Raw genomic sequence first — 55,317 nt, 5'->3', positions numbered from 1 at the left:
CCGAACTCCTGGAACGCCCCACCCTCACCGAACACCAGCCGCGCGAACCGCTCACCTATCACCCGGTGCGCCTCCGGCCCCGGGTGCAGCGCGTCGGGCAGCGGCAGCTCCACGGCGTCGGTGGGCCCGTAGAGCTCGGTCCCCTCCAGGTAGTGCAGGTTCGCGTCGTCAGCCCGTCGCTCGAACAGCGACCGCAGCTCGCGCCGGATCACCTCGAGGGTCAGCTTTCCCTGCGCCACCTCGGCGGGGTCGCCCGTGACCATGAACTTCACCTGGTCCGTCCCGAACGTCGTCGGGTCGATCGTCCCCGGCCCCGGGGTCGCCTCGTGGATGCCGCAGAAGATCGGCGACACCAGCAGCAGCGGGGTCCCGGGGTGGCCCTCGCGGATCGTGTCGAGGAACCCGTGCATCGCCGGCACGAACGCGCGGAGCCGCATGGCGTCGAGGTTGACGACGTTGATGCCGAGCTTGACGCTGATGACGTCGGCCTCGGTGTCGCGAAGGACGCGCGCCAGGAACGAGTCGACCAGCGCGCTGCCGCCGAGCCCGAGGTTGCGCAGCTCGACACCGGCGATCCGCGCGGCGACCGCGGGCCAGATCTCGCTCGGGTCCGTGGCGTTCGACCCGTGGCTGATCGAGCTCCCGTGGTGCAGCCACCGCGGCGCCGACGTGGTGACTTCCTCGAGCGCCGCGTCGCTCCGGAGCTCGACGAGGTCGAGGGCCTCGTTGTGAGGCAGCCACACCTCGACGACGTGGGTGCCGTCGGGCAGCGAGACGGTCGTCTTGTGCGACGGACCCGGCTCGAACGACGTCGCCCCCGTCGTCAGGTCCACGACCATCGCGTCCCCGCCGTCGAGCACGTCGCGGCTCGCGAGGTTTCCGTCGACGTAGACGTCGAACGCGCCACGGACGCGATCAGCGCCGCGGTAGGCCACCCGCGTCGGGTGGGACACGAGCTCGACGGTCGTCGCGTCCGTCCGGAACACCAGCCGCGCACCGGACGGCTGGCCCTCCATCGCCATCAGCTGCGGGTCGGGGAACTGCTGCCGCACCCAGGCCGGCAGCCGGTGCAGTCGAAGGCCGCGGTCGTTCGGTTCGAGCTCGGCGACACCATGGACGTAATCGGCGGTGATCGGCGAGGTGATCGGCGAGGTGATCATGAGGTTCCTTCGTCTGAGGTCGGCCAGGCGCGCACGATCGCGTCCAGAGCCGTGAGGGTCCGCTGCCACGAGGCGTCGGGTGCGGGGGTGCGGTGCCCGAAGCCGCCGGAGCGCTCGAGCGCGAGGAAGCCGTTGACCGTCGCGCCCACAAAGCGGGTGACGTGAACGAGCTCGGCCTCAGGGAGGTCGTAGCCCCGCAGCACGGCCAGGGTCAGCTCGGCGACGCGGCGCGCGCCCGGAGAGCCGACCGTGGTGGGGGTCGCCTGCTGCTGCAGAGCGGCCCAGCGCCCCGGCGACTCCCGCGCGTACGCCCGCTGCGCCTCCGCCAGCCCGACCAGGGCGTCGCGGCCGGCCCGTCCGGCGACCGCCGCTCCCATCCGGTCGGCCAGCTCGTCGAGCGCCAGCTCGTGGATGCCGGCGAACAGCTCGGCCCGGTCCCGTACGTGGTTGTAGAGGCTGGCCGTCTGCACCCTGAGCCGCCGGGCGACGGCCGAGAGCGTGACCTGCTCGAAGCCCTCGGCATCCGCCAGATCGGCCGCGGTGGCAACGATCACCTGGGTAGAGAGGTTCGCTCGGGCCATGCCTCGAAACTACAGGGTGTAGTTAATGCCTACAACTCGTAGTCAGCGACCTGACGTCGGCGGTCAGAAGGAGGGAGGAACCCTCAGTCGTTCGTGAGGTCGATCCCGAGCCGCTTCGCGGAACGGATCCGCTGCCGCGTCTCGCGCAGCCGGCGCAGCCGCTTGACCAGCAGCGGGTCGACGGCGAGGGCCTCGGGCTTGTCGATCAGGGCGTTGAGGACCTGGTAGTAGCGCGTGGCCGACATCTGGAACTTCTCGCGAACGGCCTGCTCCTTGGCGCCGGCGTACTTCCACCACTGCCGCTCGAACGCGAGGATCTCGGTGTCCCGCTCGCTCAGCGGCAACGCCTGCGCGGAGCTCTGCGCCTGCCGGGAGTCGGGGAGGAACGCCATGCCGTGCATCGTAGGCACCAAATGACAGCCCTGTCATTCGCCTCGCCGTCGGAGGCGGTCGTCGAGACGTCCTGCGCCCACCGGCGACCGCTTCTAGGCTTCCCGGGTGATCCTGCGCATGGAAGGTGTCGTCCAGCCGTACGCCTGGGGCTCGAAGACGTTCATCCCCGAGCTCCTGGGGACCGAGCCGACCGACGAGCCGCAGGCCGAGCTCTGGCTGGGCGGCCACCCGAGCGCCGTCGCGAAGCTCGACGGTCGCCCGATCGACGAGCTGATCGCCGCCGATCCCGAGGGCGTCCTCGGCGCCGCGGCGGTGCAGGAGTTCGGCCCTCGGCTGTCGTTCCTGCTCAAGGTCCTCGCCGCCGCCGAACCGCTCTCGCTCCAGGCCCACCCCTCCCGGAAGCAGGCCGAGGAGGGCTTCGCCCGCGAGGAGAAGGCCGGCGTCCCGCGCGACGCGAAGGACCGGCTCTACAAGGACGACTGGCCCAAGCCCGAGCTGCTCTGCGCGCTGGTCGAGTCCGAGGCGCTGTGCGGGTTCCGGGACCCGGACCGCACGCACGCGCTCGTCCAGCAGCTGGGCGGGGAGAGGACGCTCGAGCTGATGGCGCCGCTCGGTGACTCGTCGGTCGCCCCCAACGAACGGCTCGAGCGCGTCTTCACCACGATCATGCGGCTCGACGACCCCCAGTCGTACGTGGCGGAGGTGCTGTCCCGTTCGGAGGCCATCGACCCCGAGGCGGCACCGAGCGACCTAGCGCAGCTGGCCGACACCGTGCGCCTGCTGTCCGACCACTACTCCGACGACCCCGGGGTGCTCGCCGCGATGCTGATGAACCGGGTGGTCCTGCAGCCCGGCGACGCGATCTTCCTCGACGCGGGCAACCTGCACGCCTACCTGCACGGCGCCGGCATCGAGATCATGGCCAACTCTGACAACGTCCTGCGCGGGGGGCTGACGAGCAAGCACGTGGACGTCGACGAGCTCACCAAGGTCCTCGACTTCAACCCGATCCCTGGCGACGTCATCTCCCCCGAGCCGGTCTCGGAGGGCGTCGTCCGCTACCCCACCCCGGCGACCGAGTTCGCGCTCTGGCGCCTGACGCCAGCTGGGTCGACCGTCAAGGTGCCGGAGACGGCGTTGGGCCGTGCGCTGATCGTGGTCGACGGGTACTGGACGCTGACATCGGGCGCTGTGGACCTTGTCGTCGAGCAGGGACAGGCCGCGTTCCTCGAAGCAGGCACCGCGGCGACGGCGGCGGGATCCGGGACGGCGTTCCTCGCCAGCCCGGGGGTCTGACAAAGTGCCTGGTCGACACTGCTTCGGTAGCCTGTCCTCACTCCGCTGGCGTGGCGCAATTGGTAGCGCACCTGTCTTGTAAACAGGCGGTTGACGGTTCGAGTCCGTCCGTCAGCTCTCAAACTCGCTCTGACTAGGGGCGACGCTAGCGCGTCGACCGCCTTCGTGCCGTCGGTTCCCCACCTATGTACCGATGTTCCCTGAGTACCGACGTCACAGCAGTGCAGCCAGCGCCGACCGGTCCCCGTCGAAGTCCCGGCCGAGGTAGACACGGGCCGTCATCGCGGGATCAGCATGCCCGAGCTGGTCAGCGATCTGCACCAGACTGACCTGCCCGCTCTCGTGCAGAAGCGAGGCCACCGTACGGCGCAGGCTGTGGGCCACGGCCCACGGCAGCCCGGCGCCGTCGAGCACCTCCCGGACGCAGCGGTCCAGGTTGCGACGCTCCCACGGCTGCTCAGGCTCGCTCAGGTGTGCGGGGCTGGGGAAGACCAGCCCATCGGTACCGGTGCGTGCCGACCTGGCCACCAGACGGGCCGTGAGCCACGCGGGGAGGTTGAGAGCTCGGCGCGCCGCTGCGGTCTTGGTCCCGTGCAGCCGGACCCGTCCGGTCTCGAGGTCGATGTGCTCCCACCGCAGCGAGGCCGCCTCTCCAAGGCGGACGCCCGTGCCAGCCATGACGGCCAGGAGGTCGGCCACGGCCTCCCACTTCCGCACCGTGCGGGGGTCGAGCCCCTGCGCCCCGGCGAGCCCGTCTGCGTACGTGATCACGGCGTCCCGCTCCTCTCGGGTGAGAGCGCGCCTGTGGTCCCGGACCTCCACCTTGACGGTCTCCGACCGCACCGGGCGAACCTGGCGCATGGCGTTCATCTGCAGGGTGCCGTTGTCGACGGCCTGCCCGAGGATGTTCGACAGCACCGTCTTGGCCGTCTTCGCGGTGCCCGTGCCCGAGGCGTCCGCGAGCCGCTGTAGGAAGATCCTCAGCCGCTGCGGGTCGTTGGCCTGGGCCAGGGACAGCCCACGCAGCGACGACCCGTCGCTCGAGATGTGCCGCTCGAACATCGCCCGGTACAGCTCGAGGGTCCTCTGGCTCATGCCCGACTCGCGCCGGCCGATCTGGGCCAGCCACAACTCCCCCGCCCGCACCAGCGGCGTGGCTGGGGTCATCGTCACGTCCCCGACCTGGTGGAGCTCCCGGAGCGCAGCCTCCACCGAGGTGGTCGCCTCGCGCTTGGTCCTGCCGAAGCGCGTCACCTCACGTCGTACGCCGTCGAACCCGCGGGAGTAGGCCCGGGCGCGCCAGCGCTCCGCGCCGCGCACCGTGGAGCGCTTCCACAGGCCCTCCTCGCGGCGCTGCGGCACCGCATCCACCTCACCGTGCTGACCGAGGTCCAGTGGCTTCCTGCCCATCGCTACCGCTCCCCTTCGCTCACGCTCGCCCGCTTGCGGGCTGTGCGGATCCGGCTCCTCAGCGTCTCGACGTTGAGGCCCATCGCGGACGCCACCAGTTCAAGCGCTCGAGGGGCCCAGCCCTCCGTACGCGCCCGGCTCTCGATCTGGTCCCAGAACCGCAGGAGCCCTGCGTAGTAGATGTCGCCACCAGCCCGGGGCGAAGTCGGATTGGCCGCGAGGAACTCCTCCACCTCCTCGCGCACCAGGGCATCTCCGTCGGCCACGGCCGCCTGCTCGAGCTCGCGCATCTGCTCGGTGAGGTAACGCTCCATGTGCCGCATCAGGCCAGCCGTCATCCCCCTGCGGCGAACCGTAGGACTCGCGTCCGGCGCCACGTAGAGGACGAGCATGTCCGGGCCGGCCGAGAGGTCCTCGCCCGCGCGCTCGACCCAGCGAGCTTCAAAGATGACGCCGTGCTCGTCACGGCGCGGGGCAGCACCGAGCGCGGAGACCACGGCGGTCTCTCCATAGATGGACCGCGCGGCGCTGGTCCATCGGTCGTCCTGCGGGTGATCAAAGGCCATGCCTGCATCTTGCCAGTTCCCACCCTAGATCGTCAAGATTCACGAGATCTCACCAGATACTTGACAACAGTTGGTGAGGAGCGTAGACATGAGGTACGGGGCCAGCCGGCTCCATGACGATGAAAGGAGGGCGCATGGCTGACACCAAGGCGCGGAACCTCGAAACCGGTGCGGATGCACCTATGTGGCTCAAGGCCGTTGAGCTGGCAGCTCGGCACGCATGCTCGGTTGGCACTCTGGCGAACTTGCGGGCCAAGCGTCAGGGGGTGCCGTTCGTGCACCTGCCCGGGGTTGGAATCAGGTACGCGATGGACGACGTGCTCGCCTGGGAGGCCGCTGCACGCGAGCCGGTGGCCGCATGACCCGCTGCAATGGGTGCTCGAGCACCTACAGCGGGACCACCGTGTCCCACTGCACGAGCTGCCATGAAAGTTTCTCGAACGCGTTTGCGGGCGACCGGCACCGGATCGGGGATCACGGCGTCAAGGTCGGCCCCGACAGGCGTCGGTGCCGCACGGCGGACGAGATGCTCGAGGCGGGCCTGGTGCTCAACGCACGCGGGTGCTGGACCCGGGCGCGGCTGGACGTGTCCCCCCTCGCCCTCCGCGGCGCCGGGAGCGCACGGGGGTACCTCCGGTACCGATCCGCCCCGGCCGGGCTCGGAGCGCCTAACGGTCCAAGCCCCAGCGGCATCCCTGTGGGAGACGCCGCGTGAGCGGCGCTGCCTTCGGGCTGGCGGCGATGGACCAGCCGCTCGAGGAGTTCACGGACTACGTGATGACGAAGGGGCAGGCCGCGAAGACCGCAGGGGTCGCCGTGTCCACGTTCGACGAGCTCGTGCGCCTCGGGCAGGGTCCGGTGACCCTGTGGGCCGAGGACGTGCGCCGCTGGGCTGCAGCCCAGCGCGCGGGCGAGCCGGGACGGCGGCGCCGGTGAGCGGGCCGACCACGCCGCGCGGTCAGCGGGATCTGCGCCGGCTCGGGCGCCGCGCTACGGCGCAGCACCTTCCGCCATGGTTCCGCCTGGCCGCACTCGCCCACGCCGCTAGGTGGTGCGAGGAGCCGGTCACGTACGAGGTTGGCGAGGTGCTCGACATCCTCGGGCACGTCGACCCGGTCTCGAATCGGCTCGTGCCGAACCCTGATCTCCTCGGAGCTCTGCTCGACGCCACCTCGTGGCTCACGCAGCCGCGACGGAAGGGGACCCCGTGAGCGCCCCGCTGTGGTGGGCGAAGCACTTTCAGGGACCGTGGCGCGAGAAGGCCAACGATCCGAGGTTGCCCAAGTGGCTCCGCCTGGCATCGCTCGCCTACGGAACCCACGCTGCGAACGGACATGCGACCTTCGCGCGCGGGGAACTGGCCGACGTGCTCGGCCACCTCGAGCCGGCAACGGGAGAGGTCGCGCCGGATCAGAACGTCCGGCGCCACGTCGGCCAGGCAGTCGCCTTCGGCTGGCTGGCGAGCGGGAGCTCCTCGCGCTGTCTCATCGTGCCAGCGCACGCGATCGAGGGCGGGCGCGGTGGCGCCAGCGCCGTCACGATCCCGTGCGCCTGGTGCTCCCGCAAGCGCAGGCGTGTCACACACTGACCGGTTCGAGTGCGTAACCGGTCAGTACGTGAGTGGTTCGCGTGTCACGTACTGACCGGTTCGACATCCCCAAACCGTTCCTGACAAGGGCAAACGTTCACGTCGCTCTTGACTGTTCTCAATGGCAGAAGAGGTGCAGCGACCAATCACCCCTGAGAAGGGCCAGCCGAAGGCGTGGCCCTAGCCCAGAGCACTAGAGACCCCAAGGGGGTGGGCCGCGCGCTCCGCGCCGGCCCCCACCTCGCATCCCAGCAACCACTTAGGAGAACCCATGTTCAACACATCGGCCCGGCTGGCCGCCGCCAGGCGGACGGCCGAGGAGACCTCAGCGTCCAAGGACGCCCACGACCTCGGAGACGAGACCGAGAGCACCGACGACCCACAGGACACCGACGACGAGAGCCGCGAGGCAGTCAGGGCGCGGGCCACCGCCGTCCGAGCCCGTCAGTCCACCCTTCGCCACTTCTAATCAGGAGAACCACGCCCATGACCCATATGACCCACACCATCGACCCCGACACCATCGCCACAACCACCGCTCACCTGGACCAGGCACGGCATGCCGCCGCTGACGCGGCTGCCGCCGTCGAGCTGGCCGAGGAGACCGCTCAGGACGTCAAGGCGTCCGTGTCCAGCTCGCACCCTCCGACCGTCGCCCGCCTGACCCGCGTGGACGCCGAGGTCGAGCTCGCCCGCGGACGGGCGCAGCGCGCCCGGGCGCTGCTCAGTGCAGCCGAGCGGTCCGTCGCGCACGAGGTCCCCCTCGCGGCAGCCGTCGCCGACGTCCTGGCCGCCGCGTTCCCGTTCCTGCACGAGATCACCATCGGCATGGACGAGCACCACCGCCCGACGACCGTCGACTCCGCACCCGTCGCTGTCGTGGCGCAGCCGCGCCCCAGCTACCACGACCAGGAGACCGGCGCGCTGACCTCGAACCGCTGGGCCGACGACCCGGCCGTCGTGGTGGTGAAGTTCTACCGTCCGCGCGGATTCGCCCTGCTCGACGTCGACCGCCTCTACGACACCGCCTCCAAACTCGGCCTGCGGTTCCTCAAGCGCGGCCACAAGCGCGAGCTGGCCGACGACCCGCACTACCTCCGGCTCGACCTCGACACGCTCGAGGGCGAAAGCGGCGCTGTCGACACACTTCGGGTGGCGGTCGAGACGTTCCCGGAGATCCCCGCACTGAACCACGGCGGCCAGGCCGCCGCTCAGGCGTGGCTCGCAGCCATCGCGCTCGAGGGCGAGCGGCCCACCCAGCAGCGCCGGGGACCCTGGGCGTCTGGGGCGAGCAGCGCGGTCAGCGGCGCGGGGGACGTGGCGTCCAAGGTCAGTGGCGACGTGCGGACCACGCGCGTCCGGGGCAACGTCACGATCCGCGACACCGGCTCGGCTACGCCGGCCGACGTACTCGGGTACGTGAGTCGTGCTGCCGAGGGAGCCAAGGTCTCGCCGGTCGCCGGTCTCGGCCGGGCCACCAAGGTCTCGACCAGCCTCAGCGCGCACAGCCCCGGCAGCAACGGGATCTCCGTGGACGTCGCCGCGGAGTTCGTGGCCGCCGACCCGGCGGCCTAACCCAGACCACCTCGAGCGGTCCACGGTCCTCCTGGCCGAACCGCTCGAGGTCGGGCCAGCACTTGCCACGCTGGCCCCGCTCCCCCTGGACCTCCGATGACTTGGCAGGGCATCGGAGGTCCAGGGGTCGAGCTCCCCCACCGCCAGACGGGCCCTCTAGGGCCCAGATCAGGCCTGCACCACGAACTCTGAAACCGTGGCAACTGCTCTCGCGCTAAGACGAGCGGTGGCAGGGTTGCGCTCGCTTTGGGTTGCACCCCCACCCTTCCACGGGGGTTCGCCAGGTACTTAACGACCAGACGTAACAGCGAACTCAAGATGTGCCTGCGCAAGACCCTGCGCACGGTCGTGCGGTTACTGCTCTACGGGCCGGGGGTCCGCATCTACTTCTTTCGCCAGATCTGCCACCGTCGCTTCTTCGGCGGATCTCCCAAGACGAAGCCACGCGGATAAAGCGCATAAGTGCGCTCGAGCGTTACGCCCAACTCATGGTGGGCCTCGCGTAGAACCTTGTCGTGCGCAAGGAAGGTCTCATGGGCGGCCTTGCTTGCGTGCTCCGACATGAGCCCCATCTGGGCGTAGCCGTAGTAGGCATCCCCCGCGCGCTGCAAGGCAAGCGGGAGGTCGGCTGAGCGGCAGATCAGTTGCAACTCATCGCAGATTTGTCGCACTTGCTGGTGGCTCTGCAAGTTCGTGAGCATTTTTAGTTGCGCTTTGGGTTTGTCGTCGTCTGGAAGCGTGACGTTCTGCTTCATGGCTGTAAGTAATGCCAACGCACTTACGAGACGATCGAGGATCTGTTGGCCGTAACGAGCTTTTCCTTCGGCAACAAGTCGCTGTCGATTGGTCAAGTAGGCAATGCCTCCACCAATCAGCGCACCGACGAGGGGTAGCAAAGTAGTAAGCCATGGATTCACGTGAATATAGACTCACAGAAATGCACGATGCGCAACTTCGCCCCAGCGTCGAACCCAGCCCAACACGCCAGCACTCACTATTGAAGCGGAAGGCCGACCGAGCGAACCTTAGAGTCCGCCAGGTCCTCGTTCTCCTGGCTATCAAGCCGGTTGGGCGCCACCACTCGACCCCGTAGGCGGTCCAGCCGGACCGGTGGCTCAGCCAATCTAAGTCCTAGTGCTCACTGGCCCAACAATTACTCATAGAAGATGTCGCTCACGACCGTGAAACCCTTGGGGGCCTCGAGCCTTTGACTGCTGGTGCCCATCGCCGTGAGATTTCCGCTAACCCTGACCAACAACCCTTCGAGGTGCGCACGGCTGGCTTCCGCGTAGTCCTCGGGCCCTAAGTTCACCTTGGCACGTCGCTCCTGCCCTGAATCGTCAAGGACCGCGCTGATAGTGACGTCGCCCGGACCGGACGGGGCCGCACGGAAAAGCCGAACGACTTTGCCCTCCACGGTGATATCGTCTTTCTCTTGCATCTCTCGCAGGTACCGCGCAGCCTCGGCCAGAACCCCTTGTTGCTCCGGAGTGATTTGGAGCAGTTTCACCGGCGCAGCACTTGGAGCGAGTACGCTTTGCGTGAACCGTAATCGGTACTCCGACGAAAGGCCGCCCAAATGCGCTAGAGCTTCCAACTCAGTTGCATTTCCCACGCCGCTGGAACTAGCAAATTCCGACAGAGATCCACCAAGCGCAATCAAGCGCGCCGACAACGCTGAAGCCCGAGTGGCCGTATCTTGCATTCGCTTAGCAACGCGACGACCGAAGGGCAGGCTTTCGGCGAAGAGCGCCTGGGAGTCGTCTTGCTTCTGCACTCTTAGAGGAAGAGTAAGGTTGAGTATGAAACTCCCCCTTGATGTGGCCAGCCTTGCAGCTGCCGCATATGTCTCGGCATTCGCAGGCCGTCTAGTTGGCAGAACGAGCGAATTGTAAGAGAGAGCACTCGCCGAACCCAGTACGTACTGCCTGAGCGCGCCGATGGCGTCATGGGCCAGGGTGAGCGGCGCTGTTCCTGATGGCGTCTTCGGAGTAAGTCTGACCGCCAAAGAATCGGCACCCTCGGACTCAACATCAGCGACTACCTCAGTTGGCAAGCGGCGCTCTGCGAGAGCTAGCGTCGCGTATGCTCCTTCTAGATCGTCTCGGATGTTCAAGAGACCCTCGGACGACGAGGGAAGAACGACGACGAGCTCCCGCTCATCGATATGGGTACTCCAGACCGTCTCCCTGCTTCCAGCGGAGACCACAGACCAACCAGCAGCTTTCAAGTAATCACGAACACGGGACAGTTCTTGTTCGACCGCGCTAACCGGGCTCTCGGTCACTGCGCCAGACCCTCACCAGGGAAAGCCCAAGCATAATCCGCATTCTGCCAGAGCTCTTCGAAACCTCGAACAGTTGATTGCGGGACGCCAAAAGTCTTCAACATTTTACGCAGCCCTGCTTCATCGAGCGTATTCGCCTTGGGCAAGCGGACGACACAGGTCTCTTTGTTTTTCGTCGCCTCGGCGCCTTCCAACGAGACCCACGCGGATTGTCCAACCAGAAGCGTACCCTCTGTGAGCGACCGTGTCGTCTCGCCATCCTCTGCAACGCCTATTACCACAAGAATGCGACGAAGGCGCTCCTTGGAGTTCTGTAGCACGTTGTATGTTGATACGTCCAAGTCGTAGGCCCACTCCTCCCCGTCGTCGCGAAGCGCGTTAGTCGTCTTGACCTGCACGAGCACGGAGGGATTGAAGACGCCTTCCACCTCCTCCCGCAGTGTCAACTGGATATCGGCCTTCAATAGGTCAGTTGTGGCGTGCGGTCCATGGCTCAAGCCCGCACCTGCAGCAACAACCGACAGCCAGGACTCTCCGAAGTCCCCCTGCAGGACGCTCCGCATCCCGTCTGGGAACCCGGCCAACGTGGACACGACCACGATCTTTATCACAGACACTACGACCGGCCGTGCGTCGCGCCTACGGCTCCGACTCCATGCTCGTATCCAACGCGCAACGGGCATGTATCTCACGAGGGGGAGCGATGGGTAGCGCCCCGTGGGCCGTCAGTTACTGATGCCGAAGCCAGCCCGTCGCACCAGGACGCCAACCTTGAGCGCTAGACCGACCAAGCGCATCTCGAGACCTGCCAGATCCTCACCCCCCCGACTCTCGAGCTGGTAGAGCGCCAGCACGGTGCGTCCGTCGTCGGTCCAGCCGAGCCGGCGGCTCGGCTGTCTGAGGTAGTCCAGCGGCGAAGTGCTCTCCTCGGCCCAGCCTCGGCCACCGAGTCGCGTCATCGCAGCCCACCAAGACACGCGTCGTGTAGCGACTCCCAGAGGACAGCCAGCCCCCCCACCACCACTGGTTGAGGGCCTGGGCACAGCGGCTAGAGGTCTTTCCCGGGAGATGAGGACTAACGCGCCGCACCGCGCTCAGCGCCGAGGCGCAAGAGGAGTCGCAAGGCTCGGCGCTTCCCCCCGTTCCTCGAGTCCTGGGCGGAATCACTGAGCACAGGTCGCACGTTTTGAGTGGGACCGGCTGCACTGCGCTCATATGGGAGCAGTGCGCGCGCCGCCGGAATCAGAGCGGGCCGTCCGGAGGGCATTGACGATTGTCTGCCCGTAGAGGCTGTAGCCACCCCTATGATCCGCCTAGGTCGACGATGATCGAGCACAGCAGTGTAGTCAGTTGAGAGGATGAAGAGTGGCAGTTCAAGGACGGGCTAAGCGCCTCTATCGGCGCGACATTACAACCAAGATCGCAGGTTTGCTAGGCATTGACGCTCCGGAGGTGCCGCCCGGTAGCACCGTGGGTACTAAATTCCTCGACGCGGTTGTCCGAAAATTTGGCGGCGACCCGGCTTCACTCCCGACTACTTACCGAAAGCTTGAATTCGCGCTCATCGCTGCTGGCGAACGGTACGAAGGGGGGCACGACTCTAGCGAGCACCTCGGCCCGGACGGCGGCGGCACCGTCACGAATGGTGGTTATAGAAAACTACTGCGCGGAGTTACCGCTCAGCCGCAATGCTTCATTCTAAATATTGCAGATCATCCGGTAAGTAAGCAGTACGCAGACGTTCCCGGCGAGTCCTATGGCTTCGATGACAACGTGTCTGGCCGCGTTCCATTCCTTGAGGCGGGCGCCGGATCACGTGTCGTTTTCTACCGAACTAGGAAAGCAACCCAGCAGCCCCGGCGAGCGTTTATCGCACACGCAGTCGTTTCCGAGATTGGGGCCGTCGATGGCGAGGGCTACCGCGCAGAGTTGACCGACTATCAGGAGTTTGACCTACCCGTCCTCGCCGGCGACGTAGCCATCGAAAATTGGAACCCTCAACACGGAATCGTTGAGATCGACTACGAAACTCTCGCCGCCATAGTTCAGGCTGGAACGGGCGCACCAGTCCCGCTTGCATCCCAGAAGTTCGACACAAGCACAGTTCAACCCGCAACGGCTCCTATCACAGCACCTGTTCCGCAGGACGTCAAAAACGAGAATGAAGCAGATCGCCTTCTAAGTGGTGTCCCGCCCGTAGAAGCCTCGGTAGACCTGTCGGCTACCGACCCGTTGCCGGAAGTCCTTCCCGCTCCAGGGACTGCAAACCCTCTGGTTGAGGTAGTTGCGCCGGCAGGACTGACAGACGACGTCGAGCGGGAGAACACTGAGCGTCGAGCCGCTCGAGGCAAAGCTCGGCAAGCACTCGACAAGTACATCGAACGCCGCGCCGTACATGTCGCGAAGGTCTACCTCGCAAATCAAGGCTGGCGGCTTCACCGCGACTGCCAGAAGCTTGGCGTCGGTTACGACCTCGAGTTCCGTAAGGGTGACTCGAGTCTGAATGTTGAAGTCAAGGGCATCCAAGGTTCGTCTCTGTCCTTCAACATGACGGCACTCGAATGGGCGCGCGTGGTTAACGACCCCGATTTCATCGTCATAGCCGTGACCGGTGTCATTCAGGCCACGACGACGCAGGTACACATCCTCACCCGTGATCGCCTGGCCGCTGGCGAGCGCCGAGTAGTGCAATATCGCATGAACCTTCTTTGAGAATGCACTAGGCGAGCGTCGAGCCCACCGCCAGCCACAGATGGCCCGCGGCCCCCATACCCGGAACGGATAGCGACGCTCTGGACACGTTGTGTGATCCAGCCTCGGAACGGAACCGGCGACGGTGAAACGTTGTCGGCTCCGGCGCTGGTCGATGCGACGCCTGTTTGTGCCAGAGTTACGTAGCTAGCCTCTCGCCCTGGGCTACGTCCGCATTCAAGCCAAAGTGGCAGCGCCACGTCGGACATATCGAGTTACGCACTTTGCCGCTGCGTCCCGTCTGCATGCGTCCAACAAATCGAAGACGTTCGTCCGGCACCACAGTTTGGCGTCCCCGAAGTTTTTCTCTCGCAATCCGGCGATATCTTCAGTTGAACAGGTATGGATTAGATAAAGGGGGGGCGAATTCCCTGTGCGCGAGTCGAAACTCAGCGATTAGTCCAGGGTGGGATTAGGTCAAGGGCTTGAGGTACATGCGGCGCCGACGACCTTCGAGCAAGACCTCATCGGCGTTCACATCTAACTCCCAACCGGTGAGCTCGGCGAGGCCAAGGGCGTGGCCCTTGTCGGACAGCCGAAACCTAGGGTGGAAGTCGATGTACGGGCGGCCGTGCTCGACCCCGACAGTCACTAGCCCGTCCTCTGAGGTCCAGTCTGCTGGCGGTAGGGGCTGCATCATCGAATACTACGGTCGGCGACGCCAGCTCGTGGACGTAGAGGTGCGAGGGGCTAAACCGCGCCCGGTCGTCCTGACATCGAGGATCGACGACGGTCGTAGCGACCGGGAGCGAACTAGAGCGTCCTGCTGCTACATCCCGCCAAGACCAAGCGCCGCGATACATCTAGCCCAGGCCAAGCCGCCCCTGCACCTCCGGTAGTCCGACTGGGGTGGCGAACCGCAGGCCAGGCGGCCCTGCTATCCGCAGCGCGACGTGCGCCGCTCGCCCGCGACCATGCGCCCCACGACGCCTAATCTCTGCATCGTGCGTAATTCTGTCGAGCTCGCCGTTAATGTTGTAACAACCGGGATCAGCACCTTCGTCGGAGCGGACGTCGGTGGAGTGCTCGGCGCCCAACTGGGCTCTGTCGTGCCCGTGTTCATCGCGGACGCAGTCCGACGATCCGGCGTCAGGGTCGCCTCCGTCGCTGAAACCTCGACGGCACTCGCCGGCTTGAACGGCGAGAGCCTCAAGTATTGGCTCGAGACCCCTCGCAACGCGGCCCTCTTCACGGAGGCACTCAACGCCGCATGGCAGGCCCTGGACGAGGACAAGCTCAAGACGCTGAGTCAAGCCCTGGCGGACGGTCTCACGGACGACGCCGTGCTGGAGCTCAGCCGGCTCAGGGTGAGGACAACCGCCGCGCTCGACTCCGTGCACCTGCTGGTGCTCGAGTTCCTGACCGAGCCACCTCGACCAGAACGTGCAGGTTGGTCGCGGCAGGAGATCCTTGAGCGCTTCCCCTCGTTGGGTCCGGGAATCGATCCTGTGCTCTCCACCCTCGACCAGAGCGGATGCTTGGTAGACGTCAGCGGCTACGGAGGATCATCGGGGCGCCAAGCTTCGGAATACGGTAGTGACTACCTCGAATTCGTACGTCGAGCCGGTGGCGTGCAAGTTCTAACGGCTGACGAAGAATAGGACACCAGCCCCTGGGGCCTACTACCTCCCGCTGGAACCGAGCGATGAGACTCCGGGTCATGAAACCGTGGCGCGCGGCCACCCGCCGCGACGAGCGGTGGAGGGATCGTCGGTCGTGCGGGTCGCACCCCCACCCCCTGGTGCCACTGCGTCTTAGCGGTGCGGGGCAGGAGATGGGGCTGACGAAGAAGGCGTGGCCTGCTGAGTTGCGCTCGGACTCGCTGAGGCTGAGGGAGCGGGTCCCTCCTTCGCGCCACCATCGTTCATGGTGACGTTGTTGACCGTCACGTTGATGCCACCTCCGACCAGGAGCGCCAGCAGCGCCACGATCACCGCGGCCCACTCCGCCAGACTTCCCGTCGGAAGACTCTTGACGAACTTGGCCAGGGCGAGGAACAGCGGCTGGGCCTCGCTCGGTGCGTTCTGCCCTGCAGCGGCCACAGCTGCAGCCAGCTCTTGCCCGGTTCCCCCTTGAGCACCGCGAAACGCCCTGACCAGCGCGAGGAGCGACTCGCGGTCAGCCTTCGCCGCTAACTCTCGGATCAGAGGGTTGAGGTCGTAGACGCCATCCGGGATCGCAGCCATATGGCCGCAGTTCGGGCACGAGGACTGACCGCCGATCACGGTCGTGTGGATCGCGTAACCGAAGTGAAGACCAGACTGGAACACGCACCCGCAGCGGGGGCAGATCGCAGGGGCATGGCCATCCGCGATAACCGCCGCCATCTGATCGTGCTGCGCCGGAGTCATCGGGGGCAGCCTGGTCGTGGGCTGGAAGCCCGGCAAGCTCATGCCGTACTGCGGGGGCAGCCCTGCGCCCGGCACCACTTGCGCAGCGGGGGGCGGTGCCTGGTAGATCAGAGGCTGGGGCTCAACGCGCGGTCCCATGCGGCGTAGACGGGGACGGTTTGACATGGGGCGTGGCACCTCTCGTCAGGAGACCTCGTGCCAGCGCTGTGCCGACGTTCGACCCCTAGCGGGTGACGGCGAGGACTCGCCGTCTTCAGCCAATGGTCCTGGCAGGATGTGACATCTTCGGGAGCGACACGCCGCCAGATTTCCCGCAGCCGCGCACAACGTTGTGTGAGATTTGCGGGCTGCGCCCACTGGGCGGCAACCTCACCGCCGCACCATGTAGAAGCGCACGAACGTGGGGCGACCGTCGGTCGACACCAGCTCTCCCATCGGGTCTCCCATCTCCTGCCACCCAGCTCCGTAGACCTGGCGCAGGATGTCGCCCATCGGCGCGTCCTGCTCAGCCTCGAGCACCAGCCGGTCTCCAGACGTGTACGTCCGTACAGACCAATCGGGCAGGGTCCAGTCCGGCACCCAGGCCATGTTCAAGGTGCTGTCATTGCTCATCTACCCGATCTCCCTCTCGCGCTTCGTGGGGAACGCGAACCGTTCCCCATTTATGTGCCGATCAGCAGGTACAGCCCTACGTGATCGAGTGAACTCCAGTGAACGACCCTACGGTCGTTCTCCCTTGTCAGCGCGAGGATTAGTGAACTCTGATGACCCCTGGTCAACCACACCACTTCTACACAGGCGGTTGTCGGTTCGAGTCCGACCGTCAGCTCAATCAGGTGGATCCGACAATGGGTGCGGAACTTACCTATCCGACACCCTCGAGAATCTGAAAGGATTTGCCGTGTGGAAGCGCTTTTGGACCGCCGTCGTGTCCATCGGCGTCATTGTCGGCATACTTGCCGGCGCCGATCAATTTGGGGTTCTTCGGTGGGCGGTGGCAATTCTTGTCCTTGGAATCCTCATTGTTGCGGTTCCGCAAGTTTGGAAGCACGCACTAGCGATTTCTTCTGCTTATAGAGGGTACGGGCCCCTTCTTGTGCGCCTAGAAGAGCAGAGACAGATAGAGCAAAACCTGCTCGGCCAAGTGGTTGAGCACGACGAAGAGGTCCAGCGCGCATACGACGAAGGGGTCATCGAAGGTCAGGCACAGGTAGTTGGGGCCAGCTTAAATTTAGACTCAGCTTTGCCGGTACTCGTCTCGGTCAGTATCGAGTCTGGAACTCTTCGAGTTTGCGGACGCGTACCCACAGACGGGACGCCACCTTCGATAAACACTCGTTTCAACCTTGTGGCAGAGGGTCAGTTGGACACTTCGCTCGGAACACTTCGGGTGAGCCATGCAGTCAGGGATGGCTACGTCTGGTTTGTACCGGCAGGTCGTAAACTCACACCCTTTCTTGAAAGCGTCGCAAGTCAAGCGGGAGCCGATAAGTCCGCTCCGAGAGGCGTTGTTCTTGCGCCAATCGACCTCTCCGACCTCATTAATCCTTCAGAAGATGGTGATGACTCATGAGCATTCAAATAATGGCGAAGGTCGCTAAGATCCTGACCCCCACACTCCTCGCCGTAAATGTCGGTAAAGCAACTGGAGTTCAGGTTGGCGACGAAGTGATCCTGTTCCGCAGTGAGCATGTGAATGATCCTGTCACCGGCGAGGAACTGGATGTTGTGAACTTCGTTAAGCTCCGCCTTGAGATCAGTGAGGTGCGCGAGAAAATGTCCCTCGCCAAGGTTACGGACCGACAGCGGTCACAGTCCTCTGTGGGAGGCGCAGGGAAGCTGAAGACCATGGGCGACGGATTTACCGGTGAAGAAGACGTTTCAGTTCAAACTGGCGAAGACGTTGTTATTCGTCGAGAAGATCCCCCCGCCGAGCCTCCATTCTAAAACCACATCTCTCAAGTAACACTCTCTGTCGCCTTCTGGACCTGTCCGGCGCATGTCGCGACGAGTAGCGGCTGGTCAACCGCACGCGCACTGGCACTGAGGAATCCCCTGACGAACGTCGCTCATGTGCGTCGCATCAGCAAACGGCGGCGAGCAAGCAGATGCTTCCAGCAACCCTCAAGCAACTCATCGCCGGAACGGATAGAGGTCGGATCAAATTAGCTGGCGCTCACTCTGCGCGTCCAAGTCGACAGAAACTCGCATTGAACTGAGATTTACCTACACGCCCGGTCCGAGTAGGATGAACGAAGCCACCGAGTGCAGGCCGCCTCTCCTTGCAAGCGCTCAGTAGAGCGCGAGGCTCGGCTATGTGGATACTCAGTGCACACTGTTGGTACCGCGACCGCGCAACGCCTCTGGCCAGTTTTTAGACATCCAGCGGTGTGGTGATCAGCACCGTTGTTCCTTTTGGTCCGGACTTGATAGCCACCGTGCCGCCCTGCGCCTCGACAACGGCCTTGACGACGCTGAGTCCAAGTCCCGCGGTGCGGCCAGGACCCAAGTTCTTCGTCGTCACAAAGGGCTCGAAGGCGCGCTTGACGACCTCTGACGCCAACCCCGGACCCGTATCGGACACGCGGAACTCGACGTGGCCATCAGCAGAACCGGCGTGCACTGATACCGGTGTACCAGGTGGAGTGTGAGTTCTTGCGTTGACGACGAGGGCGAGCAAAGCCTGGGTCAGCCGGTCCTCGTCGCCCAACGCCACGACCGGCGGAGCGTCGAGAATCTCGACGTCGGTGTAGCCAAGCCCCGCGACCCGATCGCGCAGCACGTCGATCACGTCCGGCGCGAACACCGGACCGATCTCGACGTCGGCCCGGTCTGAGCCCGAATTCAGCGCGGTCAAGTCGTCGACGATCCGGCTCAGCCGGTCCAGCTCACGCCCCGCGATGGCGGCCGTGTCTGCCGCTGTCTGACCCTCCTCCGGACCCAGCGTCTCCAGCAGCTCCAGGTGCCCCCGCGCCACGGCCAGCGGCGTGCGGAGCTCGTGCGAGATCGCGGCGAGGAGCTGCTTGCGCTTGTCCTCGTCGTCGCGGATGCGGTCGAGCATGCGGTTGAACTCCCCCGCCATCGCGGAGACCTCGTCGCGGCCCTCGGGTTCTGGAACACGACTGCTCAGGTCGCGGAGGTCAACGGATCGCGCGGCTGAAGCCAGCTCGTGCACCGGACGCAGCGCCCGGCGCAGCGCGACCAGCAGGACGAACCCGCCCAGCACCAGCCCGATCGCGCTCGCCAACGCGATCCGGGTGAACGCCTGGCGCGCTGAGTCGAGACTCGGGCCGAGCGGGCCGAAGACCGAGACCTGCGCGATCGCCTGCCCCTGCGAGACGACGTCAGCCGTCAGCACGCGTAGAGGCCCGGCCGACGACCCGACCGTCAGGAGCCGGCCCACCGTCCCCCGGGGCAGACCACCGGAGCGGTCCAGCGAGATCAGCTCCGACGGACCGTCCTGGGTGCTCAACGTCTTGTTGCCCAGCGTCACGACGGTGAGGTGCTGCTGGCTGCCGGGGTGCAGAGCCAGGTAGCGCTGCACGGCCACGTCCACCTCCGCCGCGTCGGCGACCCCGTCGGCCCCACTCGCCTCAGTCAGCTGGTCGGGCAGCCCGAGAGCGAGAGCGGTGACCTCGCGCCGCAGCACCTCGTCCAGGTCCTCACGCTGCTCGACCCTGATGAGCTGAGCGGTGAGCAGTGCCGCCGCCAGCATCGTGACCGCGAGGATCGCGAGCGCGATCGACGCGATGCGGACGTAGAGGGAGTGCCTCACTCGAGCACCAGCCGGTAGCCGGCGCGCCGTACGGTCTGGATCCGCTCGGCACCGATCTTGCGGCGCAGGTGGCGGACGTAGGTCTCGACGACGTTCGACGCGCCGTCGAAGCCGTAGCCCCACACCTGGTCGAGCAGCTGGGTCTGCGACAGCACCTGCCCGGGGTGACGCATCAGCACCTCGAGCAGTGTGAACTCGCGCGACGACAGGGTCGCGTTCTTCCCGTGGATGCTGACCTCGCGCGTCCGGACGTCGAGGGTCAGGCCACCGGCCTCGAGCAGGACGGACGACGTCTGCTCCGGACGGCGGAGCTGGACGCGGACGCGGGCGAGCAGCTCACTGAAGCTGAACGGCTTCACGACGTAGTCGTTCGCGCCGGCCTCGAGGTTGGTCACCCGGTCCTGCACGGCGCCCTTCGCCGTCAGGACGATGACCGGGACGGCCGGGCGTACGTTCCGCAGCCGCGCGAGCACCTGCTCACCGGGGAGGCCGGGCAGCCCGAGGTCGAGGATGACCAGCTCGACGTCGTCGTGCTGCGCGAGCTTGAGGCCCGAGAGCCCGTCCGCGGCCACGACGACCGTGAAGCCGGCCGACTCGAGGCCGCGGCGGACGAAGTCGGAGATGCCGACCTCGTCCTCGATCAGGAGCACCATCGCCACGGCGGGTCAGTCCGCTCGGCGCAGGTCGAGCACGACGCCGTCGGCCCCGAGCAGGACGGAGTGCTCGACGCCCTGGGCGTCGACCACGGTCGCCTCCCAGGCGACGCGGCCAGCCCGTACGCGTTCGAGCTCGGTCACCTTGGCGCCGGCTCCGACGGCGTCGATCGCCGCCTCGCGCACGGTCGCTGACGGCGCGGCACTACCGCCGGTCTCGACCGGCTGCCACGGGAGGTTCGCGCCGGTGCTGTCGCGGTAGGTGAGGTCGTTCAGCACGAAGACGTCCGCGTCGTCGCCGTCCTCGTCGAGCCGGACCATCGCCGTGACCGGCTGGTCCACGAGGCTCTGGAGCTCGGCCAGGAGCGGCTCGACGGTGCCGTTCCGGTTGAAGTCCGCGGTCGCGGGCGCGGTCAGCACCCAGGCGTCCGGCCCGAAGTCGAGCTCGATGTCGTCGAGGACGAACTCGGCGGTGTCCCCGCCGTGCCGCAGGCTGCCCGACAGCCGGTCGAGCGCCTCGATCTGCTCTTGGGTGGTGCCCGCCTGGCCGGACACGGGCGGCGCGGCGCTCACCTCGTCGACGACCACGGGGGCGACGGACTCCTCGGGGTCGGGCCGCATCAGCAGCCAGGCCGTCAGCGCCAGCAGCGCGGCGACGGCCAGCGCCACCGCTCCGGTGGTCAGTCGCCGACGCGACGTGGTTGTGGGCACCTGGTCCTCCTCGTCCGACTCATTGTCCCGTGCGCGCCGACGGGGCCGTCCGCGTGGACGGCCCCTCGGCGATGCCTCAGCCCTTCGACAAGCTCAGGGAGCGGTCTTCGGGCTCAGCGGTTGGGGATCAGTCGTCGTCGCCGCGGTACTGACGCTCCCAGGCGTCCTCGGCCCGCTCGGACGCGCTGCCCTGGAACGTCTGGTTCACCCCGGCGCCGCCGTCGAGGGTGTCGCGGCTCCCGTTGCCCTCGAGGAAGTCGTCACCGTCCTTGCCGAAGAGGCGGTCCTGGCCGGAGTTGCCCTCGAGGCGGTCGTTGCCGGTGTAGCCGTCGACGGTGTCCTTGCCGCTGCCACCCTCGAGGTCGTCGTCGCCGGAGGAGCCGAAGACCTTGTCGTTGCCGGAGCCGCCGTCGATCTCGTCGTTGCCGGTGCTGCCCTGCAGCCAGTCGTTGCCGGAACCGCCGTCGATCTCGTCGTTGCCGGCGTTGCCGCAGATGGTGTCGTTGCCGCCGTTGCCGTCGATCTCGTCGTTGCCGGCGAGGCCGACGATGACGTCGTTGCCCCGCGTGCCCTCGATGTCGTCGGCGCGGTCGGTGCCGACGATCGTGGCGACGAGGCCGTTGCAGGTGGGGACGTCCGCGGCGGAGGCCGAGCTCGGCACCGCGAAGGCGAGGCCGAGGGCGGTGAGGAGGCCCGCGCCGGAGAGGGCGGCGGCGCGCTTGACGTTGCGGGCGAAGGGGGCGGTGGTGGTCATGGCGTCTGCTCCTGGGGCTTGGTGGTCGGTCTCTCCGACGTCCCCTACTTCATCGGGCGGCGCTGACGGGTCCCTGTCGTGCAGATGACAGTTCTGTCAGGTTCTCCGCGGCACTTGGCAAGAGGCGTTCGGCCCTGGTCAGCGCCTCGTCGCCGGTCCTACGGTGCAGACGCTGCTGTTCGCAGCCGAGCGGGAACGTGGTGCCGCATCACGCCGCCACACGAGCACGACGTCCGTCGCCCCACCATCGACGTCGTCGACGTCGGTCACCCGCTCGTAGCGAAGACAGGACACCCATGACCGGCCCAGAGACCCACGACGTCAAACGACGCACCGTCCTCGCCACCGCCGCTGTCGCCACCGCGGCAGGTGCCCTCGCGCCCGTCGCCGCGCACGCCGACACGAAGGCCACCCCATCGGCGACGTCTGCGGCGAAGGACAAGCCGAAGGGCAAGAAGCCGACCATCGTCCTGGTGCACGGGGCGTTCGCGGACGCGTCGGGCTTCGGCGACGTCATCGCCATCCTCCAGCGCCAGGGCTACACGGTCCACGCGCCGCCGAACCCGCTGCGCGGACTCAAGAGCGACGCCGCCTCCGTCAAGGAGTTCCTCGGGACCATCGAGGGACCGATCATCCTCGGCGGCCACTCGTACGGCGGTGCGGTGATCACCAACGCGGCGACCGGCAACGCGAACGTCAAGGCCCTCGTCTACGTCTCCGCGTATGCGCTCGCCGAGCACGAGACGGCCATCCAGGCCAACGCGCTGGGCAACGGCGCTCCCCCGCTCCTGCTCGAGCACCTCGTCCTGCGCCCCTACCCGAGCGCTCCCGCCGGTGACGCCGACGTGAGCATCGACCCGAAGTTCTTCCGCGCGGTGTTCGCCGCCGACCTTCCGCGGCGTCAGGCGGCGGTCATGGCCTCGGCGCAGCGGCCGGTCACGTTCTTCTCCCTCGGGGCGGAGTCGGGCCCGCCCGCCTGGAAGGACATCCCCAGCTACTTCGTCGTGGCCAAGCACGACAACGCCATCCCGCCGGCCGCCGAGCGGGCGATGGCCAAGCGTGCCGGGTCGCACACGATCGAGCTCGACAGCTCCCACGTGGCGATGACGAGCCACCCGAAGGCCGTCGCCGACCTCATCCGCAAGGCGGCCCGCGCGCACCGCTGACCCCACCTGATCAAGGTTCGCGGAGCACGCACGACAGGATGCTCCGGTGCGCATCGACCTGGAGCCGGACGAGTGGTGGTGGGGCGGCGCGGTCGCGGACGGCACGCTGATGCCGTTCGGGGCCGCGCCGCACCGGCGTGACCTGGCGACGAACGCCGGCCTCGTCGGCGACCCGACCGCGGGTGCGAACCAGTCCGCTCCCCTGCTCGTCTCCAGCCACGGGCGCTACGTCTGGTCGGACGAACCGTTCACGTTCGCCTTCGACGGGGAGGGCGGGCTGGAGGTCGAGGGGGACGTGGCCCTTCGACAAGCTCAGGGAGCGTTGGGCGGGGCTCAGGGAGCGGAAGAACGGGCTCAGGGAACGCTGGGGGACGCCTTCCGGGCCGCCGCGCGCGACCACTTCCCCGCCAGCGGAACGACGCCGGCCGAGCTGATGTTCACGGCGCCGCAGTACAACACCTGGATCGAGATGCCGTACGCGCCGACGCAGGAGGGGGTGCTCGCGTACGCGCAGGGCGTGCTCGACGCCGGGTTCCCGCCCGGGCTCCTGATGATCGACGACCGCTGGTCGGAGGACTACGGCGACTGGCGCTTCGACCCGACGCGCTTCGCCGACCCGGCCGCCATGATCACGCAGCTGCACGCCTGGGGCTTCGCGGTGATGCTCTGGGTCGTCCCGTTCGTCAGCCCCGACAGCGAGAACTCGCGCACCGCCGCCACCCGCGGCTGGCTGGTCCGCGAGCCCGACGGGAGGCCCGCCGTACGTGAGTGGTGGAACGGCTTCAGCACCGTCCTCGACCTCACGAACCCCGACGCCGTCGGCTGGCTGCGCCGCGAGCTGGACGCGCTGCGGACCACGTACGGGGTCGACGGATGCAAGCTCGACGCGGGCGACCTGCGCGACTACCGCCCGACCGACGTCACCTACGCGGGCACCGGGCCGGGCACGCCGACCAAACAGAGCGAGGCCTGGGCGCGGCTCGCGGCCGAGTACCCGTACAACGAGCTGCGGGCCTGCTGGAAGGCGGGCGGCCAGCCGCTCGCCCAGCGCCTGCACGACAAGCCACCGACGTGGGGCGCTGACGGGCTCGGGTCGCTGATCCCCGAGGTCCTCGCGCAGGGCCTGATCGGCCACCCGTACGGCTGCCCCGACATGGTGGGCGGCGGGGAGCTCGGCGGGTTCCTGGGCGGCGACCCGCTCGACGCCGAGCTGTTCGTGCGGTGGGCGCAGTGCTCGGTCCTGATGCCGATGGTGCAGTTCTCCCTCGCCCCGTGGCGCGTGCTCGACGCGGAGCACCTGGCCGCGGTCACCGAGGCGGTCGCCCTGCGGCAGCGGCTCCTGCCCGAGCTCCTCGCGCTGGTCGAGCACGCGAGCCGCGCGGGCGAGCCGGTCCTGCGGCCGCTCGCCTACCACCACCCGGGGTTCGAGCAGGTGCGCGACGAGTTCCTGCTGGGTGAGGACCTGCTCGTCGCCCCGGTCCTGGAACCCGGCGTGGCCAGGCAACACGTCACGTTCCCGCCCGGGCGCTGGGTGGCAGACGACGGGGCCGTCGTCGAGGGTTCGGCGGAGCGTGACGTGCCGGTCGACCTCAGCTCGCTGCCGTGGTGGCGCCGAGCCGCCTGACCTCGAGGGCGTGGCCCGCGGCGAGCAGCGGCAGGACGACCGCCCCGATCGCCGTGAGCTGGTTGACCGGGACCGGCCCGAGCTTCGTGGTCTGCAGCCCGTTCTCGGGATCGACGAAGGCCGTGCCCGGGAAGAGGATCGCCGGGGCCTGGGTGAGGAAGAAGAGCCCGCCCATCGTGGTCGACCAGCGCAGCCGCGACGGTGTCGTCGGCCCCGGGCGCCACGTCTCCCACAGCGTCAGGCCGGCGGCGACCACGGCGAGGGTGATCGTCTGCGCGTTGTGGAACTTCGCGTGCGGCGGCCACCGCGGGTTGAAGACGTGGGTCTCGTTCCAGTCGGCGGCGAACGCCCCGACCGCCGGGACGAGGGCCGCCACCGAGGTGAGGACCTTCCCGACGGGGACGGCTGCTCGACGGGGTGCGGTGGTCATGGGGTCTCCCTGGAGGTGGGTCGTACGCCTGCACGACGAGTGTGGGCGCGCAGCCGGACCTGCTCCGGGCCGGCCGCCCGGTGGACCCCCGCCCGGTAGCGTTGTCGGATGGACGAGCGACGGCGACCCGCCCGATGAGCGGCGGGCTCGCGGCCCTGCTGGACGACGTGGCGGCGATGGCCAGGATCGCGGCCGCCTCGGTCGACGACATCGGCGCCGCGGCGGGCCGGGCGAGCGTCAAGGCGGCGGGCGTGGTCGTCGACGACACCGCGGTCACCCCGCGCTACGTCACCGGCTTCACCGCCGACCGCGAGCTGCCGATGATCAGGAAGATCGCGCTGGGCTCGCTGCGCAACAAGCTGTTGATCATCCTCCCGGCGATCCTGGTGCTCAGCCAGTTCGTGCCGTGGGCGCTGACGCCGATCCTCATGGTCGGCGGCGTCTACCTGTGCTTCGAGGGCGCGGAGAAGATCTGGGAGAAGGTCGCCGGCCACCACCCGGAGCAGACCAACCAGCCGGCGGTGGTCCAGGGCGGCGACCAGGAGAAGACGATGGTGTCCGGCGCCATCCGGACCGACTTCATCCTCTCCGCCGAGATCATGGTCATCTCCCTCAACGAGGTGGCCGACGAGGGCCTGCTGTCCCGGGCGATCATCCTCGTCGTGGTCGGGATCGCGATCACCGCGCTCGTCTACGGCGTCGTCGCGCTGATCGTCAAGATGGACGACGTCGGGCTGCACCTGTCCGGGCGCGAATCGGGCACGGCCCGCAAGGTCGGGCTGGGCCTGGTCCAGGGCATGCCCAAGCTGCTGGCCCTCCTGTCGACGGTCGGCATGGTCGCCATGCTCTGGGTCGGCGGCCACATTCTGCTGGTCGGCACCGACGAGCTCGGCTGGCACGGCCCGTACGCGCTCGTCCACGCGGTCGAGGAGGCCGTGCACGGGGTGCCGGCGCTCGGTGGCGTGCTCGCCTGGCTGGCCAACACCCTCGTCTCCGCGATCATCGGCCTCGTCGTGGGCGCCGTGGTCGTGGCGGTCCTGCACCTGCTGCCCAAGCGGAAGAAGGTCGCGCAGCACTGAGGCTGCTCAGGGGGCGTCTGCACCGGCGGTGAGGGTCAGGAGCTCGTGCAGCTGGTCGACCTGCTCCGGGGTGAGGGCGCCGAACGACTCACGCAGGACCGCGTCCATCAGCTCGCTGCCGGCTCGGCGGGCGTCGTCGCCGCGCTCGGTCAGGCGGTGGCGTACGGCGCGCCCGGGACCGTCGACGCGGGCGAGGAGCCCGCGCTTGATCATGCGTCCGGCCAGCGCGCCCATCGACTGGTCCGTCTGGAAGGTCAGCACCGCCAGGTCGTGCAGCGAGGCCTCGGGCTGCGCGGCGAGGTGGCGCAGGACGTCCCACTGCACCAGCGAGAGCCCGAGCTCCGCCAGCCGGACGTTGGCCGCGCGGTGGTGGCGCCACTGGAGCCGCTTGACCGCGAGCCCGACCTCCTGGAGCGACGACGTCATGCCGCCAGACTACCGGTCGAAGAAGCATCCTTACCTAAGCGTGCTTAGATAGACCCATGACCACGACGAACACCCTCACCACCACCACGTACGCGCTCGAGGTCGACGAGATCGGGCACGTCCCCGTCCGCGTCGACGAGCAGGGACAGGGCCGCCCGGTCCTGCTGCTGCACGGGGGCGCGGGGCCGCAGTCCGTCGCCGCCTTCGCCGACCTCCTCGCGCGGGAGGGCGGCGTACGGGTCCTCGTCCCGACCCATCCGGGCTTCGGCGGCACCGAGCGACCCGCCGCGCTGGACAGTGCGCGAGGCCTGGCGGCGACGTACGCCGCGCTCGTCGAGCACCTCGACCTCACCGACCTCAGCGTGGTCGGGAACTCCATCGGCGGCTGGATCGCCGCCGAGCTCGCGGCCCTGGTGTGCGCCGGGCCGACCGGCCGGGCTCGCGCCCGCTGGCGCGACCTGACCCTGGTCGGCGCCGTCGGGCTCGACGTCCCCGGGCACCGTCCCGCCGACTTCTTCGCCCTCACGCTGGACCAGGTCGCCGACCTCAGCTACTACGAGCCCGACCGCTTCCGCCTGGACCCGGCCACCCTGCCGCCCGCGGTTCTGGCCCTGATGCCCGGCAACCGCGCCGCGCTCGCCGTCTACGGCGGCACGACGATGACCGACCCGACGCTGCAGAGCCGGCTCGGATCGATCACCGTCCCGACCCTCGTCGTGGCCGGCGAGGCGGACCGCATCGTCGACCCCGACGTCGCGCAGGCGTACGCGGCCCTGATCCCCGACGCCCGCTTCGTTCTGCTCCCCCGGACCGGTCACCTGCCCCAGCTCGAGACGCCCGGGGCGCTGCTGGAGCTCCTGATCGGCTGACCTCCGTGGGAACGTGCCCACACCGGGTGCGCCGCTCTGGCGGAGCAGACCAGTGGCCTATATGGTCTCGTCCAATCGACGCGACCAACGGAGGTCACTGATGGCACGGACGCAGCGCACGCCGGGACCCGGCTCGCAGCGCAAGCGCGACGAGGAGGTCTACGTCGAGCTGGCGAAGGACCCCGACTTCGCGGAGCTCAAGCGGCGCTACCGCCGGTTCGCCGTGCCGGCGACGATCGCGTTCCTGGTCTGGTACGTGACGTACGTCGTCTGCAACAACTGGGCACGCGACTTCATGGACACCCCGGTCGTCGGGCACGTCAACGTCGCGCTGGTCTTCGGGCTGCTGCAGTTCCTGTCGACCTTCGTCATCGCGTACCTCTACTCCCGCCACGCGGGCCGTGAGCTCGACCCGCTGGCGACGAAGCTCGGCGCCCGCTACGACGAGGAGACCGGACGATGACCCCGCTGCTCGTGCCCCTGGCCGCCGGCGACAACCGCGCGCTGACGATCACGCTGTTCCTCGCGGTCGTCGCGGTGACGCTCGGCATCACGTTCTGGGCGTCGCGGCAGAACAAGAGCGCGGCCGACTACTACGCGGGCGGGCGCTCGTTCACCGGCTTCCAGAACGGCCTCGCCATCGGCGGCGACTACATGTCGGCGGCCTCGTTCCTGGGGATCTCCGGCTCGATCGCCCTCTACGGCTACGACGGCTTCCTCTACTCCATCGGCTTCCTCGTCGCGTGGCTCGTCGCGCTGCTGCTGGTGGCCGAGCTGCTGCGCAACTCCGGGCGCTACACGATGGCCGACCAGCTCGCGTTCCGCATGCGGCAGGTGCCCGTGCGGACGGCGGCCGCGTCGTCGACCATCGTCGTGTCGATCTTCTACCTGCTCGCGCAGATGGTCGGCGCCGGCAGCCTGGTCGGTCTGCTCCTCGGCGTCAGCAGCCCCGGGGTCAAGAACCTGGTGATCATCGGCGTCGGCATCCTCATGATCGTCTACGTGACGCTCGGCGGCATGAAGGGCACGACCTGGGTGCAGATCGTCAAGGCGGTGCTCCTGATCATCGGCACGCTGCTGATCACGATCCTCGTGCTCGCGCAGTTCCACTTCAACCTCTCCGAGCTCCTCGGCGCCGCGGCCGAGAAGTCCGGCAAGGGCGAGGCGTTCCTGCAGCCGGGCCAGCTCTACGGCAAGGACCTGATCGGCAAGTTCGACTTCCTCTCGCTCGGGCTCGCGCTGGTGCTCGGCACGGCCGGTCTGCCCCACATCCTCGTCCGCTTCTACACGACCCCGACCGCGCAGACAGCGCGCAAGTCGGTGCTGTGGGCCATCGGTCTGATCGGCGCGTTCTACCTGATGACGCTGGTGCTCGGCTTCGGCGCCGCGACGCTGGTCGACACGGGCAAGGGCAGCCCCGTCGCCACCTCGTCGGGCAACGCGGCCTCGCCGCTGCTCGCCCAGGCCGTGGGTGGTGGTGAGGGCACGCTCGGCGGGGCGGTGCTGCTGGCGCTGATCTCGGCGGTCGCGTTCGCGACGATCCTCGCCGTGGTCGCCGGGCTGACCCTGACGTCGGCCTCCTCGCTCGCGCACGACATCTACGCCAACGTGATCAAGAAGGGCAAGGCGTCGGAGCGCAGCGAGCTGATCGTCGTCCGGATCGCCGCCTTCGGCATCGGGGCCGTGGCCATCGCGCTGGCCATCCCGGCCCAGCGGCTGAACATCGCGTTCCTGGTCGCGCTGGCCTTCGCCGTCGCCGCCTCGGCGAACCTCCCGGCGCTGCTCTTCAACCTCTTCTGGCGGCGCTTCAACACCGCCGGGGCGACGGCGAGCATCTACGGCGGCCTGATCGCCGCAGTGGTGCTGGTGGTCTTCTCCCCGGTCGGCTCGGGCACGGCGACCTCGCTCTTCCCGAACGCCGACTTCGCCTGGTTCCCGCTGCGCAACCCGGGCCTGGTCTCGATCCCGATCGGGTTCCTGTGCGGCATCGTCGGCACGTTGCTGAGCAAGGACACCGAGAGCCAGAAGCGCTACGACGAGCTCGAGGTCCGCTCCCTCACCGGCGCCGGCATCGAGAAGGCGGTTCCGCACTAGGGCGGGGTGAGCCTCAGGTGAGGTTGGAGAGCGCCGCCGCGACGGCGAAGCCGAGCACGGTGACCAACCCGGCGCGGTTGCCCGCCTTGCTGTGCGCCTCGGGGACCATCGAGTCGATCAGCATGACCAGGAGCGCCCCGGCGGCGAAGGCGTCGATCCCGGCCTTGACCTCGCCACCGACCACGTCGGCGAGTGCGTAGCCGCCGACCGTCGCCAGCACGCAGACGACGGACACGGCGGCCCACAGCGACACGATCGTGCGGGCGGGCTTGCCGTTGGCCCTCATGTCGCTCGCGGAGCCGATCCCCTCCGGCAGGTTGGAGACGAAGATGGCGACCAGCAGCGCCACGCTGACCCCCTGACCGGAGGCCAGACCGATGCCGAGGACCGCCTGCTCGGGGATGCCGTCGAGCAGGGCCCCGACCGCCAGCGGCAGCCCGCCCGCGCCGCCCCCGCTCCGCCCTCCGATGCGGTCCACCGCGCGGTCGGCGAAGAAGAACGCGAGCGCGCCGACCGCGAGCCCGGCCGCGACGGGCCCGGGCCCGCCGAGCTCGAGACCCTCCTGAGCGAGCTCGAACGCCACGCTCGAGATGAGGGCACCCGCACCGAAGGCGAGGACACCGCCCACGAGTCCCTTCCGCCAGCTGCGGGCGAGGGCCAGCAGCGCCCCGACGAACAACGACCCCGCGGCCACCGCACCCCACCCGAACGCGCTGAGCACGTCATCGCCTCCTTCGTCCCTCCCGTACCCGCTGCCCGTCGGGCGCGCCGCGGCCGCGGGTCGACCCTCATGCTGTCCGACGCGGCGGTCGGCCTGCGGCGTGCCCGTCCCGCTCAGAAGTGACGGCTCGATCGGCCCGCCGCCCTCGGCGTACGCCCAGGCCGTCGGGCTCGCTGCGAACGAGCCGTCAGAAATGCGCAGGGTCCGCCGGCACCCCGGGATCTAGCGTGAGCCCATGACCGCGATCACCCTCGTCCTCGGCGACCTCACGAGGCAGGAGGTCGACGCCGTCGTCAACGCGGCGAACCACACGATCCTCGGCGGTGGTGGGGTGGACGGGGCGATCCACCGGGCGGCGGGGCCCAAGCTGCTGGAGGCGTGCCGCCGCGTGCGGAAGACCACGTTCCGCGAGGGGCTGCCGACCGGGGAGGCGGTCGCCACGATCGCCGGCGACCTGCCCGCTCAGTGGGTCATCCACACGGTCGGGCCGACCTGGGCCAAGACCATCGACAAGTCGGGGCTGCTCGCCTCCTGCCACACCCGCTCCCTGGCCGTCGCGGACGAGGTCGGGGCGCGGACGGTCGCGTTCCCGGCGATCTCGACCGGCGCGTACCACTGGCCCCTGGACGACGCCGCCCGCATCGCGCTGGCGAGCGTGCGCGAGGCGAGCACGGAGGTCGAGGAGGTGCGGTTCGTGCTGCGCGACGAGCGGGCGTACGACGTCTTCGCCGCCGAGCTCGAGCGCCAGGGTCTCTGACCCGGAGGAGCTCGGCGTGGCTCCCGTCGAGGGGTCGGCGCGAGCGCAGAATCGACCTCGAGTGGGGCCCCGCCTGGGTGCGCCGGCGGGGCCCGCTCCGCCAGTGTTCCCGGCCCCGTCTGCGGCCCCGGAGGCCCTGGACGGGCACACTGGCCCGGTGGTCAGTGTCTTCGAGCTCTTCACCGTGGGGATCGGCCCGTCGAGCTCGCACACCGTCGGCCCCATGCGCGCGGCCAAGCGGTTCGTGGAGGCGCTCACCGCCTCGGACCTGCTGCGGCGCACGCGACGCGTACGGGTGGAGCTGTTCGGGTCGCTCGGTGCGACCGGGCACGGGCACGGCAGCGACCGGGCCGTCCTCTGGGGCCTGACCGGGCTCGACCCCGAGACGATCGACACGGGCGCGGCCCCCGGCCTGGCGCAGACGATCAAGGAAACCGGGCGGCTCCGGCTCGGAGGGCACCACGAGGTCGCGTTCGACGCCGGCGAGGACCTGGTCATGCACCGGCGGCGATCGCTCCCCTTCCACCCCAACGGCATGACCTGCACCGCCTGGGACGCCGACGGCGCCGAGGTGCTGAGCCGCACGTACTACTCCATCGGCGGCGGGTTCGTGCTGGACGACGACGGTTCCGGGCACCCGACGCTGCGGCCCGACGCGACGCCCGTGCCGTACCCGTTCCGTACGGCGGGCGAGCTCCTCGCGGCCTGCGAGCGCGAGGGTCTGAGCATCGCCGAGGTGATGCTCGCGAACGAGGCCGCACGTTCCTCGGAGGCCGACGTCCGCGAGGGGCTGCTGCACCTGTGGGAGGTGATGGTCGCCTGCGTCGCGCAGGGCACGACCACCCCCGGCGTGCTGCCGGGCGGGCTCAAGGTGCGGCGCCGGGCCGCAGACCTACGGACGTCGCTCGACGGGCGCCACGACGTCGACGTCGCGGCCGTCGCCCGCGGCGAGGTGAGCACGGCCGACCCGTTGGCCGCGCTGGACTGGCTGACCGTCTGGGCGCTGGCCGTCAACGAGGAGAACGCCTCCGGCGGGCGCATCGTGACGGCCCCCACGAACGGGGCCGCCGGCGTCATCCCCGCCGTGCTGCACTACGCCGTCACCTTCCTGCCGGGCCCGACCGAGGAGACCGTCGTCAAGTTCCTGCTCACTGCGGGGGCGATCGCGGCGATCTACCAGCAGACCGCCTCGATCTCCGGCGCCGAGGTCGGGTGCCAGGGCGAGGTCGGCACCGCCTGTTCCATGGCGGCCGGTGCGCTGGCCGCCGTCCTGGGCGGGACGCCCGCACAGGTCGAGAACGCGGCCGAGATCGGCATGGAGCACCACCTCGGCCTCACCTGCGACCCGGTCGGCGGACTCGTCCAGATCCCCTGCATCGAGCGGAACGCGGTCGGCGCCGTCAAGGCCGTCACCGCCGCCCGGCTCGCCCTGCACGGCGACGGCCGGCACACGGTCAGCCTGGACAAGGTGATCAAGACCATGATGGAGACCGGCGCCGACATGAAGATCAAGTACAAGGAGACCTCGCGCGGCGGGCTCGCCGTGAACATCGTCGAGTGTTGATGCGCGCCTTCCGCCCGCTCAATTCGTCGCCCGAGATGCCCGCGTGAGCGCTCACACCGGCCTCTGAGCTCATCTCGGGCTACGGATTGAGCAAGCGTCTCGCTGACCGGCGCGCTTCCCAGCGCTCCGCTCGGTCCGGAAGGATGTCGTGCGTGAAGCGGACCGTCACCAGCCACCTCGACCTCGGGCTCTCGGCGCCCGCCCGCCTCGTCTTCGCGATCGCCGGGGCGCAGGGGTCGCCGTTCGCGAGCGAGTCCCTCGCCCTGAGCGTCGACGGCGTACCCGTCGTGGCGCGGGAGCTGGTCGACTTCACCGGCAACCGCATGCACGTGCTCGACGCGATCGGCAGCAAGGTCCTCATGGACTACGAGGCGGTGGTCGACGGCGAGTCCGCCCCGCCGCCGGTCGACGACTTCGACCTCATCACCTACCTGCGGCCCAGCCGCTACTGCGAGTCGGACAGCCTCGCGCCGACCGCGGCCGCCGAGTTCTCCGGGACGCACGGCGCCGAGCTCCTCGACGCCGTCTCCACCTGGGTGTCGGGCATCCTCACGTACGTCCCCGGCTCGAGCCTGCCGACCGACGGCGCGGTCCGGACGTTCCTGGGCCGGCAGGGCGTCTGCCGCGACTACGCGCACCTCTGCATCGCCCTGCTCCGCGCGATGAACGTCCCCGCCCGCCTCGCCGCCGTCTTCGCCCCCGGGCTGAGCCCGATGGAGTACCACGCGGTGTGCGAGGCCTACCTCGAGCCGAGCGATACCAATGCGGGCGGCTGGTACGTCGTCGACGCCACCCGGCTCGCCCCGCGCCAGAGCCTGCTGCGCGTGGCGACCGGCCGCGACGCCGCGGACACCGCGTTCCTGACGAACTACGGCGGCACCGTCACCCTCGACGGCCTCGAGGTCACCGCCGTGGTCGACGACTTCGGCACCGACGACGGCAGCCAGCTCATCCAGCTGCGGTAGCCGACCACGGGAAGCTGGCGCTCAGCACGGCAGATCTGCCGGGTTCAGCGCCAGTTTTTCACGTGAACGTGAAAAACCTGGGGCACCTGGGACGTACGGGTCGAGGCTCGGGCGGGCTCGAGGCGGAGCGGCGGGACTGCCCAGATGCGGCGTACTGCGTTACAGTCCGTCTTGCGCAGCGCTGCGTCTAGGGCGCTACGCGTTTTTTCCACTACGGATCGTCGGGCACGTACCTGCCCGTGGAAAGGAAGTGTGGCGTGGCCACAGTCAACTTCAAGGACGCGACCCGCGTCTACCCCGGGGCCGACCACCCCAGCGTCGACAAGCTGAACCTCGAGATCGGCGACGGCGAGTTCATGGTCCTCGTCGGCCCCTCGGGCTGCGGCAAGTCCACCTCGCTGCGGATGCTCGCGGGCCTCGAGGAGATCAACGCCGGCAGCATCTACATCGGTGACCGCGACGTCACCGACCTGCCGCCGAAGGACCGGGACATCGCGATGGTGTTCCAGAACTACGCGCTCTACCCCCACATGACCGTCGGCGACAACATGGGCTTCGCGCTCAAGATGGCCGGCGTCAGCAAGACCGAGCGTCAGACCCGCGTGGCCGAGGCCGCCAAGCTGCTCGGTCTCGAGGACTTCCTCAACCGCAAGCCGAAGGCGCTCTCCGGTGGTCAGCGTCAGCGCGTCGCGATGGGCCGCGCGATCGTGCGCTCGCCCCAGGTGTTCCTCATGGACGAGCCGCTGTCGAACCTCGACGCCAAGCTGCGCGTCTCCACCCGTACGCAGATCGCCGCGCTCCAGACCCGGCTCGGCGTCACCACCGTCTACGTGACCCACGACCAGGTCGAGGCCATGACGATGGGCGACCGCGTGGCGGTCCTCAAGGACGGCCTGCTGCAGCAGTGCGACACGCCGCTCAACCTGTACGACAAGCCGAAGAACCTCTTCGTCGCGGGCTTCATCGGCTCCCCGGCGATGAACCTCATCGAGGGCGAGGTCGCGGCTGACGGCATCCACATCGGCGACTACGTCGTGCCGGTGCCGCGCGAGACCCTGGCGCGGGCGTCGAACGAGAAGAACCTGATGCTGGGCATCCGCCCGGAGAACTTCACCCTGGGTGAGGGCAACGACGGCATCGGGATCGACGTCGCCGTGGTCGAGGAGCTCGGCGCCGACGCGTTCCTCTACGGCACGGTCGCCGGTCTGCACGAGGACCAGCGCCTGACCGCCAACCAGATCACCGCCCGCATCTCGGGCCGGACGCCTCCGCAGCGCGGGACGACCGTCCGGCTGCGGATCGACCCGGAGCACGTCCACGTGTTCTCCAAGGCGAGCGGCGACCGGATCTCCCCGGACAACGCCCGCTGATCTGAGCCTGCTCACGACGCCCTCCTCCCTCCCCGGGAGGAGGGCGTCGTGCTGTTCCGACCCTCGAACCGTCGCGCTGGCCGGACGGTCGTCACCCCGGCTGGGAGGATGTGGACGTGCCCCGATTCCTGTCGGTCAAGCCCGACACCCGTCTGATCACGCTGCCCTGGAGCACACCGCTGGCGCAGTGGCCGACCGACACCCTCGTCGCGCTCCCCCGCGGCATCTCCCGCCACGTCGTGCGCTTCGTGCGCGTCGGGCGTGAGGTCTACGCGGTCAAGGAGGTCCTCGAGCACCTCGCCCGCCACGAGTTCTCCCTCCTGCGCGACCTCGAGCGCCTGGGCACGCCGTCGGTCGAGGCCGTCGGCGTCGTGATCGGGCGCACGGACACCGATGGCGGCCCGCTCGACTCGGTGCTGGTCACGCGGCACCTGCAGTTCTCCCTGCCCTACCGCTCGCTCTTCACCCGCGGCGTCCGCCAGGACACGGTCAACCGGCTCGTCGACGCGATGGTCGTGCTCATCGCCCGCCTGCACCTCATCGGCTTCCTGTGGGGCGACGTCTCCCTGTCGAACACGCTGTTCCGCCGCGACGCCGGCTCGTTCGCCGCCTACCTCGTCGACGCCGAGACCGGCGAGCTGCACGAGAAGCTCACCGACGGCCAGCGCGAGCACGACCTGCAGATCGCCCGGACGAACCTCTTCGGAGAGTTCCTCGACCTCGAGGCCGGGGGCCTGCTGGACGAGGCGCTGGACCCGCAGGTGCTCGTCGAGACGATCGAGAGCCGCTACCGCGAGCTGTGGGGGGAGCTGACCGAGGTCGAGGAGTTCTCCGGCACCGAGATGCACCGCATCGACAGCCGCGTACGCCGCCTGAACGCCCTCGGCTTCGACGTCGCCGAGCTCGACATCACCACCGACTTCGCCGGCTCGACGATCCGCATCCAGCCCAAGGTCGTCGATGCGGGCCACCACCAGCGCCGCCTGCTGCGCCTCACCGGTCTCGACACCGAGGAGAACCAGGCGCGACGCCTGCTCAACGACCTCGACTACTTCCGGGCCATGACCGACCAGCAGGGGGCCGACGAGTCGATCGTGGCCCACCAGTGGCTGACCGACCGCTTCGAGCCGGTCGTCAACTCCGTGCCCCAGGACCTGCGCGGCAAGCTCGAGCCGGCCGAGGTCTTCCACGAGGTCCTCGAGCACCGCTGGTTCCTCAGCGAGCGCGCCGGGGGCGAGGTCCCGCTCGAGGAGGCGACGCAGAGCTACATGCACACGGTGCTCGGCAGCCTGCCCGACGAGAAGATCGCCCTCTCTTCGATGGCCTCGATGGGCCCCCTCGCCAACCCGTACGACCCGTCGCAGGGCTACGACGACGACGAGGAGACCGCGCCGTACGACCCCTGGGAGGACGGCGAGGCGGCGGCGGAGGACGAGCCGGCGGCCGGTCCGGCCGGGTTCCTGGACATCGCCGCGCTCCGGGCACGGGCGGGCAAGGGCTGATCCCGCCGTGGCTCGCGAGTGCGAAACATTTACATACCCCCGTTAGGGTGGGGTGATGGACGAGGACCTGCTGACCCTGGGCGAGGACGTGGTCACCACCGCGGCACGCGTGGTCCGGTGGGTGCCCAGGGACACCGACTTCGGCCTCAGCCTCGCCGCCGTGCGCCTGCTGGCCAGGATCCGCGACCACGGCGCCGTGCGCATCAGCGACCTGGCGATCGCCGAGAACTGCTCGCAGCCGACGATCACCAACCACATCAAGAAGCTGGAGTCCCAGCACCTCGTCACCCGCACCGCCGACCCGAGCGACGCCCGGGCCTGGATGATCGGGCTCACCGACGAGGGCCGCGAGCGGCTGGCCGAGATGCGCCACAGCCTCGGCACCAGCGTGCTGCCGATGCTCTCCTCGCTCTCGCGCAAGGACCAGAAGGCCCTCCGGGACGGGGTCGACGCGATGCGCCGGCTCATGGCCCAGGCGTCCACGCAGAACTGACGCCCCACCGGTCCCGGAGCACGCGGGAGGCCGCGGGGCCCGTCCCCGCTAGACTTCCGCGGTGCTGACGGGTGAGGACGAGCGGGTGGAGACGCCTGCCACGAGCGGCTTCCGCGTCTACGACACCCGGACCGGCGGGGTCCGCGACCTCGAGCCGGTCGTCCCGGGCCAGGTCTCGATCTACCACTGCGGGCTCACCGTGCAGTCGGCCCCGCACGTCGGCCACATCCGCAAGGAGGTCGTCTTCGACGTCCTGCGGCGCTGGTTGACCCACCTCGGGCTCGACGTCACCGTGGTCGCCAACGTCACCGACATCGACGACAAGATCCTGGCCAAGGCCGCCGCGAACGGCGAGCCGTGGTGGGCGCTGGCCTACCGCTTCGAGCGGGAGCTGCACACCGCGTACGACGCCCTCGGCTGCCTCCGTCCGACCTACGAGCCGCGCGCGACCGGGCACGTCCCCGAGATGATCGAGATGATCAAGACCTTGATCGAGCGCGGCCACGCGTACGCGGCCGAGGACGGGTCGGGCGACGTCTACTTCGACGTGCTGTCGTGGCCCGCGTACGGCGAGCTGTCGCACCAGGCCGTCGGCGACATGGAGCCCGCCGCCGACGCCGACCCGCGCGGCAAGCGGGACTCCCGCGACTTCGCCCTGTGGAAGGGCCACAAGGCGGGCGAGCCCGAGACCGCGTCCTGGTGGACGCCGTGGGGCCGCGGCCGGCCCGGGTGGCACCTCGAGTGCTCCGCGATGGCGGCCAAGTACCTCGGCGACGAGTTCGACATCCACGGCGGCGGCCTCGACCTGCGCTTCCCCCACCACGAGAACGAGCTCGCCCAGTCGACCGCAGCCGGGCAGCGCTTCGCGCGCTACTGGATGCACAACGGCTGGGTCACCGCCGCCGGGGAGAAGATGAGCAAGTCGCTCGGCAACGGGGCGCTGGTCAGCGAGGTCGTGAAGGCCTACCCGCCGCGCGCCGTCCGCTTCTACCTCGCGGCCCCCCACTACCGGTCGGCGATCGAGTTCAGCGACACCTCGCTCGCCGAGGCGACGGCGGCGCTCGACCGCATCGACACGTTCGTGCAGCGCGCGACCGCGCTGGCCGGCCGGGTGGACCCGGTCGTCCCCGACGCCTTCGCGGCGTCCATGAACGACGACCTCGGCACGCCCGGCGCCGTCGCCGTCCTCTACACCGCGGTCCGCCAGGGCAACAGCGCCCTCGCGGCCGAGGACAAGGAGACCGTCGCGGTCGCCCTGGCCGAGGTCCGCGGGATGCTCGGCGTCCTCGGGCTCGACCTCGACGACCCCGCCTGGGCGGGCTCGGCGCAGGACGACCGGCTGGAGGGCGTCGTCGACGGCCTCGTCGCCGCCGTCCTCGAGCAGCGTGCCCAGGCCCGCCGCAACCGCGACTTCGCCACCGCCGACACCCTGCGCGACCTGCTCACCGCGGTGGGCGTCGAGGTCGCGGACACACCCCAGGGGGCCGAGTGGTCCCTCAAGCACGCCACGACAACCAGCTCGGAGAACGTCTGATGCCCGGAAACAGCCAGCGCAAGGGCGCCGTCAAGCGCAAGGGCAAGGGGAACACGGCGGGCTCGGGCGGACGCGTACGCCGTGGCCTCGAGGGCCGCGGCCCGACGCCCAAGGCCGAGGACCGTCCGTACCACGTGGCCCACAAGCGGGCGAACGGTGACGAGCGTCCCTCCGCAGGACGCACCCGCACGCCCGAGAAGCGCACCGGCCGGCCCGGTTCAGGGCCGGAGTGGGTCGTGGGCCGCAACGCCGTGCTCGAGGCCATGGAGGCCGAGATCCCGGTCAAGTCGGCGTACGTCGCCGAGGGCGCGGAGCGCGACGACCGGTTGCGCGAGGTGTTCAAGCTCGCCGCCGACCGCAGCACGCCGATGCTGCAGGTCACGCGCGCCGAGCTCGACCGCCTGACCGCGGGCGCGATCCACCAGGGCCTGGCCCTGCAGCTGCCCGAGTACTCCTACGCCCACCCCGACGACCTGCTGGCCGCCGCGCTCGACTCGGACACCGAGCCGCTGATCGTCGCGCTGGACTCGATCACCGACCCGCGCAACCTGGGCGCCGTCATCCGGTCGGCTGCGGCGTTCGGTGCCCACGGCGTGCTGATCCCGGAACGTCGCTCCGCCGGCATGACCGCCGCCGCCTGGAAGACGTCCGCCGGTGCGGCCGCCCGCCTGCCCGTGGCCCGCGCGACCAACCTCAACCGGACCCTGCGCGCCTACTCCAACGCCGGGCTCCGCCTCGTCGGCCTGGACGGCGAGGCCGACACCGACCTGGCGGCGACCGAGGGCATCTCGGGTCCGCTCGTGCTCGTCGTCGGCAGCGAGGGAGCCGGTCTCTCCCGGCTGGTCCGCGAGGCCTGCGACAGCATGGCGTCCATCCCGATGACCAGCACGGTCGAGTCCCTCAACGCCGGCGTCGCCGCCGGCATCGCGCTGTACGAGATCTCGCGCCAGCGCCGCACCCCCTGACCCGGGGCCGGGTCAGCGCAGCCGGCTCACCACCAGGGCGCTGACCACGAAGAGCACCACCGCCACCACGACGACGATCCAGGCCGGCCAGCTGCGGCCCGACCGGGCTGGACCAACGTCGCCCGACGCCCGAACGAGGGCGTCCGCGAGCTCGCGGGCGTCGGCGGGGCGCTCGGTGGGGTCGAGCCGGAGCCCGGACGCCAGGACGGCGTCGACCGCGCCGGGCAGCCCGCGCGGTGCCGCCACCGGGGACGGGTCGTCGCGTCGGGCACCGGGCCCCGTACCGGTCGCGGCCGGGACGTCGAACGGACGTCGGCCGCCGAGGAGCTCGTAGCCGACCACGGCCAGCGCGTAGACGTCGGCGCGACCGTCGAAGCCGCCGTCCAACCCTGCCTGCTCGGGCGCCATGTACGCCGGCGTCCCGGTGGTGACGGTGTAGCCGGACGCGTCGGCCAGCAGCTTGGCGCTGCCGAGGTCGGCGACGAGGACCCGCGGCGGGTCCGTCGTGTCGAGGAGCAGGTTGCCCGGCTTCACGTCGCGGTGCACGACGCCGGCGTCGTGCAGGACCTGGACCGCGTACGCCGCCTCGACCGTCAGCCGGACCGCCTCGGCCGGCTCCAACGATCCGACCCGGTCGGCGAGGCTGCCGCCGCCGACGTGGTCCATGACGAAGTAGGGCCGGTCGTCGGCGATCCCGACGTCGTGGACGCGGACCACGCGGTCGCTGCTGATCCGGCGCAGCAGCCGCGCCTCGGCCAGGAACCGGGCCCGGACGTCCGCGTCGAGCGACCAGTTGTCGGCCAGCACCTTTACCGCGACGACCACGTCGAGCTCGGGGTCGTAGCCGCGCCAGACGGTCGCGAACGAGCCCGACCCCAGGACCTGGTCGAGGCGGTAGCGTCCGAGCGATGCCACGGGGTCAGTCTGGTGCACCCCGGGGGTGGGTCGACGGACTGCCCCCCGCCCGCACGAGAATGACGCGCATGGACCCGGACGAGGACGTCGACGCCCTGGTCCGGGCGGCGCAGGCCGGCGACGCCGAGGCCCTGAACGAGCTCCTCGTCCGGCTGCAGCCGCTCGTCCTGCACCGCTGCTCCCGGTTCCTGCCGCACCGGATGGACGCCGAGGAGGCGGCGCAGGACGCGCTGCTGATGATCAGCCGGCACCTGCGCGACTTCGGGGGGCGCGGGTCGTTCCGCGGCTGGGTGACGGTGATCGCGTCCAACTGCGCCCGGGGGACCTACCGCTCGATGCGTCGACACAGCGAGGTCGTCGGAGCGGCGCCGCTGCTCGAGAGCGCCGACCCGCAGACCACCAGCGTCATCGCGGGGACGCGGCTGGACCTGCTGGAGACGCTCGACGCGCTCGGCGCGGCCTACCCCGACCTGGTGGACCCGTTCGTGCTCCGGGACCTCGGTGAGCTGACCTACGACGAGATCGCCGCGATCCTGAACCTCCCGCTCAGCACGGTCAAGGACCGGATCCACCGCGCACGGACGTTCGTCCGGGGCCGCCTCCGGCCCTCGGCGGAGCACCGGTGAGGCCGCTCCACGCAGGCTTGATCTGCGTCGCGGCCGTGGGGCTCGGCGGCCTCACGGGCACGTACGTCCTGCCCGACGCAAGCCCGGCCCGCACGGCGCCCGTGCCCTCGACGTCGGTCGTGACCCCAACCACGAGGCCGACCGCCACCCCGAGCCCGTCGCTCACCCCGAGCCCGTCGCCTTCGCCTGCGAAGCGGCTCACCGAGAGCGATCTGCTCTCCGTCCGGTCGTTCGCGGACCAGTCGGTCGCGGTCACCAGCTACCCGCAGGGCGGCAAGACCGATCCCTCGATGGACGCGACGCTGTGCGTCGCGGACGACCCGCACGCGGGCAAGCGGACCCTGCACGACCTCACGGGCCACGACCCGACGCTCCAGGGGTACTGGACGGAGACCGACGACGGCTACGCCGCAGGCCAGCTGGCCTCGACCGCCGACGACCCGGCCGACGCCGAGGACAGCGTCACGGCCCTCGTCGCGGCCCAGCGACCCTGCCTCGCGGCCAAGCCGGGGCACTGGGTGCTGGGACCAGCCAGGACCGCAGACTTCTCCTCGACCCGGTCGGCCACCTGGTTCGGCTACTTCCCCGACGAGCAGAACACCGAGGGCCGCGCCCCGGACGACGTCGAACCCTGCGGCGGGACCCTGGTGGCGCGCAACGGCGCCCGCTTCACGGTCGTGAACGTCCGCATGTGCCTCGACGAGGGGCAGCTCGCCGGGCTCTCCGAGGCGGCCTCGGAGCGGCTCGGCTGAGCCCTCCGACCGCCCGGGGGAAACTCATCTCCAACCAAAGCCCTCCGGGCGACATCTCTTCTGGTGAGAGCGGCACAGCCTGCGCCGCCCGAGCCCAGGAGGACCTCATGTCCCGCACCGCACTGCTCGTCCGCCGCACCCGCCCCGCCCTCGCCGCAGCGGCGCTGGTCTGCGCAGGAGGCCTCGTCTCGACCACGCCGGCCGACGCCGCCCCGTCCGCGACGGTGACGACCGCCTCCCTGCTGACGATCGAGGACGTCCGGGCCGCCGGCCTCGACGGCGACTCGGCGACGCTCAGCCGCACCGGTGACGCCCAGCTCGACGACGGTGGGCACAACGACGAGAACTGCCTGTCCGACAAGACCATCCGGGCGGTCACCGGCGCCAAGTCCTACCCGGCCGCCGGCACGGGCCGGGGCTACGCCGACGGCACCTGGTCGAGCACGCAGGACAAGGAGGTGTACGTGACCGAGTCGGTGGCCCAGGGCGCGACGGCGAAGGACACCGACCGCTACGTCGCGACGCTGACCCGGCTGATCACCCGCGTGCGCGACTGCCAGGAGGACCCTGCGCAGGGGATCCGGCACGCACCGGTCCGCCACGTCGACGCCGGTGGTGTCGCGACGGCCGACTACTACGCGACCGTCTACCCCGACGGCCACCGCGACGGCGGCGGCGTCGCCGTGGTGCGCGACGGCACCCGCTTCGGGATCGTCAGCCTCACCTCCGGGCGCGACACGAGCGCGTACACCCTGAAGCGGCTCGCGACCACGGCGGCGCAGCGGCTGCGCTGACGCGGGCCCGGCTGGTTCGAGGAGGCGGGCACTCCGGGCGCGGGATAGATTTGGCCTCACCGCTCGATCCGTCCACGCCTGGAGCCCTGCCGTGACCGACACCCTCGCCCCGCTGTCCACCGAGTCCGCCACCCGTACGGCGACCGCCGGGACCGACCTGAGCGGGGCCGCGACGCAGGCCTACCGCTCGGCGCTCGACGTGATCGCCTCGGTCGAGCCCCGGATCGCCGACGCGACCCGCGCCGAGCTCGCCGACCAGCGCGCCTCGCTCAAGCTCATCGCCTCCGAGAACTACGCCTCCCCGGCCGTCCTGCTGACCATGGGGACGTGGCTGTCGGACAAGTACGCCGAGGGCACGGTCGGGCACCGCTTCTACGCCGGGTGCCAGAACATCGACGAGGTCGAGTCGATCGCGACCGAGCACGCCCGAGAGCTGTTCGTCGCGGAGTACGCGTACGTCCAGCCGCACTCCGGCATCGACGCCAACCTCGTCGCCTTCTGGTCGATCCTGGCCCACCGGGTCGAGCTGCCGGAGCTGGCCGAGCTGGGCCTCAAGAACATCAACGAGATGTCCGAGGAGCAGTGGGAGGCCTTGCGCCACAAGTTCGGCAACCAGCGCGCGCTGGGGATGTCGCTCGACGCGGGCGGCCACCTGACGCACGGCTTCCGGCCGAACATCTCCGGCAAGATGTTCCACCAGCGCTCGTACGGGACCGACCCCGAGAACCAGCGCATCGACTACGACGCGGTCCGCGCGGCCGCGCACGAGTTCAAGCCGCTCATCCTCATCGCCGGCTACTCGGCCTACCCCCGCCGCGTCGACTTCGCCCGCATGCGCGAGATCGCCGACGAGGTCGGTGCCACGTTCATGGTCGACATGGCGCACTTCGCCGGGCTCGTGGCCGGCAAGGTGTTCACCGGCGTCGAGGACCCGGTCCCCTACGCCGACATCGTCACGAGCACGACGCACAAGTCGCTGCGCGGCCCGCGCGGCGGCATGGTGCTGGCGACCAAGGAGTACGCCCCGAGCGTCGACCGTGGCTGCCCGATGGTGCTCGGCGGACCGATCGGCAACATCATGGCGGCCAAGGCGGTCGCGTTCGCCGAGGCGCGGACGCAGGAGTTCCGCACGTACGCGCAGTCCGTCGCCGACAACGCGCAGACCCTCGCCGAGGGCCTGCTGACCCGCGGAGCCAAGCTCGTCACGGGCGGCACGGACAACCACCTCGTGCTGATCGACGTGAGCACGTTCGGGCTGACCGGGCGGCAGGCCGAGTCGGCGCTGCTCGACGCCGGCATCGTCACCAACCGCAACGCCGTCCCGGCCGACCCGAACGGCGCCTGGTACACCTCGGGCGTCCGGATCGGCACGCCCGCGCTCACCACGCGCGGCTTCGGCAGCGCCGAGTTCGACCGCGTCGCCGAGCTGATCGTCGACGTCCTCGAGAGCACGACGCCGGCGACCACCGCCGCGGGCGCCCCGGGCAAGGCCAAGTACGTCCTCGCCGACGGCGTCGCCGACCGCACCAAGGCGGCGTCGGCCGAGATGCTCGACACGCACCCGCTCTACCCCGGTCTGGAGCTCTGAGGCTCGGGTTCGGAAGCAGCGGCAGGGCACCACGATGGCGCCGACCACCTTCACGAGTCTCGTGATGGTGGCCTTCGCCGTCGTGGTGCTGACCATCGCGTCGTACGCGTGGTTCGGCGACTGGAAGCCGCGACCCCGGCGTACGCCCCTCCCGGAGGACCGGACGAGCGCCGAGGTCGAGGCGCTGCGCCGGGCGATCGAGGCGTACGAGCGGGAGCGCGACCGCTAGGACGTCCTCAGCTGCCAGCGCCGGGCGCGCGATAGGTGGCCCAGACGCTGGCCATGCGCGCGGCCTGGCCCTGGGTGAAGCGGTTGAGGCAGGCGTCGTCGCCGTAGCTCATGAAGTTGTGCACCGGGTCCTTGCCCGTCTGCCGGCACGTGTCCAGCTTGCTGCTGCAGGAGAAGACGTTGTCGCCGTCGGCCTGGTAGGCCGTGTCGTCCACCTTGTCGCCCGGGCTCCGGCAGCCGTTCTGGAAGGTGTGGTAGAGCCCGAGCCAGTGGCCGACCTCGTGGGTCGTCGTGTCGCCCCGGTCGTAGCCGTCGGCGTCGCCGCCCGGCAGGGTCGAGCTCAGGACGACGACGCCGTCTTGGGCCAGCGTGGTGTCGAAGGGGAACGTCGCGTAGCCGAGCAGCCCGTCGTCGAGCGAGGTCAGGTACAGGTTGAGGTCGTCGAGGCCGCCGCGGTGGAGGGCCGTCTTGGCCTCGACGTCGTCGGACGGGTCGTCCTCGGGGTTGGCCCAGTCGTACCAGTCCGAGCTCTTGGTCTTGTCCGTCGCCTTCAGCTTGAACGAGAAGCCCGTCTTCGTCGAGCTGCCCGAGGTCTTGCCCGCGTAGGCCTTGTTGAGCACGGCGATCTGCTTCTTGATCCTGGACTTGCTGACCCCGCCCTTGCCGTTGTCCTTGGTGATCACGTGGACGTAGACGTCGACCTTGGTCTTGGGCAGGGCCCGGCGGCCGACGTCGATCCCCCGCTGCCGGGCCCGCGTGGCCAGCCGGGCCTCCGCCTGCTCGGTCTCGGCGAGGGTCAGGGTGTTGGGGTCCACGCCGTCGAGGTCGCTGTCGGCGCGTACGCGGCCGGCGGACGTCGCGCTCAGGCAGGGGGTGCCGGTGGAGACGGCGGCCGAGGTCGAGGTGACCCCGGCCAAGGGCGTCCCCAACGAGCCGGTCGAGCCGCTCGTGGCCGAGCCGGAGACGGTCAGCGCCGCCGCGGTCAAGGCGAGGGCGGCACTGGCGACGCGCGCCAGCCGCCAGGAGCGGGCCAGCAGGTGCGGGGTCATGGATGTCCTCGTCGTCGTCGCGGGTCGTGCACCCTCCCGACCACGCGGCCGCGGGCGACGGCACGAGCCGACACGCGCTGGGGGCCTCGTCTGCCGAGCCCCCCGGAGAAGCAGACGCTGAGAACTCTAGAGGTAGTTCTTCAGGCGGGCGGGGCGTCGGTCGACGCTGGGCCGGGCTCCTGCCGGGGCTCCACAGCCAGGAGGCAGGCTGGTCCCATGACCACCTCGACCGCCCCGCTCGGCACTCGCGTCCTCGGCCGCGGTGACACGAAGAGCTCAGGGCTCACCGTCTCCACCCTCGGCCTGGGCTGCATGGGCATGTCCGAGTTCTACGGCACGACCGACGAGGTGGAGGCCGTCCGGACGATCCACCGAGCCCTCGACCTCGGCGTCACGTTCCTGGACACGGCCGACATGTACGGCCCCTTCACCAACGAGCGGCTCGTCGGTGGCGCCATCGCCGACCGCCGGGACTCCGTGGTGCTCGCCACCAAGTTCGGCAACGTGCGCGACCCGAACAATCCGCGCGCTCGCCGGATCGATGGCAGCGCCGCGTACGTCCGCTCCGCCTGCGACGCCAGCCTGCAGCGGCTCGGCCTCGACCACATCGACCTCTACTACCAGCACCGCGTCGACAAGTCGGTCCCCATCGAGGAGACCGTCGGCGCGATGGGCGAGCTCGTCGCCGCCGGCAAGGTGCGCCACCTCGGGCTGAGCGAGGCCTCGGCCGACACGATCCGCCGCGCGCACGCGACGTACCCGATCACCGCGCTGCAGACCGAGTACTCGCTGTGGACCCGCGACCTCGAGACCGAGATCCTGCCGCTGCTCCGCGACCTGGGCATCGGCCTGGTGCCCTACTCCCCGCTGGGTCGCGGGTTCCTGACCGGCACGATCACGAGCACCGACGACCTCGCCCCGGACGACTTCCGCCGCCGCAACCCCCGCTTCGTCGGTGAGGCCCTGCAGGCCAACCTGGGCATCGTCGAGGCCGTCCGCGCCCTCGCCGAGACCAAGGGCGCGACGCCCGGCCAGGTCGCGCTCGCCTGGGTCCTCGCCCAGGGCGACGACGTGGTCCCGATCCCGGGGACCAAGCGCGTGACGTACCTCGAGGAGAACGTGGCCGCCGCCGCGGTCGAGCTGAGCGCCGACGACCTGGCCCGCCTCGACGAGGCCGTCCCCGCCGCCGTCGGCGAGCGGTACCCGGACATGAGCAGCATCGACCAGTAGACGGCGTCGTTGCGCCCCGCCGGTCACCTTGCGCCCGTTCGTACGGGCGCAAGGTGATCGCGGGGGCGCAGAGTGAAGAAACCTCCGCTCGTGGCGTCAGCAACCCTGGTCAGGCGCGCCCCTGCTGCGCCGTGGTCAGCTGATCGCGGACCGTGTCCAGCTCGGCCTGCACGAACACGAGGTAGTCGTCGAGATGCCGTCGCGCCCACAGAAGTAGGTGCGCCTCCGGCTCGTCGGCCGCGATGCTCGCCTCCGGGACCTCCGCGAGGATCTGCCCATCGCCGTCCGCGATGTCGCAGCGAAACACGAACTCGTCGCTACCCCGCCACACTCGCGCGGAGAGGACGACGTCCTCGTCCCACGGCGGCCCGGTCACGTTGAGCGACATGGAGGACAGCAGAGGGTAAGCCGGGTTGCTGGAGCCTTCGAGCTGCACGCGCAGGTCTGGCTGGTCGGCACGCAGCGCATCGGCGTACGTCTGAAGCGCCGTCCTGACGGGCGGCCAGAGCGGTTGCCAGGCGATCCAACCGACCTGACGTTTAGCACCCGAGTCTGGCTGACCCGCTGCGCTCGTCATGCCGGGAGCATGTCAGGAAACAGCCCGCTGGGCCTCGACGCGTCGCCTCCCGGCCCCGGTGTCCAAGCACCGGCGCGACGGTCGGCATACCCCCTAGCGTGCCGAAGGGCCTCGTCTGAGGTTGGCTGCCCTATAACGCCGACCACTTCGTGGCCCTTCGACAGGCTCAGGGAGCGTTCATGCCGTCCCGCGCTCCCGGTTGGCCATCAGCGCAGGTCCGGATGCTCCTCGAGCAGCTGGTCCAGGTCCTTCAGGCGGTCGAGGCCGCGGACCATCTGACCCATCCGGAAGTTGCCCGACAGGTGCTCGCGGTGGCGGTTCAGGAAGCCCCAGTAGCCGGCCGTGAACGGGCAGGCGGTCGGCCCCGTGCGCTTCTTGGGGTCGTAGACGCAGTCGCCGCAGAAGTCGCTCATCTTGTTGATGTAGCTGCCGCCACCGACGTACGGCTTCGTCGCCAGCACGCCGTCGTCGGCGTACTGGGACATGCCGACGATGTTCGGCACCATCACCCAGTCGTAGCCGTCGACGAAGCTGCGGTGGAACCAGTCCGTCAGCTCCTGGGGGTCCCAGCCGCGCTGCTGCGCGTAGTTCCCGAGGACCATCAGCCGCGGGATGTGGTGCGCCCAGCCGACCTCGCGGACCGAGCTCAGCGCCCACGACAGGCAGTTCGCGTCGGTGCCGCTCGGGTCCAGCTCCTGGAACCACTCCGGGATCGGCGTCCGGGCGCCGAGCGCGTTCTCGTTCCGGTAGTCCTCGCCGAGGTACCAGTAGAGGTTCCAGATGTAGTCGCGCCAGCCCATCACCTGCCGGACGAAGCCCTCGACCGCCGCGATCGGCGCGTCGCCCGCCGTGAACGCCTCCTCCGCCGTCCGGACGACCTCGAGCGGGTCGAGCAGGCCGAGGTTCAGCGGGGCGGAGATCAGCGAGTGGGCCATCCAACGGTCGCCGGAGAGCATCGCGTCCTCGTACCGCCCGAACAGCGCCAGCCGGTGCTCGACGAAGTGGTCCAGAGCCTGGCGGGCCTCGGCCTGCGTCACGGCGAACCGGCGGGGCCCGTCCTCACCGACGAAGGCGATCCCGTCCGCCGCCATCTGGTCGAGGTCGGCCCGGACAGCCGCGTCGATCTCGTCCTCCTCCGGCCACCAGGGCTCATCGACGTCGAGGCGACCCACCTTGGGCGGTGGCTCGCGGTTCTCGGCGTCGAAGTTCCAGCGGCCCAGGACGGGCTCGGACCCGTGCATCAGCACGTCGTTGCGCGTCCGGGCGTCGCGGTAGAAGTCCTCCATCAGCAGGCGCTTGCGGCCCCGGCCCTGCGCCCAGCGGGTGAAGTCCTCACGCCCGGTCACGTAGCCCCGGGCCGGCAGCCGTTCGAGGTCACGCTCGCCAGCGAGGGTGTCGACGAGGTGCAGCGCCGCCCACGTGGTCGGCTGCACCACGCTCAGCGGCCCGTCGACCTGCGCGAGGGCCTCGCGGTAGGTGTCGGTGACCAGGTAGGTGCAGCGGTCACCGAGCTCGGCGGCCCGGTGCCGCATGGCCGACAGCACCAGGTGCGCCTTCTGCCGGTGGAACGCGCGCCGCCGGAACACCTCCCGCGACTCGACCAGCAGCACCTGCTGGTCGTCGTCGTCGACGAAGTGCGCCCCCAGCTGGTCGCCGAACAGCCACCGTGTCGTCGTCATTCACGCCCGTCTGTCTCGGTGATGTGGATCCCGCACCGACTACGGTGCCGGATCCTCATCGATCTGCCCGGGGCTACCGGGTGAAGAGGGTTCCGGAGACGGTGGTCGTGAAGTTGCGCAGGGACTCGGGCAGGTCACGCAGGTGCCAGTCGGCGGGGCCGTGGTACCAGCTCAGGTCGTCGGAGTCGGGGTCCGCGTCGGTGTCGGTCGCCACGAGGGCGTCGAGCCAGCGCTCGGTCCCGCCCAGCACGATCGCGTACGGCAGCACCTCCGACAGCTCCTCGACTGCCCGCCCGGCCGGCATCTGGTCCGTGGGCTGGGTGAGCAGCAGCGAGCGCAGCGCGCCGAGGCCCTTGAGCAGCGCCACCCCCTTCGGCGTCCGCGAGGGCATCTCCTGCGCGACGAAGACCAGGCCGAGGCCGAGCACGACCAGCGCGAGGCCGATGAGCCCGAAGGTCGTGAACGCGGCCAGCAGCGCGGTGACCACGACGGCCACGGTCAGCAGGACGAGCGCGAGCTGGGTGAAGCGGTTGCGCACCACGTCGGGGCGGCGGGCGTACCACCCGTTGGCCACGACCTCGTCGTAGAGCGCGTCCTGGACCTTGCCGATCGACTGGCCGACGCGGCCGCCGACCTCGGAGACGCGCACCGGCTCGCCGTCCGGCGCGATCCCCTCGAGCAGGGCCTGCTCGAACGGGCGCAGGCCGGTGCCGGCGCCGATCCGGGTGAGGGTCCAGTCGGCCCGGGAGAAGGCGCTGGCCCGCGGCAGCTCGGTGATCAGCAGGTGTCCACGGACGGCGAGGTCGACCAGGGAGGCGGTCACGTCGATCGGGTCGACCCGCTCGTCGGCCACGGTGCCGACGTGGCCCGGCCGGACGTCGCCGACGACCCGGAACTCGGCCTGACCGGCGCCGACGGGAACGAACTCCCCGACCGGCGCGGCCTCGCCGGAGTACGCGGCGTCCGCGCCTCGGCGGCGGTGGGCCAGCAGGAGGCCGAGGCCGCCCAGCACGAGGAGGCCGACGGCGATGCCGAGCGGCAGCGGGTCGGGCGAGAACGCGCGCCCGACGGTCCAGCGGTAGTCGATCTGCTCGTTGGCGGCCACCTGGCCCGCCGGGAAGCCGATGTCGACCCCGACGACCTCACCCTCGCCGCGCGGGCCGTCGGTGAAGGTCGGCGTCGAGGCGTCCTCGGTGCCCGCCGCGGCGGACAGGCAGGGCGTCGTCGAGTTCGGGCTGCCGGCGGTGCAGCGGACGTACGTGAAGGTGCCCGGGATGAGGATCGTCGAGCGGAACGAGGTGACCGCGACGTCCAGCCCCTGCAGCACCCGCCACTGCAGCGCGGTGCCGTCCGGGACGGTGACGACCGCCCCACGGACCGTGTAGCCGATCACGAGGTCGGCCGCGCCGTTCGTGGGCACGGTGACGGTGGTGTAGCGGCTGTCCGTGCTGACCTGCGGCGTGACGGCCGCGCCGCCGGCGGTCGCGGTGACCTCGCTGATGGTCGTCTTGTACTGACGGTCGCCGACCGAGTTCTGCACCGTCTCGAACTTCTGCGTCACCTCGGCGGGCGCCGCACCGTCGAAGGTGATGGTCTCCGTCATCTTGAGCGTGCCGTCCTTGGCCACGTTCCCGGTGGTGACGACCGACGAGGCCGTCCCCTCGGCGTGGGCGGTGCGCGCGGTCGGTCCGGCGACGAGGGCCAGGGCGACGAGCAGCGGCGCGACCAGCACGAGCAGACGGCGGGGCGAGGCCCAGGCGGCGGGGGTGGTTTCCGGGTGCACGGGCGCGATCCTTTCATCACTCGGGGCCGCTGGGGAGCACCCCGAGCGCATTAAGGTGCGTTCCGTGAGCAACCAGCAGTGGGGCGGACCCCCGCAGGGACGCCCCGGGCCGGCCCCCTGGCAGCAGGGCTACCCCTCCGGCGGCTTCGGCCAGCAGGGGTACGCCCAGCCGGCCTACAACCCGTACGGTCAGCCCCCGCCCGGATACGCCCCGCGTGGCGGGCCCGGCTTCGGCGGGCCCCAGGCGCCGCGGCGCAAGGGCGGCGGCGGCCTCAAGCTGCTGCTGCTCGCCCTCATCGTCATCGCCAGCCTCTCGGTGCTCGGCTTCATCGGCACCGGGCTCGGCACGGACGCCCAGAACTCCGACACCGCGTACCAGAACGACGACTACCGGGTCCCGGCCCCCGACAAGAACCCGCCGCCGATCCCGGTGCCCGACACCTACGAGCAGGCCGAGCAGGTCATCAACAGCAGCCCGTTCTACGGCCAGTCCGTGCCGGCGCCGGTCCGGTGCGACGCCGAGCCCATCAACGTAGGCACGGCGTCGGACACCCAGCTCCAGCAGCACCTCGACGCGTCCATGGAGTGCCTCGTGCGGGTGTGGGAGCCGCCGGTCACCGGCGCGGGGCTCATCATCGTGCGCCCGAGCGTCACGATCTACGGCGCCAAGATGACCACGAAGTGCGGCACGAGCGGGGTCAACGCCTTCTACTGCGCGGCCGACCAGCAGGTCTACTACTCCAACCGGCTCGACGACGAGCTGCCGATCATCGCCCAGGACAAGTGGGCGGCGGACGTGGTCATCGCGCACGAGTTCGGGCACGCGCTGCAGGCCCGCACCGGCATCCTCATCTCGGCGAAGGCCCTGGGGCAGAACTCGAACGACGAGAAGACCGACCTGCTCTACAGCCGCCGCCTCGAGACCCAGGCCGACTGCTTCTCCGGGATGTACATCCGCTCGGTGTCGCAGTCGCTCGGGATCAACCAGTCCGACCTGGCCGGCATCGAGGACACCTACAAGGCGGTCGGCGACGACTCGGTCACCGGCGACTCGACGGTCCTCGGCAACCACGGCCTGGCCCGCTCCCGCGTGTTCTGGGGCGATGCCGGCATCGGCAACGCGCAGATCAGCGCCTGCAACACGTTCACGGCGCCGGCCAACCAGGTCCGCTAGAAGCGAACGCTCAGGGAGCGTCTGGGTCGATCCGGCGTACGAGCGCCGTCGCCAGCGCGGCGATGCCCTCGCCGCGCCCGGTGAGCCCGAGGCCGTCGGTCGTCGTCGCCGACAGGGTGACGGGGGCGCCGACCGCGTCGCTCAGGACCGCCTCGGCCTCGGCGCGACGGGGACCGAGCTTGGGCCGGTTGCCGATGAGCTGGACGGCCACGTTCCCGGGCTCCCAGCCCGCCTCGCGCAGCCGGCGCACGGTCTCGACCAGGAACGCGACCCCGCCGACGCCGCTCCACTCGGGAGCGCTCGTGCCGTAGTTGGAGCCCAGGTCGCCGAGCCCGGCCGCGACCAGCAGGGCGTCGCAGGCCGCGTGGGCGACGACGTCGCCGTCGGAGTGGCCCTCGGGGCCGTACGGGTCGTCGAACCTCAGGCCGGCCACCGTCATCGGTCGTCCGGGCACCAAACGATGAACGTCCGTACCGATACCGGTACGGACGTCCATGGTGTGCTTCAGCTTCTGACGATCAGGAGGCGAGGACCTCGTCGAGCAGGACCTCCGCGCGGCTCTCCTCGACGTGCTCCGCCAGGGCGAGCTCGGAGACGAGGATCTGACGGGCCTTGGCCAGCATGCGCTTCTCGCCGGCCGACAGGCCACGCTCGCGCTCACGACGCCACAGGTCGCGGACGACCTCGGCGACCTTGAGCACGTTGCCCGAGTGCAGCTTCTCCAGGTTGGCCTTGTAGCGGCGCGACCAGTTGGTCGGCTCCTCCGTGTGCGGCGCACGCAGCACGCTGAACACGCGCTCGAGGCCGTCGGCGTCGACGACGTCCCGGACCCCGACGAGGTCGAGGTTGTCCGCCGGCACCCGCACGATCAGGTCCGTCTGGCCGACGATGCGGAGCACGAGGTAGAGCCTGTCCTCGCCCTTGATCTGCCGAGTCTCGATGTCCTGGATCACGGCCGCGCCATGATTCGGGTAGACCACCGTTTCGCCGACTGTGAAAGACATGTTCCTCCAGTACCCCGATTGACCGACGTCCAAGTTTAGCACGCTCACAGGGTCGCCCCTCCGGCGTTCGCGCTGGTCAGAGCCAGTTTAGGCGCTGTTCGGGGGTTGACAAACCTGTGCTTCCTGTGTCGCGGGCGGAGCGGCGACGGTACGGCGGGGATGCGGCGGCGACGCCGGGGTCCCGGCCCGGCCGGGTCGCACCTGCGTCTCACCCGTCCGTGTCGCTAGGCTGCCCTCGACCGCCGAACCGGGGTCTGCACCGACACGACGAGACAGGGGTCCACCGTGACTGCCACCGCGCTCCGCGCCAGCCGACACCGGCACGCGCGTCCGGGACGGGTCCGGACCGCTCTTGCCGCTGCCGCCCTCGTGGCGGTCCTGCCGACGGCGGCGTGCGGCATGAACGCCCAGACGCTGAAGCCCTACACGCCCGCCGAGGGCGTCAACTTCGACGTCGGCGACCTGACCGTCCCCGACTCGGTCATCCACGTGCGCAACCTGCTGGTCATCAGCCGGGCGCCGGGCGAGGGCATCATCTCGGGCACGTTCGTCACCTCGGGGCAGGACACCCTCACGGGCGTCTCCGGCGTGCCCTACAAGATCGACAGCAGCAAGGGCACGCCCTTCACCGCCGAGCAGTCCGGGCCGGTCCTGCTCACGAACAACGCTCAGGTCGTCCTGACCACGCTCGACCCGCTCATCACGGTGTCCGGAGCCACGGGGCTCGCTGCCGGGCTCGACGCCGACGTCACCCTGACCTTCGGCAAGGCCGGCACCATCACGGAGCGGACCACCGTCGTCGACGGCAACCTCGCGCCCTACACCGAGATCACGCCCGGCTCGAACCCGACGGCGACGCCCTCGATCACCGCCGAGCCCTCTCCTTCCCCTTCAGCCACGCCGTAGGCGGCTCCCGCAATAACCCGGCGGCCTGAATCCGGCCCCCACCGGACCGGGCGCCGGTGCCTGGACGACCGGAGCGAGCAAGACACGCTCTTCGTCCTGCGAGCGCAGGGAGGAAGGCACCGGGTCAGAGCCCGGTCCGCGTCGGAGCGGAGCGGAGACAGAAGGCTCAGCTCTCGAACTTGTAGCCCAGGCCGCGGACGGTGAGCAGGTGCTCGGGGTTGCCCGGGTCGGTCTCGAGCTTGGCGCGCAGGCGCTTGACGTGGACGTCGAGGGTCTTGGTGTCACCGACGTAGTCCGCGCCCCAGATCCGGTCGATGAGCTGGCCGCGGGTCATCACGCGGCCGGCGTTGCGCAGGAGCATCTCCAGCAGCTCGAACTCCTTGAGCGCCAGCCGGACGGGCTGCCCGTCGACGGCGACCTCGTGCCGCTCGACGTCCATCCGGACCCCGCCGGCCTCGACCACGTCGGGGACGAGCTCCACGTCCTGCCCCCGACGGAGCACCGCCCGGATCCGGGCCACGAGCTCGCGGTGGCTGAACGGCTTGGTGACGTAGTCGTCGGCGCCCAGCTCGAGCCCCACGACCTTGTCGATCTCGGAGTCGCGCGCCGTCAGCATGATCACCGGGACCGGGCCGCGCTGGCGCAGCTGGCGGCAGACCTCGGTGCCGGGCAGGCCCGGCATCATCAGGTCGAGGAGCACGATGTCGGCCCCGGAACGGTCGTACGCGGCCAGCCCCTCGACGCCGTCGGCGGCCTCGACCACCTCGAAGCCCTCGCGCCCGAGCATGTACGCCAGCGTCTCGCGGTAGGACGGCTCGTCCTCCACGACCAGCACCCGGGTCACGAGCGAGCCCCTTCCGCACGGTTCTGCGCTGCTCGCGTCGCGACTGGCTGCTGCACGGCGTCCTCCTCTGGTCGGGCCCGGAGGCCCTCGTGGTCCGCGGCCCGCACCTCGGCGAGGTGGGCCGGGACCGTGATCGTGAAGGTCGACCCACGGCCGACCTGGCTCCACACCCCGACCTTGCCCCCGTGGCTGGCGGCGATGTGCTTGACGATGCTCAGGCCGAGGCCTGTGCCGCCGTTCGCGCGGCTCCGGCCGTAGTCGACCCGGTAGAAGCGCTCGAAGATGCGTTCGGCGTCGGCCGAGGAGATGCCGATGCCCGTGTCGGAGACCGTGATCTCGACGTCGTCGTCCTCGCTGTGCGCACGGGTGTGCGCGGCGACCACGACGCGGGCGCCGGGGTCGGAGTAGACGACGGCGTTCTCGACGAGGTTGCCCACGGCGGTGCTGAGCTGGCGCGCGTTGCCCAGGACCTTGGCGCCGTGGGCCCCGCCGAAGGTGAGGGTGACCCCGCGCTGCTCGGCGTCCACCCGGCAGCGGTCGACCGCGTCGTGCAGCACCTGGTCGATGTCGACCACCTGCGGCTCGGCCAGCGGGTCGTCGGCCTGCAGCCGGGAGAGGTCGATGATCTGGCTGACCAGGTCGGCGAGCCGGGCCGACTCGACGCCCATCCGGCCGGCGAAGCGTCGTACGGCGTCGGGATCGTCGGCGGCGTCCTCCACGGCCTCGGCCAGCAGCGAGATCGCGCCGATCGGGGTCTT

General features: G+C 69.8%; 59 protein-coding genes and 1 tRNA gene (2 of these 60 only partly in view). 34 read left to right on the top strand and 26 right to left on the bottom strand.

Features of this window, described 5'->3' with window-relative positions; all coding sequences use genetic code 11:
• From FHX39_RS02220 to FHX39_RS02210, 3 genes are all read right to left on the bottom strand, one after another.
• Positions 1-1,160 carry the 5' portion of a GDSL-type esterase/lipase family protein gene (locus tag FHX39_RS02220; protein ID WP_183336451.1) on the bottom strand. Its footprint begins 13 nt before the window's first position, so only the first 1,160 of its 1,173 coding nucleotides appear in the window; the start codon lies at positions 1,158-1,160; the stop codon falls past the left edge of the window.
• The gene (locus FHX39_RS02215) at positions 1,157-1,741 is read right to left on the bottom strand and encodes a TetR/AcrR family transcriptional regulator (protein ID WP_183336449.1); all 585 of its coding nucleotides are present in this window, start codon (positions 1,739-1,741) and stop codon (positions 1,157-1,159) included. Before FHX39_RS02215 ends, FHX39_RS02220 begins: the two co-directional genes overlap by 4 nt.
• An 83-nt stretch (positions 1,742-1,824) precedes the next feature.
• Positions 1,825-2,133: a DUF3263 domain-containing protein gene (locus tag FHX39_RS02210; protein WP_183336447.1), complete on the bottom strand. Its 309-nt coding sequence runs from the start codon at positions 2,131-2,133 to the stop codon at positions 1,825-1,827.
• A 106-nt stretch (positions 2,134-2,239) separates the two neighbouring features.
• On the opposite strand from FHX39_RS02210, the gene manA reads away from it, so the two are divergent.
• Both manA and FHX39_RS02200 read left to right on the top strand, forming a co-directional pair.
• Positions 2,240-3,430, top strand: a complete 1,191-nt coding sequence (manA, locus tag FHX39_RS02205; protein WP_198423227.1) for a mannose-6-phosphate isomerase, class I — start codon at positions 2,240-2,242, stop codon at positions 3,428-3,430.
• 44 nt (positions 3,431-3,474) lie between these two features.
• Positions 3,475-3,547, top strand: a tRNA-Thr gene (locus tag FHX39_RS02200).
• A 96-nt stretch (positions 3,548-3,643) separates the two neighbouring features.
• Here the strand turns inward: FHX39_RS02200 and FHX39_RS21940 are convergent.
• Positions 3,644-4,792 carry a tyrosine-type recombinase/integrase gene (locus FHX39_RS21940; RefSeq protein WP_183336445.1) on the bottom strand — a complete coding sequence of 383 codons (1,149 nt, stop codon included), beginning with the start codon at positions 4,790-4,792 and terminating at the stop codon, positions 3,644-3,646.
• A gap of 50 nt (positions 4,793-4,842) precedes the next feature.
• Positions 4,843-5,406, bottom strand: coding sequence for a hypothetical protein (locus FHX39_RS02190; RefSeq protein WP_183336443.1), 564 nt, complete (start codon positions 5,404-5,406; stop codon positions 4,843-4,845).
• Between the two features lie 134 nt (positions 5,407-5,540).
• Here FHX39_RS02190 and FHX39_RS02185 point away from each other — a divergent pair, with 134 nt between their 5' ends.
• From FHX39_RS02185 to FHX39_RS02165, 6 genes are all read left to right on the top strand, one after another.
• Positions 5,541-5,768, top strand: a complete 228-nt coding sequence (locus FHX39_RS02185; protein ID WP_183336441.1) for a hypothetical protein — start codon at positions 5,541-5,543, stop codon at positions 5,766-5,768.
• On the top strand, positions 5,765-6,121 hold the full coding sequence (locus FHX39_RS22465; RefSeq protein ID WP_456299343.1) for an FDXHR family putative zinc-binding protein: 357 nt from the start codon (positions 5,765-5,767) through the stop codon (positions 6,119-6,121). The genes FHX39_RS02185 and FHX39_RS22465 overlap by 4 nt, the downstream gene beginning before the upstream one ends.
• Entirely contained in the window at positions 6,118-6,342 is a 225-nt protein-coding gene (locus FHX39_RS02180) for a hypothetical protein (RefSeq protein WP_183336439.1), read from the top strand. The genes FHX39_RS22465 and FHX39_RS02180 overlap by 4 nt, the downstream gene beginning before the upstream one ends.
• 271 nt (positions 6,343-6,613) lie before the next feature.
• Positions 6,614-6,994 carry a hypothetical protein gene (locus tag FHX39_RS02175; RefSeq protein WP_183336437.1) on the top strand — a complete coding sequence of 127 codons (381 nt, stop codon included), beginning with the start codon at positions 6,614-6,616 and terminating at the stop codon, positions 6,992-6,994.
• Between the two features lie 271 nt (positions 6,995-7,265).
• Positions 7,266-7,463 carry a hypothetical protein gene (locus FHX39_RS02170; protein ID WP_183336435.1) on the top strand — a complete coding sequence of 66 codons (198 nt, stop codon included), beginning with the start codon at positions 7,266-7,268 and terminating at the stop codon, positions 7,461-7,463.
• A gap of 17 nt (positions 7,464-7,480) precedes the next feature.
• On the top strand, positions 7,481-8,569 hold the full coding sequence (locus FHX39_RS02165; RefSeq protein WP_183336433.1) for a hypothetical protein: 1,089 nt from the start codon (positions 7,481-7,483) through the stop codon (positions 8,567-8,569).
• Between the two features lie 383 nt (positions 8,570-8,952).
• On the opposite strand, the gene FHX39_RS02160 is transcribed toward FHX39_RS02165, so the two are convergent.
• From FHX39_RS02160 to FHX39_RS02150, 3 genes are all read right to left on the bottom strand, one after another.
• Positions 8,953-9,486, bottom strand: a complete 534-nt coding sequence (locus tag FHX39_RS02160) for a hypothetical protein (RefSeq protein WP_183336431.1) — start codon at positions 9,484-9,486, stop codon at positions 8,953-8,955.
• Positions 9,487-9,722: 236 nt separating this feature from the next.
• Positions 9,723-10,856, bottom strand: a complete 1,134-nt coding sequence (locus tag FHX39_RS02155; RefSeq protein WP_183336429.1) for a hypothetical protein — start codon at positions 10,854-10,856, stop codon at positions 9,723-9,725.
• Positions 10,853-11,467 carry a DUF4365 domain-containing protein gene (locus FHX39_RS02150; RefSeq protein WP_198423226.1) on the bottom strand — a complete coding sequence of 205 codons (615 nt, stop codon included), beginning with the start codon at positions 11,465-11,467 and terminating at the stop codon, positions 10,853-10,855. The genes FHX39_RS02155 and FHX39_RS02150 overlap by 4 nt, the downstream gene beginning before the upstream one ends.
• A gap of 754 nt (positions 11,468-12,221) precedes the next feature.
• Between FHX39_RS02150 and FHX39_RS21935 the strand changes: the two genes are divergently transcribed.
• Together FHX39_RS21935 and FHX39_RS02140 are read left to right on the top strand one after the other, a co-directional pair.
• Positions 12,222-13,568 carry a protein NO VEIN domain-containing protein gene (locus FHX39_RS21935; protein WP_183336427.1) on the top strand — a complete coding sequence of 449 codons (1,347 nt, stop codon included), beginning with the start codon at positions 12,222-12,224 and terminating at the stop codon, positions 13,566-13,568.
• 983 nt (positions 13,569-14,551) lie between these two features.
• Positions 14,552-15,208 carry a hypothetical protein gene (locus FHX39_RS02140; protein WP_183336425.1) on the top strand — a complete coding sequence of 219 codons (657 nt, stop codon included), beginning with the start codon at positions 14,552-14,554 and terminating at the stop codon, positions 15,206-15,208.
• Between the two features lie 153 nt (positions 15,209-15,361).
• On the opposite strand, the gene FHX39_RS02135 is transcribed toward FHX39_RS02140, so the two are convergent.
• A complete protein-coding gene (locus FHX39_RS02135) occupies positions 15,362-15,958 on the bottom strand; it encodes a hypothetical protein (protein WP_183336423.1) in 597 nt (198 codons plus the stop codon).
• Between the two features lie 369 nt (positions 15,959-16,327).
• Positions 16,328-16,570, bottom strand: coding sequence for a hypothetical protein (locus tag FHX39_RS02130; RefSeq protein ID WP_183336421.1), 243 nt, complete (start codon positions 16,568-16,570; stop codon positions 16,328-16,330).
• A 289-nt stretch (positions 16,571-16,859) separates the two neighbouring features.
• On the opposite strand from FHX39_RS02130, the gene FHX39_RS02125 reads away from it, so the two are divergent.
• A complete protein-coding gene (locus FHX39_RS02125; RefSeq protein ID WP_183336419.1) occupies positions 16,860-17,531 on the top strand; it encodes a hypothetical protein in 672 nt (223 codons plus the stop codon).
• Positions 17,532-17,542: 11 nt separating this feature from the next.
• Positions 17,543-17,905, top strand: coding sequence for a FlgT C-terminal domain-containing protein (locus tag FHX39_RS02120; RefSeq protein ID WP_183336417.1), 363 nt, complete (start codon positions 17,543-17,545; stop codon positions 17,903-17,905).
• A 427-nt stretch (positions 17,906-18,332) separates the two neighbouring features.
• Here FHX39_RS02120 and FHX39_RS02115 read toward each other — a convergent pair whose 3' ends face one another.
• From FHX39_RS02115 to FHX39_RS02100, 4 genes are all read right to left on the bottom strand, one after another.
• On the bottom strand, positions 18,333-19,508 hold the full coding sequence (locus FHX39_RS02115) for a sensor histidine kinase (protein ID WP_183336415.1): 1,176 nt from the start codon (positions 19,506-19,508) through the stop codon (positions 18,333-18,335).
• A 221-nt stretch (positions 19,509-19,729) separates the two neighbouring features.
• A complete protein-coding gene (locus FHX39_RS02110) occupies positions 19,730-20,386 on the bottom strand; it encodes a response regulator transcription factor (protein WP_183340783.1) in 657 nt (218 codons plus the stop codon).
• Positions 20,387-20,398: 12 nt separating this feature from the next.
• On the bottom strand, positions 20,399-21,097 hold the full coding sequence (locus FHX39_RS02105; protein ID WP_183336412.1) for a hypothetical protein: 699 nt from the start codon (positions 21,095-21,097) through the stop codon (positions 20,399-20,401).
• Between the two features lie 127 nt (positions 21,098-21,224).
• Entirely contained in the window at positions 21,225-21,851 is a 627-nt protein-coding gene (locus FHX39_RS02100; RefSeq protein ID WP_183336410.1) for a calcium-binding protein, read from the bottom strand.
• A 296-nt stretch (positions 21,852-22,147) separates the two neighbouring features.
• Between FHX39_RS02100 and FHX39_RS02095 the strand changes: the two genes are divergently transcribed.
• Both FHX39_RS02095 and FHX39_RS02090 read left to right on the top strand, forming a co-directional pair.
• Positions 22,148-23,017 carry an alpha/beta fold hydrolase gene (locus FHX39_RS02095; protein ID WP_183336408.1) on the top strand — a complete coding sequence of 290 codons (870 nt, stop codon included), beginning with the start codon at positions 22,148-22,150 and terminating at the stop codon, positions 23,015-23,017.
• A gap of 46 nt (positions 23,018-23,063) precedes the next feature.
• Positions 23,064-24,641: a glycoside hydrolase family 31 protein gene (locus tag FHX39_RS02090; RefSeq protein WP_332836625.1), complete on the top strand. Its 1,578-nt coding sequence runs from the start codon at positions 23,064-23,066 to the stop codon at positions 24,639-24,641.
• On the opposite strand, the gene FHX39_RS02085 is transcribed toward FHX39_RS02090, so the two are convergent.
• Positions 24,607-25,071 carry a DUF6640 family protein gene (locus tag FHX39_RS02085; RefSeq protein ID WP_183336406.1) on the bottom strand — a complete coding sequence of 155 codons (465 nt, stop codon included), beginning with the start codon at positions 25,069-25,071 and terminating at the stop codon, positions 24,607-24,609. The two genes, FHX39_RS02090 and FHX39_RS02085, sit on opposite strands and share 35 nt — an antisense overlap.
• 134 nt (positions 25,072-25,205) lie before the next feature.
• Between FHX39_RS02085 and FHX39_RS02080 the strand changes: the two genes are divergently transcribed.
• Entirely contained in the window at positions 25,206-26,150 is a 945-nt protein-coding gene (locus FHX39_RS02080; RefSeq protein ID WP_183336404.1) for a DUF808 domain-containing protein, read from the top strand.
• A 6-nt stretch (positions 26,151-26,156) separates the two neighbouring features.
• On the opposite strand, the gene FHX39_RS02075 is transcribed toward FHX39_RS02080, so the two are convergent.
• Positions 26,157-26,576: a MarR family winged helix-turn-helix transcriptional regulator gene (locus tag FHX39_RS02075; RefSeq protein WP_183336402.1), complete on the bottom strand. Its 420-nt coding sequence runs from the start codon at positions 26,574-26,576 to the stop codon at positions 26,157-26,159.
• 56 nt (positions 26,577-26,632) lie between these two features.
• Here FHX39_RS02075 and FHX39_RS02070 point away from each other — a divergent pair, with 56 nt between their 5' ends.
• The 3 genes from FHX39_RS02070 (at position 26,633) to FHX39_RS02060 (ending at position 29,539) form a co-directional block, all read left to right on the top strand.
• The gene (locus FHX39_RS02070) at positions 26,633-27,445 is read left to right on the top strand and encodes an alpha/beta fold hydrolase (protein ID WP_183336400.1); all 813 of its coding nucleotides are present in this window, start codon (positions 26,633-26,635) and stop codon (positions 27,443-27,445) included.
• A 100-nt stretch (positions 27,446-27,545) separates the two neighbouring features.
• On the top strand, positions 27,546-27,908 hold the full coding sequence (locus FHX39_RS02065; RefSeq protein WP_183336398.1) for a DUF485 domain-containing protein: 363 nt from the start codon (positions 27,546-27,548) through the stop codon (positions 27,906-27,908).
• Positions 27,905-29,539, top strand: coding sequence for a solute symporter family protein (locus FHX39_RS02060; protein WP_183336389.1), 1,635 nt, complete (start codon positions 27,905-27,907; stop codon positions 29,537-29,539). The genes FHX39_RS02065 and FHX39_RS02060 overlap by 4 nt, the downstream gene beginning before the upstream one ends.
• 13 nt (positions 29,540-29,552) lie before the next feature.
• Here the strand turns inward: FHX39_RS02060 and FHX39_RS02055 are convergent, their stop codons facing one another.
• Positions 29,553-30,260 (bottom strand): ZIP family metal transporter, encoded by a 708-nt coding sequence (locus FHX39_RS02055; protein WP_183336387.1) that lies wholly within the window; start codon positions 30,258-30,260, stop codon positions 29,553-29,555.
• A gap of 235 nt (positions 30,261-30,495) precedes the next feature.
• On the opposite strand from FHX39_RS02055, the gene FHX39_RS02050 reads away from it, so the two are divergent.
• From FHX39_RS02050 to rlmB, 8 genes are all read left to right on the top strand, one after another.
• The gene (locus tag FHX39_RS02050) at positions 30,496-31,017 is read left to right on the top strand and encodes an O-acetyl-ADP-ribose deacetylase (protein ID WP_183336385.1); all 522 of its coding nucleotides are present in this window, start codon (positions 30,496-30,498) and stop codon (positions 31,015-31,017) included.
• Between the two features lie 136 nt (positions 31,018-31,153).
• The gene (locus tag FHX39_RS02045; protein WP_198423530.1) at positions 31,154-32,581 is read left to right on the top strand and encodes an L-serine ammonia-lyase; all 1,428 of its coding nucleotides are present in this window, start codon (positions 31,154-31,156) and stop codon (positions 32,579-32,581) included.
• Between the two features lie 152 nt (positions 32,582-32,733).
• Positions 32,734-33,546 carry a transglutaminase-like domain-containing protein gene (locus FHX39_RS02040; RefSeq protein ID WP_183336380.1) on the top strand — a complete coding sequence of 271 codons (813 nt, stop codon included), beginning with the start codon at positions 32,734-32,736 and terminating at the stop codon, positions 33,544-33,546.
• Positions 33,547-33,803: 257 nt separating this feature from the next.
• The gene (locus FHX39_RS02035) at positions 33,804-34,916 is read left to right on the top strand and encodes an ABC transporter ATP-binding protein (protein WP_183336377.1); all 1,113 of its coding nucleotides are present in this window, start codon (positions 33,804-33,806) and stop codon (positions 34,914-34,916) included.
• Positions 34,917-35,032: 116 nt separating this feature from the next.
• On the top strand, positions 35,033-36,418 hold the full coding sequence (locus FHX39_RS02030) for a DUF4032 domain-containing protein (RefSeq protein ID WP_183336375.1): 1,386 nt from the start codon (positions 35,033-35,035) through the stop codon (positions 36,416-36,418).
• A gap of 55 nt (positions 36,419-36,473) precedes the next feature.
• Entirely contained in the window at positions 36,474-36,911 is a 438-nt protein-coding gene (locus FHX39_RS02025; RefSeq protein WP_183336372.1) for a MarR family winged helix-turn-helix transcriptional regulator, read from the top strand.
• Between the two features lie 64 nt (positions 36,912-36,975).
• A complete protein-coding gene (gene cysS / locus FHX39_RS02020; RefSeq protein WP_198423527.1) occupies positions 36,976-38,445 on the top strand; it encodes a cysteine--tRNA ligase in 1,470 nt (489 codons plus the stop codon).
• Positions 38,445-39,410, top strand: a complete 966-nt coding sequence (gene rlmB, locus FHX39_RS02015) for a 23S rRNA (guanosine(2251)-2'-O)-methyltransferase RlmB (RefSeq protein ID WP_183336368.1) — start codon at positions 38,445-38,447, stop codon at positions 39,408-39,410. Before cysS ends, rlmB begins: the two co-directional genes overlap by 1 nt.
• Positions 39,411-39,422: 12 nt before the next feature.
• On the opposite strand, the gene FHX39_RS02010 is transcribed toward rlmB, so the two are convergent.
• Complete coding sequence (locus tag FHX39_RS02010; protein WP_183336366.1) at positions 39,423-40,325, bottom strand: serine/threonine-protein kinase; 903 nt, start codon at positions 40,323-40,325, stop codon at positions 39,423-39,425.
• Positions 40,326-40,393: 68 nt separating this feature from the next.
• Here FHX39_RS02010 and FHX39_RS02005 point away from each other — a divergent pair, with 68 nt between their 5' ends.
• The 5 genes from FHX39_RS02005 (at position 40,394) to FHX39_RS01985 (ending at position 44,314) form a co-directional block, all read left to right on the top strand.
• Entirely contained in the window at positions 40,394-40,951 is a 558-nt protein-coding gene (locus tag FHX39_RS02005; RefSeq protein WP_183336363.1) for an RNA polymerase sigma factor, read from the top strand.
• Complete coding sequence (locus FHX39_RS02000; protein WP_183336360.1) at positions 40,948-41,703, top strand: hypothetical protein; 756 nt, start codon at positions 40,948-40,950, stop codon at positions 41,701-41,703. Before FHX39_RS02005 ends, FHX39_RS02000 begins: the two co-directional genes overlap by 4 nt.
• A 107-nt stretch (positions 41,704-41,810) precedes the next feature.
• On the top strand, positions 41,811-42,497 hold the full coding sequence (locus FHX39_RS01995) for a hypothetical protein (protein ID WP_183336357.1): 687 nt from the start codon (positions 41,811-41,813) through the stop codon (positions 42,495-42,497).
• Between the two features lie 91 nt (positions 42,498-42,588).
• Positions 42,589-44,085 (top strand): glycine hydroxymethyltransferase, encoded by a 1,497-nt coding sequence (locus FHX39_RS01990; RefSeq protein ID WP_332836624.1) that lies wholly within the window; start codon positions 42,589-42,591, stop codon positions 44,083-44,085.
• 34 nt (positions 44,086-44,119) lie between these two features.
• Positions 44,120-44,314 carry a hypothetical protein gene (locus FHX39_RS01985; protein ID WP_183336355.1) on the top strand — a complete coding sequence of 65 codons (195 nt, stop codon included), beginning with the start codon at positions 44,120-44,122 and terminating at the stop codon, positions 44,312-44,314.
• Between the two features lie 7 nt (positions 44,315-44,321).
• Here FHX39_RS01985 and FHX39_RS01980 read toward each other — a convergent pair whose 3' ends face one another.
• Positions 44,322-45,362, bottom strand: coding sequence for a zinc metalloprotease (locus FHX39_RS01980; protein ID WP_183336353.1), 1,041 nt, complete (start codon positions 45,360-45,362; stop codon positions 44,322-44,324).
• A 216-nt stretch (positions 45,363-45,578) separates the two neighbouring features.
• Here FHX39_RS01980 and FHX39_RS01975 point away from each other — a divergent pair, with 216 nt between their 5' ends.
• On the top strand, positions 45,579-46,592 hold the full coding sequence (locus FHX39_RS01975; protein ID WP_183336351.1) for an aldo/keto reductase: 1,014 nt from the start codon (positions 45,579-45,581) through the stop codon (positions 46,590-46,592).
• Between the two features lie 109 nt (positions 46,593-46,701).
• Here the strand turns inward: FHX39_RS01975 and FHX39_RS01970 are convergent, their stop codons facing one another.
• From FHX39_RS01970 to FHX39_RS01960, 3 genes are all read right to left on the bottom strand, one after another.
• Positions 46,702-47,169, bottom strand: a complete 468-nt coding sequence (locus tag FHX39_RS01970) for a hypothetical protein (RefSeq protein ID WP_183336349.1) — start codon at positions 47,167-47,169, stop codon at positions 46,702-46,704.
• 206 nt (positions 47,170-47,375) lie between these two features.
• A complete protein-coding gene (locus FHX39_RS01965; RefSeq protein ID WP_183336347.1) occupies positions 47,376-48,848 on the bottom strand; it encodes a cryptochrome/photolyase family protein in 1,473 nt (490 codons plus the stop codon).
• A 73-nt stretch (positions 48,849-48,921) separates the two neighbouring features.
• The gene (locus FHX39_RS01960) at positions 48,922-50,631 is read right to left on the bottom strand and encodes a DUF2207 family protein (RefSeq protein WP_183336345.1); all 1,710 of its coding nucleotides are present in this window, start codon (positions 50,629-50,631) and stop codon (positions 48,922-48,924) included.
• A gap of 64 nt (positions 50,632-50,695) precedes the next feature.
• On the opposite strand from FHX39_RS01960, the gene FHX39_RS21930 reads away from it, so the two are divergent.
• On the top strand, positions 50,696-51,805 hold the full coding sequence (locus FHX39_RS21930) for a neutral zinc metallopeptidase (RefSeq protein WP_183336343.1): 1,110 nt from the start codon (positions 50,696-50,698) through the stop codon (positions 51,803-51,805).
• 10 nt (positions 51,806-51,815) lie between these two features.
• Here FHX39_RS21930 and ispF read toward each other — a convergent pair whose 3' ends face one another.
• Both ispF and FHX39_RS01945 read right to left on the bottom strand, forming a co-directional pair.
• Positions 51,816-52,301 (bottom strand): 2-C-methyl-D-erythritol 2,4-cyclodiphosphate synthase, encoded by a 486-nt coding sequence (gene ispF / locus FHX39_RS01950; RefSeq protein WP_183336335.1) that lies wholly within the window; start codon positions 52,299-52,301, stop codon positions 51,816-51,818.
• A 22-nt stretch (positions 52,302-52,323) separates the two neighbouring features.
• Positions 52,324-52,809 carry a CarD family transcriptional regulator gene (locus FHX39_RS01945; protein WP_183336332.1) on the bottom strand — a complete coding sequence of 162 codons (486 nt, stop codon included), beginning with the start codon at positions 52,807-52,809 and terminating at the stop codon, positions 52,324-52,326.
• A gap of 285 nt (positions 52,810-53,094) precedes the next feature.
• On the opposite strand from FHX39_RS01945, the gene FHX39_RS01940 reads away from it, so the two are divergent.
• Complete coding sequence (locus FHX39_RS01940) at positions 53,095-53,715, top strand: hypothetical protein (protein ID WP_183336330.1); 621 nt, start codon at positions 53,095-53,097, stop codon at positions 53,713-53,715.
• Positions 53,716-53,881: 166 nt separating this feature from the next.
• Here the strand turns inward: FHX39_RS01940 and FHX39_RS01935 are convergent, their stop codons facing one another.
• Positions 53,882-54,559 (bottom strand): response regulator, encoded by a 678-nt coding sequence (locus tag FHX39_RS01935; RefSeq protein ID WP_183336328.1) that lies wholly within the window; start codon positions 54,557-54,559, stop codon positions 53,882-53,884.
• On the bottom strand, positions 54,556-55,317 hold the 3' portion of the coding sequence (locus tag FHX39_RS01930) for a sensor histidine kinase (RefSeq protein WP_332836623.1). Its footprint extends 483 nt past the window's final position; only the last 762 of its 1,245 coding nucleotides appear in the window; its start codon lies beyond the right edge, outside the window; it ends in the stop codon at positions 54,556-54,558. The genes FHX39_RS01935 and FHX39_RS01930 overlap by 4 nt, the downstream gene beginning before the upstream one ends.

The organism is Microlunatus antarcticus (genome assembly GCF_014193425.1).
GTDB lineage: Bacteria > Actinomycetota > Actinomycetes > Propionibacteriales > Propionibacteriaceae > Microlunatus > Microlunatus antarcticus.
This window is presented reverse-complemented; position numbering and strand designations above follow the sequence as displayed.

Excerpts from the sequence above, each read along its gene's own strand:
- FHX39_RS02165 (WP_183336433.1), top strand. The coding sequence starts at position 7,481 with ATGACCCATATGACCCACACCATCGACCCCGACACCATCGCCACAACC.
- FHX39_RS01945 (WP_183336332.1), bottom strand. The coding sequence starts at position 52,809 with ATGTCTTTCACAGTCGGCGAAACGGTGGTCTACCCGAATCATGGCGCG.
- FHX39_RS02110 (WP_183340783.1), bottom strand. The coding sequence starts at position 20,386 with ATGGTGCTCCTGATCGAGGACGAGGTCGGCATCTCCGACTTCGTCCGC.
- FHX39_RS02185 (WP_183336441.1), top strand. The coding sequence starts at position 5,541 with ATGGCTGACACCAAGGCGCGGAACCTCGAAACCGGTGCGGATGCACCT.
- FHX39_RS02085 (WP_183336406.1), bottom strand. The coding sequence starts at position 25,071 with ATGACCACCGCACCCCGTCGAGCAGCCGTCCCCGTCGGGAAGGTCCTC.
- FHX39_RS02135 (WP_183336423.1), bottom strand. The coding sequence starts at position 15,958 with ATGACTCCGGCGCAGCACGATCAGATGGCGGCGGTTATCGCGGATGGC.
- FHX39_RS02100 (WP_183336410.1), bottom strand. The coding sequence starts at position 21,851 with ATGACCACCACCGCCCCCTTCGCCCGCAACGTCAAGCGCGCCGCCGCC.
- FHX39_RS02065 (WP_183336398.1), top strand. The coding sequence starts at position 27,546 with ATGGCACGGACGCAGCGCACGCCGGGACCCGGCTCGCAGCGCAAGCGC.
- FHX39_RS01980 (WP_183336353.1), bottom strand. The coding sequence starts at position 45,362 with ATGACCCCGCACCTGCTGGCCCGCTCCTGGCGGCTGGCGCGCGTCGCC.
- ispF (WP_183336335.1), bottom strand. The coding sequence starts at position 52,301 with ATGGACGTCCGTACCGGTATCGGTACGGACGTTCATCGTTTGGTGCCC.
- FHX39_RS22465 (WP_456299343.1), top strand. The coding sequence starts at position 5,765 with ATGACCCGCTGCAATGGGTGCTCGAGCACCTACAGCGGGACCACCGTG.
- FHX39_RS02170 (WP_183336435.1), top strand. The coding sequence starts at position 7,266 with ATGTTCAACACATCGGCCCGGCTGGCCGCCGCCAGGCGGACGGCCGAG.
- FHX39_RS01970 (WP_183336349.1), bottom strand. The coding sequence starts at position 47,169 with ATGACGAGCGCAGCGGGTCAGCCAGACTCGGGTGCTAAACGTCAGGTC.
- FHX39_RS02070 (WP_183336400.1), top strand. The coding sequence starts at position 26,633 with ATGACCACGACGAACACCCTCACCACCACCACGTACGCGCTCGAGGTC.
- FHX39_RS02130 (WP_183336421.1), bottom strand. The coding sequence starts at position 16,570 with ATGAGCAATGACAGCACCTTGAACATGGCCTGGGTGCCGGACTGGACC.
- FHX39_RS02210 (WP_183336447.1), bottom strand. The coding sequence starts at position 2,133 with ATGGCGTTCCTCCCCGACTCCCGGCAGGCGCAGAGCTCCGCGCAGGCG.
- rlmB (WP_183336368.1), top strand. The coding sequence starts at position 38,445 with ATGCCCGGAAACAGCCAGCGCAAGGGCGCCGTCAAGCGCAAGGGCAAG.
- FHX39_RS02060 (WP_183336389.1), top strand. The coding sequence starts at position 27,905 with ATGACCCCGCTGCTCGTGCCCCTGGCCGCCGGCGACAACCGCGCGCTG.
- FHX39_RS02050 (WP_183336385.1), top strand. The coding sequence starts at position 30,496 with ATGACCGCGATCACCCTCGTCCTCGGCGACCTCACGAGGCAGGAGGTC.
- FHX39_RS01995 (WP_183336357.1), top strand. The coding sequence starts at position 41,811 with ATGTCCCGCACCGCACTGCTCGTCCGCCGCACCCGCCCCGCCCTCGCC.
- FHX39_RS01975 (WP_183336351.1), top strand. The coding sequence starts at position 45,579 with ATGACCACCTCGACCGCCCCGCTCGGCACTCGCGTCCTCGGCCGCGGT.
- FHX39_RS02190 (WP_183336443.1), bottom strand. The coding sequence starts at position 5,406 with ATGGCCTTTGATCACCCGCAGGACGACCGATGGACCAGCGCCGCGCGG.
- FHX39_RS02080 (WP_183336404.1), top strand. The coding sequence starts at position 25,206 with ATGAGCGGCGGGCTCGCGGCCCTGCTGGACGACGTGGCGGCGATGGCC.
- FHX39_RS02075 (WP_183336402.1), bottom strand. The coding sequence starts at position 26,576 with ATGACGTCGTCGCTCCAGGAGGTCGGGCTCGCGGTCAAGCGGCTCCAG.
- FHX39_RS01985 (WP_183336355.1), top strand. The coding sequence starts at position 44,120 with ATGGCGCCGACCACCTTCACGAGTCTCGTGATGGTGGCCTTCGCCGTC.
- FHX39_RS02095 (WP_183336408.1), top strand. The coding sequence starts at position 22,148 with ATGACCGGCCCAGAGACCCACGACGTCAAACGACGCACCGTCCTCGCC.
- FHX39_RS02215 (WP_183336449.1), bottom strand. The coding sequence starts at position 1,741 with ATGGCCCGAGCGAACCTCTCTACCCAGGTGATCGTTGCCACCGCGGCC.
- FHX39_RS02005 (WP_183336363.1), top strand. The coding sequence starts at position 40,394 with ATGGACCCGGACGAGGACGTCGACGCCCTGGTCCGGGCGGCGCAGGCC.
- FHX39_RS02025 (WP_183336372.1), top strand. The coding sequence starts at position 36,474 with ATGGACGAGGACCTGCTGACCCTGGGCGAGGACGTGGTCACCACCGCG.
- FHX39_RS01965 (WP_183336347.1), bottom strand. The coding sequence starts at position 48,848 with ATGACGACGACACGGTGGCTGTTCGGCGACCAGCTGGGGGCGCACTTC.
- FHX39_RS02120 (WP_183336417.1), top strand. The coding sequence starts at position 17,543 with ATGGCGAAGGTCGCTAAGATCCTGACCCCCACACTCCTCGCCGTAAAT.